This is a genomic window from Bacillus sp. FSL K6-1033, assembly GCF_038630765.1.
In the GTDB taxonomy this organism is placed as follows: domain Bacteria; phylum Bacillota; class Bacilli; order Bacillales; family Bacillaceae; genus Bacillus; species Bacillus altitudinis.
In genome coordinates, this window is record NZ_CP152041.1 from 830,686 (window position 1) to 880,000 (window position 49,315).

The window sequence follows — 49,315 nt, forward strand, 5'->3', positions numbered from 1 at the left end:
GAAGTCATTCGTCAATATCTTTTCACCCCAGATAAACAAGGAAAAGAAGAATGAAAAAAGACGGACCTCAAGTGACCGTCTTTTTTCCTTTTTTAGCCACGTTCGGGACGAAGTGCTTTTTCTAAAATAGCTAGACCTTCATTGACTTTTTCTTTTTCCTCGTCATTGAGCCGTTGCAGGGAATTTTTAATTTTTTCATGCCCTTTTTGATAAATACTTCTGAAAATATTTTTCGCTTCCTCTGTCAATTCTACGACAATTATTCGACGGTCACGCTCAGAATGCTTTCGTTCCACAAAGTTCGATTGTTCTAACCGATCAAGCAGCCCTGTCATATTGGACAAAGAAGCCCCCATTTTTTCAGCAATTTCGGACACCTTAAGAGAGCCATGGTTATTGAGCAGCATGAGTACTTTCATTTGAGGCATACTCATATCAAGCTTCATCCATTCAGAAACATCTCCAAGTCCTGCAGCAGTGAGCACTTTCATATACAGCACCCATGTCTTTTTTTCCTCAGGAGATAGGATTTCCTCTTTTAGTACGGTGGTGTCATGAATATTATATTCCACGCTTGTTCACTTCCTTTAAGCGGCTCTTTTCTTTATATTACTGATTTTTACTTCTAATTGAAAGTATCATGAAGCTTTTGAATGTTAAACTGCATGAATTAAGTGGTATTTGTTGTATAATAATGGTCAGTTGAAATTAATGAAGCAACTTAGAAAGTTGGGAAAAACATGTGGAACAAAAAAACGGGTATGACGATCTTAAAAATGCTCTTTCCGATCGTGATCATCCTTGTCTTAATTTTTGTCGCCAAGCAGGAGCTGAGCGGCCTTTCCATTAAAAAGACGTTTTATATTATTGACAGCTTGAATCGAATGGACTTGTTTATTCTTGTCTTTCTTGGACTTGTCGCTGTTTTATCCATGTCCTTATATGATTTTATTTTAAGAAAAAGCCTTGATATGCCCATCAGCGGCTGGAAAACGATCCGAATTTCTTGGATCGCCAACTCCTTTAACAGTGTACTTGGATTCGGTGGTTTATCAGGAGCAGGGCTTAGAACGCTTCTATATAAGGAATACATAACCGATACGAAAAAATTGCTGAAAGGCATAGCCCTTTTAACATCCTCTGTTCTGCTAGGCTTATCTATTTTCAGTGATTTGATTTTAGTTAGGGTCCTGCCAGTTGAAAGTATTATTAGTCAGGAGCCGTGGTTATGGGCATTTGTCATTATTTTTGCTTGTATTGTGCCCATTTACATCATCATGGCGTCCATTCGAAAAAGCTCGATTGAGAGCGGTGAAAACGGACTAAAGCACCCGATCTATGCTTATATTGGTGCATCGTTTTTAGAGTGGCTGGCAGCTGGTCTTGTCATGTACATGGCTGTTGTCTCTATGGGGATGAACGTTGATGTCCGTATTGTATTAGGCGTCTTTGCGATTGCGTCAATCGGCGGTTTAATCAGTATGGTTCCGGGCGGATTTGGTTCTTTTGATCTGATCTTTTTACTCAGTATGCAATACATTGGGTTTGATAAAGAGATGGTGCTGACAGCGCTTGTCTTGTACCGCTTCGTTTACTCCATTTTCCCGTTTATTCTTGGACTTTGTCTAGCGGCATACGATTTAACTGGAACAACACTCAGGCGTCTTGAAGGCAATCCGAGAATGGCGCCTGCAATTGAAACAACAAACGTCTTAATTGTTTTGCACCGAGCTCTGCTCATCCGTTTATTGTACGGATCTTTGTCCATTTTAACGTTTGGAAGCGGTTTGCTCATTATGGCTTCCGTTGTGCTTCCTGTTGATCGTTTAGGTGTGATTACAACCATTCCACGCTTTTTGTTATCAGGATTTAATGGTCTTTCTTTAATGTTCGGGATCATTTTAATGATTTTGTCCATTGAAGTGTATAAAAGAACGAAACGGTCTTATCTATTGACAATGATTGCCCTAGCAGGCGGCTTTGTGTTTACTTTACTAAAAGGGTTTAACCTGAGTTTGATCTTTATATTGCCGGTCATCATGGTGGTATTTTTCTCGCTTCGAAATCAATTTGTGAAGCAGCAGGCCCCTTATTCTTTGAATCAGTTTGTGGCCGCCGCCGCCGGATATTTACTCGTGTTGTTTAACTATAATGTCATTGGGAACTTCATTTGGATGAAAATTGGTCATTTCTTAAGCAAGGACTATTTGGTTCATAATGAACGGCATATCACGATGACCAGTATGATTGCTTTAATTGGCGTACCTCTTTTCTTTTTCATTAGTAAATTGATTTTTAATAAAAAAGCAGTTCCAATCGGTGAAGAAGCCGATGAAGAAAAGTTAAAAACATTTCTCGAAGAAAAGGGAGGAAATGCTCTAAGTCATTTAGGTTTTTTGGGAGACAAAAAGCTGTTTTTCTCAAGTGATGGAGAGGCGATGCTTCAGTTTGGCCGGATTGGCCGCTGCGTTATTGTGCTTGGAGATCCTTCTGGCCGTAAAGCCTCTTATCCGCTTGTACTGGAAGAATTTTTGGAGCAGACAGAAAAAGCAGGCTATCGTGTCGCTTTTTATCAAGTAGAACGTGAAGGAATGGCGCTTTATCATGACCTAGGTTTTCACTTCTTTAAGCTTGGGGAAGAAGCCATGGTCGATTTAGAAACGTTCTCTTTGTCAGGAAAGAAAAAATCAAACTTACGGGCTGTCGCAAATAAATTTGAACGAGAAGGCTATACGTTTGAAATGCTCGAGCCGCCCTTTTCAGAGGAATTGATCTCAACCTTAAAACAAATCTCTGACAGCTGGCTGGGCAAGAAAAAAGAAAAAGGATTTTCATTAGGCTATTTCAATGAAGACTATATTCAAAAAGCACCGATTGCGATTTTAAAGGATGAACAAGGACAGATCATATCTTTTGTGTCCTTAATGCCGATGTACCAAAAAGGAGAGATATCCATCGACCTCATGCGTCATATGCATGATGCACCGAACGGGATGATGGATGCACTCTTTATCCACCTTTTTCAATGGGCGAAAGAAAAAGGCTACACATCCTTTAACATGGGAATGGCGCCATTATCGAATGTAGGCACGTTCCACCAGTCCTTTCTGACAGAACGTTTGGCGAGTGTCATCTTCAATAACGTCAGATATATGTATAGTTTCAGCGGCTTACGGTCGTTTAAACAGAAATATAAACCAGAATGGCGCGGAAAATATTTAGCGTATAAAAAGAATACATCACTGCCTGTCACAATGGTGCTCGTCACTAAGCTGATAGGAATGGACCCAAATCGAAAACGGCGTCCATAAGTCCAAAGAACCTTTACCTTTCACTAGGTGAAGGTTTTTTTAGACAAAAGAATAGCAAAAGTGGTAAAGTTGAAGGGTAAGGGGGATGTTCACATGACACTAAATGAATGGTTTACAAAGGGATTAGCTGAACGTACATATGTACACAACATGGAGAAAAATCGTGAAAACTTACTCACGGTGTACAACCAGTACGCAATTCATCAAAAGGAAAAAGAGCTGCTTCAAAAACTTCAAAAGAAAAAACTGAGAGCGCTTGTGATCACGGCAGATTGGTGCGGCGATGCGATGGTCAATGTACCTATTTTCATGCGTATTGCAAATGAAGCACTGATTGATGCGCGCTATTTCATTCGGGACGAGCACCTAGACCTGATGGATCAGTATTTAACGAACGGGACCGCAAGATCGATTCCGATTATCGTCATCATTGATCAGGACGGGAAAGAAGTGGGGAAATGGGGACCTCGCTCAGCAGAAGCTCAGCGCTTTGTCGACGAGAAAAAGCCGGATAAAGATGCACCCGATTTTGAGGAAGCATTTAAAGTGTTTGCGAAAGAAGCCGCACATCACTATACGACAGATCGTTACTTATGGAAAGATATTGAGAAAGAAATAGTAGAAGTTTTGGCAAAAATATAAACCAAAAGACTACTTCGCCGCAATGGGAAGTAGTCTTTTTTTATCTTGTTTTTGCGTTTCACCTACAAAACACCGCATAAAGATGTAGAAAAACCGCAGAATTCTATCAAATACCGCAGAAAACCGCAAAGCATCACGATTTTCCCAACCACTTTTAGTTGAAAAACCTCATATATGCCATGAAAACAGCTATTTTGCCCTTATCTAAAGGCTCATATAACGCACGTCGGATGGCTTTTTCCCAATACAAGAGGCCCAGCAACTATAGTAATCTAGTTGTAATCTCCTTTGAACGAACTAAAAAAAAATAAATGAAGGAAAAGGGCTGGCGATCAATTTATGAAAAAAATCATCTATCTCGATCAAGAAAAAAAGAAGCTCGCTGAATCAAAGAAAAGAGAACAGCGTTCCATCAAATCACTCAGACTGCTTGTGTTTTATGACGGACAAAGTCCTTCATGTGCAAAAGCGATTGACCTGTTGAAATCACTCGATTGGAAAAACCGAATTCACTTTGAATCATTTAGACACTCACAGCTGCTGAGACTGAATAAAATTAGTGAAGAGAAGGCAGAGAAACGAATCGTGTCTATTTCCTTAGCGAAAAATCAAAAAAACTCAGGGATTTATACTTGGCTGAGAATGGCTTGTCACATCCCTGCATTATGGGGAACGGTCCCATTCATTGTACTCAGCATTTGGCTTGGCTTTGGGCAGCATGCTTACGATTATTTTGCGAGAAAACGGTACATTCATTCTGTCGAACAAGTCACCCGTCCCGATACAGATCAACAAAAAACCATCTAATCATAGAAAAAGCATGACCTTCGATCGGCAGAAGGTCATGCTTTTTTGTAATATGGGATATATGATGCTAAGTGATCAAGTAGCTTCGTTGTGTAAGACATATACGCACGCTTATCAAGCTCAGAAGCCGCATAGGAAAGTAAGGTTCTAAGAGCAAACAAGTACTCATTGTGGAGCTGATTGTGTTCAAAGTAAGGAATCGCTGCTTCTACTAAATAAGTTTTCAAATCATGAGGATTCTCTTCAATCATCAATTTATAGATTTTAATCATATATAAACAGTTTGGTTGAATACGAGGCTGTTTGAGCAGCTCGTGTATGTATGGAAGCGCCTTTTTGCGATCATATTCCGCATACAATGTCGCGATTTCATAGAGCGTTTCACAGTAACGATCTTCTATCTGTTCTTGATTAAAATAATTGAGTGAATCTAGTAAATAAGGCACAGCGGATGAGAAATCGCCTTGGCGTTTTAAGAGAACCCCGTAATAAAAATAAGCTGTCATCTTAATATAAGCATCAGGGTGAAGCGACGTGTGTAAAATCACTTCTTTTAAATATCTTTTAGCTGTTTGAAAGGCCTTTAATTCCAGTGAGATGACCCCATGAATGAGTGTACAATGAATGACCCGCTTGAAATTATTTTTTTGTCTATACAAATCCATTGCTTGATGTGTGGCCTCAAGCGCATCACCGAGATGCCCCATGGCTCCAAGTGCTTTTGCATAGTGATAATACAGGTCGCTCTGTTCAACAGAAGCGTAAGAAAAGCAGCTTTCAAGTCTTTTCAATCCTTCTTCGAGCTGACCGATTTTAATAAGATGGATGCCATCTAGATATTCAAACGTTTCTTTTTCTGTGTCAATAAAGGTTTTTTCAAACTTCTTAAGCACGCGGTGCGTTTTTAAGGCAAGCTGCTGTTTTTCTGTTAATAAATAAAATTGAAATAAGGACAAATGATACTGAATCCCTAAATCTAGCGAAAAGAACTGTTCCTCGTGATGAATGATCATTTCTGCATTTTGCTCTGCTTGATCGAGCGCATAGAAATACATGTTCATTTGAAACTCATCGAGCAATGACAGCAGGTGACGCGCCTTTTGCGACAGCGTTTCTTGACTAATTCCAAGCCGTTCAAGCAAAAGATTGATCGTATCTTGATTGGCCTCTTTTGAGCCATTTTCAATTTTACTTAAATGAGAGACAGAACAAATTCCTTCTGCCAACTCCGATTGGGTCATATTTTGTTTATAACGATAGAGTTTGATGATTTGCCCAATATTGATTTTCATTCCATCCAGAAGCCTCCCTTCCAATCATGGGTTGAAAGCTTTTTGAAAAAATAGCCGCATGAGACAAAGTGGAAATACCTGATATCATTTCATCATCTTGGCTTTTTTCTCAAAATTTGTTTAAAACGTAATATGATTGTAACATTACTTGAAAAAGTCAAACAACTTTTTAGCAGAGAGGCGAGGTCCTATTTGCAAACAACACATGATCATGTTTATAATGTGAATGAGAATCAATTTCAATTAAGGTTGATTGAAAGGATGACATATATGCCAGAAACAAAACAACAAACAGAAGCGTTAACGGTTCGAGACGCTGTCAGATATAGACGATCGATTCGAAAATTCAAAGAAACACCGGTGAGCATTGAGCAGCTTCAGCCATTATTAGAGGATGCAGTCTATGCACCTAATCATAAAATCACGGAACCGTGGCGTTTTTTATATGCAGTGACGGATGAAGCAAAAGAGGTATTTGTTGAGCGGTTCATTGCTTTCTTTAAACGCAACAACCCAGACGCAAAAGAAGAAAAGATCAATCAGTACAGAGATTATTTTTCTAAAGTACCAGCACTTTTACTTGTTGTTCTAAAAGAAGACGAAAACCCAGTTGTGAGAAACGATGATTTTGCCGCTGTGAGTGCGCTCATTCAAAACTTCCAGTTGTTGGCTTGGGATCAAGGAATCGGTATGGTATGGAAGAGCGGCCGTATTTTATACGACAAAGGGTTTCAACAGGATATGGGATTAAAGGAAAACGAGCGCTTTGCCGCAATTCTTCACATTGGTTATCCAGAAGAGGTGCCTGAGGAAAAGTCACGTCAGAAGGCATCAAGCCTGCTAACTGAAATCAAATAAAAACAGACCTTTTGATAAGGTCTGTTTCTTTTTACTTATTGTTTTTTGGCACGCTGATCGGCTGCTTTCATACGTGCCATCGCTTTTACGTCATTCGGATCTGCAAGTTCTTTGGAAAATTCAACATATTCGCCATCCGTCTCTTGTGCCGCAAGCTGGTGGTTGGATTTTTTGAGTTGGTCTTTTTTCAAAGCTTTTCCCTCCTTTACAAGATCACTTTAGTTATGTGCTTGTAAAAGAGGAATATCCGTTTTATTTGTTTCTTTTTTCTGCTGCTCTTTCCGCTTTTTTGAATTCCTGCTGATACAGAACTTCCTGGGTTTTCTTCAGTTTTGAAGTCGGCTGGTGTTCTTTTTTCTTCATCAAAATCGCCCCCTCATCTCATTTTTAATAGGATGGGTGTTTTTGACAAAAATTATTCCTCTGAATGCAAAATCGCTTCTTTTAGCTCAGGGTGTAAAAACTCATAAGAAGACAGCAGTGCCTTTTTCGGCAGGGCGCGCTGGCCTTCTAGAACAAGCAATGACATGTCGCCAAGTGCGGTTTTGATGACAAAGGACGGCACCTTCAGCCAGTGAGGGCGATGAAGGACAGATGCAATGGTTTGCCCCAGCTGCTTCATTTGAACAGGATTTGGAGACGTGACATTGAGTGGACCTGATATGTGTTCATGTTGAATGGCATACGCAATGAGATGTGCTACATCCTCCACGTGAACCCAAGATACCCATTGCGAGCCAGAGCCAATCGTTCCACCGGCAAACAGCTTGTATGGCAAGGTCATAAGAGGAAGTGTGCCTTTTTCTCCTAGCACTACCCCAAAGCGTGTATAAACCGTGCGAATACCGAGCGCCTCAATTTTTTGACCTTCAGCTTCCCAAAGTTTTGACGTATAACTTAAGAAATCTGTATCGGCTGGAGGGGCCTCCTCCGTAAAATCCTCTGTCTTGGAAGTGCCGTAGATACCGACAGCACTTGCTTGAATGAGCACAGACGGTTTCGTTTTTTGCGCTTCTATAATGCGTCTCACTTCTTGTGTGGATTGAATACGGCTGGAGAGAATGCCTTTTTTTGCTTTGTCCGTCCAGCGTGTGAAAATGGATTTTCCAGCAAGGTTAATCCATACATCAATCGCAGGCAATTCGTGTTCAGGCTTAGCACCTTCTGTCAGCCACTGCACATAGTGTAAATGATTTTGTTCGGATTCCTTTGGATTTCTTGTTAAAATATATAGATGATGTCCTTCAGCTGCGAGCACCTTTGTGACGTGCTGACCGATAAACCCGGTTCCTCCGGTAATGGCGATATTCAATTGACATCTTCTCCTCTCATATACATACCTATATCTTTCACGATTTTGAATCAGAAGAAACATCCTGACTGTTGGAAAAAAGGAGTGATCACAGGATGCCCTATATTACGAAAATCTCTGCTCAGAAAAACAATACAGAACGCGTGAACATCTTTCTTGATGAAAAGTACGCTTTTAGCGTTGATCTAGATGTGCTCGTCCAGCATGATTTGAAAAAGGGAAAAGAGCTGGACGAAGCCGATATCATAGAGATTCAATTCGGTGATGCAGTAAAAAAAGGATTTCAGCAGGCCGTCGATTATTTATCGTATCGGATGAGATCAGTGAAAGAAGTCACCGATTATTTGACGAAAAAAGACATACCAGCACCTGCTATTAGTGAAATTTTACACAAATTAAAACATTATAAGTATGTAAATGATCTTGAATTTGCAGAAGCGTATGTAAGCACCCACCGAAAAACGAATAGCAAAGGCCCGTCAGTGCTAAAAAAAGAGTTAAAGCTGAAAGGCATAGACGATGACACCATCGAACAAGCACTATCGCAATATCCGAATGATTTGCAGCTAGAGGAAGCAGTGAAACAAGTGCTAAAGCTGGTTAAGAAAGAGAAAAACCGGTCCGCAAAAGAAATTGAACAGCGTATCAAATTGCAGCTTCAGCGAAAAGGATTTTCATTTGATATCATTGATAAAGCCCTTCAAGAAGCCTATGATGGACAAGAAGAGGAAAAGGAAGAAGAAGCCCTTCACTATATGCTTGAGAAGGCAAAACGCAAGGTAGGTTATGACGGATCATTTGAGAAAAAAATGAAAGTGAAGCAATTCCTTTACCGAAAAGGATTTGATCTTGATACAATTGATCACGTTTTAGACAAAGGGGAATGACAGATGGAAAAACGCTATAGTGAAATGACAGAATACGAATTAAAGCAGGAGATTGCCGCTCTTTCTGAAAAAGCAAGAAAGGCTGAGCAGCTAGGCATTGTGAATGAATATGCCGTGTTGGAGCGGAAAATTGACATGGCGAAAGCCTATTTATTAGATCCAGCTGCTATTCAGACCAAAACGACTTATCACATCAAAGATACAGACGAGCAGTTTTATGTGGAGTATTTAAATGGGGTTTTTGCTTGGGGCTACAGAGTATCAGCGCCAAATAAAGAAGATGCCCTGCCGATTTCAATGCTTACGCAAAAGGACTGATCCCTAGAGATCAGTCCTTTTCTTTACTTCGAACGTTGTTTACGGACGTTGTTCTGAAGTACGATGTCGTGCTGCGTTTGCTGCGTTTCTCCGTTGACCTGAGAGGCAGAATGTTTAGCATTCGCCCATGGTTGAGGGTAAGCGGTTGTTCTTAATTGAACAAAGTCTTCCATATACGATTTCCCATTTGAACTCATATCTCAAGCACTCCCTTTGGAAAAATTAGCGTTTCCCTGATGCCCTCATACGTTCCTGTGGACGTGTATTCGTCTCACCGTTCGGCCTTTTAGACGCATAAGCATCTGTGGCCACTGGTTCGCCTTCAAACTTGTGATTCACTTGATTTGGAAAGCCCTTTGCTTTATTACGCATACTGATTCCCTCCAAACAATACAAATCATTTGCGTCTTTTGAAGACGTAAGGGTAGTATATGAAAAAAGAGATTTTTTTAAAAAGGCACTTTCTGCTAGATGAAGGAGGAACCAGTATGGAACAATATTTTGAGCGATTAACCGAACAACTAATGGAAAAAAACAATATGCTCACATATGAAGAAGCACGTACATGGGTAGAGCTCCTTTGGAGTGATTTTGAAACAACCTATGCAAAGGCTGGCCGCAAGTATAAAGGACAAGAAACGACTGAACGGATTGTCCGAGAATGGATCGAAAGCTACGGCGCTCAGCTGCATTTATTTCAAAATAAACAATCGAAGGCAAATGAGCATCTGCAACAAAACGACAAAGGGCTGCTGCATTAAAAGGGTTGCCCTTTTCACTTCCACTCATCTTTTTCAATAAACAGGAAAATATATAATTGACCAAACAATTTTATGAAACAATACCCAGTCTGTGATCAAAATTACAGGCTTTTTACAATGGATAAACTTAAAATTACATTAAATTCATGTTGGTGAAAATCACTGGAAATAAAACTCTGATATAATGTAACGATTAAGGATACATGAAATTTATGGATAATAAAAAAGGGTTTCGTTTTCTGACAAAAAAGGAATAATGAACATAACAGACTATGTGAAAAAAGTGAAGAGAAGGTGCGATATGGAACGGGAACTGCTCTCTGTTATAATTCCTTCTTACAATGAAGGTGAAAACATCAGACGAATCTTTGAGGCACTCGAGGAAGAGTTTCGCGATTTTCATTATGACTTTGAAATCATCTTTGTGAATGATGGAAGCAAAGACAATACGCTTCAATACATGAGAGAGCTCTCTCACAAAAGTGCAAAAGTCAAATACATTTCCTTTTCTCGTAACTTTGGGAAAGAAGCTGCAATTTTAGCAGGTCTTGAGCATGCAAAAGGGGAAGCTGCGATCATTATGGACGCCGACCTGCAGCACCCAACGTATTTGATTCAGGATTTTGTTAGAGGCTACGAAGAAGGTTATCATCAAGTCATTGCCAAACGAAACCGTAAAGGGGACAGCAAGCTTCGTTCTTACCTATCATCGATGTATTATAAAGTGATGAACAAGGTGGTCGAAGTGGACTTGCGTGATGGTGTAGGAGATTTCCGCTTAATTTCCCGTCAAGCGATCGACGCATTGCTTCAGCTGAAAGAGGGAAATCGTTTTTCAAAAGGCCTTTTTTGCTGGATTGGCTTTGAAGAAAAGGTCATCTATTATGAAAATGTGGAAAGACAGCACGGTGATACAAAATGGTCACTGAAGAAATTATTTAACTACGGGATTGATGGGGTCATTTCCTTTAACAACCGCCCGTTGCGTATTTGTTTTTATACGGGTATTTTGATCTTATTTCTCTCTTTGATTTACATCGTGGCGACCTTTATTCAAATCGTCAGAACGGGCATCATGGTACCGGGTTATTTCACTTTAATCTCAGCTGTGCTTTTCCTCGGTGGTGTCCAGCTCTTGAGTCTAGGTGTGATCGGAGAATACATTGGCCGGATTTACTATGAAACGAAAAAGAGGCCGCATTACTTAATTCAAGAATCAAATGTCATGGAACAAGAGACAAGCTCAAAAGAACAAGACCGAGTGTTAACGCAGTTATTTAAATAACGTGGAGTCAAATAACCGGCAAGCACGAATCGCTTGCTGGGTTGTTTTGTTTCAATGAACAGTGGATCTTTTGGAGAAAGGATTTAGATGATGAAACGTAGATGGATACTCATTGGAATGTGCCTCATTCTTGCTTTATTAGGCCACTCCTTTTTCTTATATGAATATACGCAAGGCCGATATATGACGGGAGATGGGGATGGCATTTCGCAAATGCTCCCGTTTAAAAAACTGCTGTATGACGAATACGTCAAAGGAAACTTCTTTTATTCCTATCAATTTGGTCTAGGCGGCGGTACATATACGCAATTAGGTTATTATTTTACAACGTCGATGGTCTTTATGGTCACAGTCGCTGTTGTCTGGCTGTTAAATGCGCTTCACCTTATACAGTCAACAGACATTCACTTTTGGGCAAATGCAGTTATTTGGCTGAGTGTGATCAAGCTGACAGTCATTCTGTTCATCGCATATCGTGTGCTCCTTTCGATTGTGCAACATAGGCTGGGGGCGCTGACAGGTGCCGGTATTTACGGACTGTCTATTGTGTACTTTCGGCATCAAACGTTTTGGGAGTTTTTCACCGACAGCATGATGTGGCTTCCGCTGCTTGTGCTCGGGGTTGAACGGATTTTTAAAACAGGTAAGCCGGCTTGGTTTATTGCGGCTTGCAGTCTCATGCTGATCAATAATTTTTACTTTGCTTACATTCACTTTATCTTTTTAGCCATTTATCTCGTCTTCAGATATATGATTAAGCTTCAAAGCGAGGAGCGAGGCTGGAAGGTGTTCTGGACCCTTGCGATCTCTACGTTGTTATCGTTTGGGATCAGTGCTGCCTTTTTTATCCCGTCTGTTTACGGCTTTCTCAATAATGTAAGACCGCCGTATGAACAGGCAATTCCTTGGTTTGCGCTGCATGATCATCTGCTGTTTACAAGCAGGGTGTATTTATTGCCGGTCATCTTTCTGATTTGTCTGTTTCTCGTTCCGCTATACCGGAACAGATGGTTTTTCATGTTCACATCGATCAGTGTTCTGCTGATCATTTTTCACTACAGTCCAAAGATGGCGAGTGTGTTTAATGGTTTTTCTGCACCGCAGTACAGATTTGAATACATTCTTGCTTTTACAGTCGGAGCAGTCGTAGCCATCACCATCAAGCATTTCTCGCAAATGGAGTGGAAGTGGAAAAAACGTGCGGTTTTAGGCGCTTGGATTGTATTCCTTCTCGCAGTCGCCCTTTCAGAACGAGCAAAGGGAAATATGGATGTTGTTGTATTTACCGGAATAGGACTGCTTGTGATCAGCTTGTTCTTCCTCTCGATACATGCGGGGAAACGTCTGCACCTTCGTCTCTTTTCAGCTGTGCTCATCGTTGTGAGCTTACTGACAGCAGGCGTGTATCAGCAGGGCTACTTATTTGAAAGAAGCAATATTAAGAGCGTATCAGATACGTATCTGAATAGTGAGGCGTATGCTGGACATGAGCAAATGAAGCTCATTCAGCAGATTGAAAGCCGCTCAAAAGAAGATCCGCTTGCCCGGATTGATTGGATGAACGGCGTGCGCAACAACACCCCGTTATTTGAAGGCTTTCAAGGCATGAGTGCGTATTCAAGTATATTGAATCAGCATCTGCTCCATTTCTACTGGAATGACCTGCAAATTGATATGGGACGGGAAAGTGTCAGCCGGTATGCAACAATGGGGGACAGGGCGAATTTATACAGTCTGACCTACGGGAAGTATTATATGAGAGACAAATCGATGTCTTTCTCACCGCCGGTTTATTTTAAGCCAATATTGGAAAGCGAACATTATGAAGTGTATGAAAATACACGCCCGCTCCCATTTGCAAGAACAACGAGTACCGTCTATTCAGAAAAGTCACTAGAGCATGCGTCAGCACTTGATAAAGAACATGCGATGTTGCAAGGTGTGATCTTAAACAAAAAAGGAAATGCTGAAATCGACCAATCGCCTGATCGAATAAAGGATACAAACATTCATACTGAACAAGCGGTATACGAAAATGGCGTGCTTGATGTATACGGGAAAACGGGTGGGCTGAATATCACCCTTCCAGATGATATCGCTCGCGTGGGGGATGTATATGTGAGCTTTTATGTGAAGCGGACCGACCGTAACGAGGGATTTCAGTTATCTGTGGATGACTATGTCACATCACGCAAAAGCAATACGTCTGTCTACAAAACAGGCGTTAATGACGTGACGATCCGAGTCCCTGCGGAAAAAATCCTTTCCATACGAGTTCCAAAAGGGACATATGAGCTGAGTCAATTAAAGCTGTATCATGAGCCTTACCGCACCCTTGCGCGGGCATATGAAAAAGAAAAACAGGATGATGGCAGCCAGCAGGTGAAGCTTAAAAATAACCGCTTTACGATTTCTTATGAGAACAAGCGCGGCGATGATTATATGATTCTGCCTGTTCCATATGAAAAAGGCTGGGAGCTCACGGTGAACGGCCATCAAACCGATATTGAACAAGCCAATTATGCGTTTATCGGTTTTCCAATAGAAAAAGGCAAAAACGAGATCGTGCTAACCTACTATCCACCTTATATCAGAATTCTCGCATTGATTTCACTCGTCAGTTTGATCGTTGCGATTTTATATGCACGGAGAAAAAACAAGAAACACCACTTTTCAGCATAAGTGGTGTTTTTTTATCTTTCATCTCATACGTAAGTTTCTTCATCCCATTCAATCGTGTATTCGTTCATTTTTTTATCAATATCGTTTTGAATACTCATGTGCTGAAATAGCGCATTCAATTCTTCTGTCCTCTTTCTTCGATCCTTTTCATAATAATAGAACGCATCTCGATAATCATGATCTCTTAGCATCTTTGCTATGAGCATGGCATCTTCTAGACTATATGATGCTCCTTGACCAACAAAAGGGTTCGCCGTATGTACCGCATCACCTACAAGAACAACACGTCCTTTTGACCACACAGGAAAATCCTTTATTTCATAGATACTTCTTGGAAAGAACATGTTAGTATGATCGATGATGTCAGAAAGGTGTTTAGGAATGTTCCAATGTTCCATTTGTTTATATAATAACTGTCGGATGGTTTCTTGATTGGCTTTCTCAAAATGTTTTGTAGGTAACTTCTCAGGACACTGAGAGAAAGCTTGCCATAAAATATTCATTTTATTTGTTGGATGCGCTTTCCCAAAAATGAATTGAAAGTTTCCGTCATTGTAAAAATAACTTGTTGCCTCATCCAATACAAAATCCTTCACAAACGATACTCCTTGTAGTCCCCAAAAACCGCTATAGTCTAATTTAGCATTAAACGCAATAGCCTCTCTTGTTTTAGAAAAAGTTCCATCTGCTCCTATTACGATATCACCTGTTATCACAGTTTCATCTTCAAAAAGAACCTGAACGGAATGAGGATGCTGTGTGATTGAGATTAACTTTTTGTTGTATTTCACTTCTATTCCTTGGCGGTGAACTTCTTTTAAAAGTGATTTGATGATTTGGTCTCTCATGACGTTCAGTAAAGGAGCATCATAATATTTTTCACTATAATTGTGAAAGATCGCTTCTACTTCATTTTCACTGTTTATTTGCTGGATCTTCTTTATCACAGTTGCATTTGCGATCACTTCATTTTTACACCCGATTCCATCCAAAATCTTTACCCCATTCGGAGACAGTAAAAAACCTGCTCCTGTTTCTAATTCTTCATCTGACCTGCTTTCATAAATCGTACTTTCCATTCCAGCCTTTTTTAAAAATAAAGCAGTAGCCAATCCTGCTACACCACTGCCGATAATGATCACATTTTGAGATTTCATCATTTTTCCTCCCTTTTTATAAACAGACCGGTCGGTTTATTTTAGTGCAAAAAAATAAGCTTTTTCATATAAGACAGCGTATCACAATTCCCCCTTTTCATTTGGTAATTAAAGTATATGATAATATGTTAGAAATGATTTAGCAAGAATGAAACTAACCAATTTCTGATCAACTTCTTTTAAAAACATGAAGGGGATAACAAAACATGAACAAAGACACCGTGATAAAACACTATGAACACACCCTTGAATGGGTACAGTCACTAACGGAAGTAACAGAAGAAGAATGGCGTAGCGCCATCGCTGATGGAAAGTGGAGCATTGCTGAGATCATCGCACATTTCGTTCCATGGGATGAATTTATTTTACACGATCGCCTAAAGGAATTTTGGAACAATAAAGCGTTACCTCAGGCACCTGATGTGCATGAAATGAATCAGCAGTCAGCCGAAAGAGCAAGAAAGGAAGAGAGAAGCGAGACGATCGGGCGATTTATTGTTGTTAGAACAAAATTGCTTCAAGAAATGAAGAAAATCGAAGCATCTCGCTGGACTACACCCTTTCTGATCGGTCAAACTGAGCTGACGTTATCAAGTTATTTTCAAGGTTTGATTAAACATGATCTCCATCATATGGAGCAGGTCAAACAAGCGCTCTCCACAAAAAGACGATAGCGCCTCACGAAGCTTCCTTATCAAACGAAAACGACGCATAATCAAACAAAAAATGAAATAACCAAAGACTTAGCGCAAAGAGAATTTCTTCAGAAGTAGTCAGCAAAATGCCGTCAACCAATTCGTCTGATACATAGACAGCACCCCAAATAAACAAAAGGTGAAATAAAACGGCATAGAAAACGATAGATCGTTTTTTGGACCGACACTTACGAACAAACCGCATGAGCACGTGTTCCAGATGTTCAAAAGAGATCCCAAGTACAACATAGATGCCCATAAACAGAATCAACGATAAAATCGATTGATAAAAAGCACCCGTCAAATGAAAGAACAGCACACAAAACAACAAAAATATGTAACAGACAGCTGATAGCGCCATGAGCCATTTCAGCCCTTGCCATAAAGCGTGAACAGATTGTTGCATGGGTAAACAACACTCCTTTACATGAAGATACCTGCAAAAAGGACAGCCTTTTTGCAGGAAGGTTGGAATTAATCCTCTTTTTTAGGTGCAGCGATGACAGGATGTTTGTCAGTATCAAGCAATTTCAAGAATTCTTCGCCTTGATCTAAATGATCCAAAACAAGCTGTTTCGGTGTGACCGCAAGCCACTGATTGAGCGAGATATCTGCATAATGATCGCTCTTAAAGATTTCTAAGAAATAGAGCGGTTCGTCGCCTGTATTTTCTACATAATGCCCCATCGCAAATGGCACATAGCCAACGTCTCCCGCCTGATAGTTGAAGGTTCTCGCATGTCCATCAGAAGCAAAGACCGTCATTCGTGCCTTTCCAGAAATGAAATATTGCCATTCATCCGTATTTGGATGCCAGTGCAGCTCACGGATGGCACCTGGATCAACTTTCACAAGAGCAGAGGCAATCGTTTTAGAAGCTTTGAAATTGGTAGAATCCGCAATCCACACTTGTCCGCCGCTTGACGTAATCGGCTCTTGCTTTAACAGCTCATATTTAAAGGAGTTCGGGACTTCTCCTTGCTCTGTTTGCACCTTGTCACATTCAAGGGAACCAGGAATTCCTTTTTGGAAAATATACTTCTCTTTCTCTGGCAGCTTCTCAAATTGCTCCTTTGTCATTCCAAAGTTTTGGAGAACGACTTCCTCTGGGGTATGCGCAAGCCAATCAGTCACTTGGAACGTACTATTTTCAGAGAAGGAACCATCATCAAACACAAGCAAGAATTCAGCTCCTGGTTCAAGTGCTTGAATAGAGTGCGGCAAGCCAGAAGGGAAGTACCATAAATCTCCCTCAGTCACATCCTCTGTAAAATTCCGCCCCTCTGCATCAACCGATGTAATTCGGGCTTCCCCATAAATCATGTACGCCCATTCCGCTTCCTTATGCCAGTGCAGCTCACGAATCGCACCAGGTTTTAGCCGCATGTTCACAGAGGCAAGACTTTTAGAGATTGGCAGTTCACGCACCGTTACCTCGCGGGCATAGCCGCCTTTTTCTAAACGGTTGTGCGTATCAGAAAAAGAATATTTCATGTTGGAAACCGTTCCATGATCGGTTTCTGGTGGCGTGAGCATATCTGGGTTTTGTCTGTCTCGCTCGAGATTACGTGGAATTTTGACCGTTGCTCCTTTTTCTCCTCGAATCGGCTGCGGTACACCATTTTGCTTTTCACTCATGATAAAATCCCCTTTCAACATCGTATTGTGTGAGGTGACAAAAGGTCTTTCATTTCGCCCTCGTTTTCATAAGGTGAAACGAATCAAGAAGATGTCAATCTGATTCATCATTTTTTTGAACAGCGACCAATCGTTGGATGAGCTTGCTTAATTCATCAAACTTTCGTTCAAAACGTGTCAGCAAATAAACCGTCAAAATGGCAGGAAAGCCAGCCTGACCGAGCTGCTTCAGCCATTCCTCCGAAAAAAAGGTCTCCATTTGTCTCACCTCCCAGCGGATGCTCGTCTTCTCTATAAGTGGTATGAAAGAAGAAATAGGAAATCAAAGGGGGAGAAAATGAACCATTAGACCCGTTTCACAAAGTTTACTTTTTTTAACTTTTGTCCACTTAATGCAAGTAGAGAGAACAAAGGGGAGGATGCACATGGATTATCGGCTGTTATTGAAAGCAAAATGGAAGGAAATCGTTGACCACCCGCTCATTCAGCAATTTTTAAGCAATCCTAAAAACCAGCAGCTGCTCCGGCAAGTCATGGAAGAGCCAAACGAGGAAAATGCGAAAAAACTAGATTCCGAGTTCAAGCAGTTTTATCAAAAAATCCGCATCATCAAGTATATTTCCACAATGATCCGCATCTTTTCAGTCGACTTTGACAAACGAGTGAAAAAAAAGCAGCATCGTTTTCCGCTCATACTCGATCATCCTGATACGCAAGAAGTGAAAGACCCTGTTCAAACAGATACGTATGAAGCTGTGCTCTTTAACCAACAAGACTTAGGGGAGCACCTGCAAGACCCAAGATTGTACAAGGCCTATCAGCAACTCACAGAAAAACAAAAAATGGTTCTAACCCATATTTATGTCGAAGGCCAAACGATGAAGGAAATAGCCGACCGGCTGGGCGAATCAAGACAAAACATCTCAAACATCCACAAAAAAGCGCTCAACAAACTAAAAGAAGAAACAGGGGGAGATGTCCGTGCAAGAAGACAAAATGACCAATGGAGAAATGGAAGAACTCATTGAAACCTTCACACCCATGATCAAAAAGAAACTACAAAACACGGCATATCAAGAAAGAGAAGACCTCGAACAAGAACTTTACATCAAACTCATCGAAAAAATAGACCGGCTGATTTACCAAGAAGGACCTGGCTTTTGGGAGTTTATTGTGGAATATATGACGAAGATGTAAGAGGAACTGATGGTGCGAATGTCAGGTGAACATAAAATCCCCGGGACATTCGCACCTTTTCATTCGACAAAATTGAGAAAAAATGTATATTTTATAAAGGGCAAAACAAAATTCTTTATTGAAAGTTGTGGATTTTGCCTATCATTTCCTAAAAAATGTTACAATTAGGGCAGAAATCGCAGTCGCACTCTATGTGAGTGCGTGGATTGAAATGAACCGCCATTACTCACGTATTTCTTTTTTGGCAGTCGCACTCTACATGAGTGCGTGGATTGAAATCGAATAGCTCCGCAAATTCATCTGAAGTGAATAGGTCGCACTCTACATGAGTGCGTGGATTGAAATAATGTGTAGATAGTTGGGTATGTGCAAAGTGTGTTGTCGCACTCTACATGAATGCGTGGATTGAAATATTGACGCTTTACTTTCATATAGGCTGTCATAGTCGTCGAACTCTACAAGAGTGGATGGATTGAAAATTTGAATTGGCAGCATCATAAACCAAGCACCCCCGGACTGGCCCAGTAGTCCATGTTTTAAATGAATTCAAAGCTGTTGATGAAACAGCGAAATAAGTATGATTATCATCAATAATAGTTTTTAATTAAATAGGATTAAGAGAGATTCGGTGCGAATATCAGGTGAACATAAAATCCCTGGAACATTCGCACCTTTTTATTCGACAAAAATGGGTAAAAATGTATATTTCATGAAGGAGAAAACAAAATTCTTTATTGAAAGTTGAGGATTTTACCTATCATTTCCTAAAAAATGTTACAATTAGGGCAGAAATCGCAGTCGCACTCTATATGAGTGCGTGGATTGAAATAAAAATATTTATTGTCTCGTCTTTCACTATATTTGTCGCACTCTATATGAGTGCGTGGATTGAAATCATTCAATGGTCTATATTCTGTTTCAAGGTTTGCTGTCGCACTCTACAAGAGTGCGTGGATTGAAATTTCCATCTGCAACCGTTGTTTATATCCATCAAGTCGCACTCTACAAGAGTGCGCGATTTTAAATGATTGTCTCTTAAACGGGTATAGCCACCTCAAATCCATCTTCTTACAATATCCTCTTTCAAATAGCCATCAAATATACTGTTCATTTGTACAGTGAAAACATGACTCCTTGCAGTCATGTTTTTTTCTTCTTCTTTTTCCTAAATAAACCTTAAAAAATCTCAAAATAAGTCGAAATGAAAAGTAGTCATTTAGATTCAAATTTTATCCATTCGTAGTGAATGATGAAGGAGGAATTGTTTTGGGTGAAACGGAGCGAACCGGTAAAGTTGAGCAGCTGATCTTAGAGAATTATCAAAGATTAAACAGCATGATATCCGAAGAAGTAGACTTTGCTTCTAATCATGGCGGGCTGACAGGAGATTCTAGAGAAGTGATGTGGTTGGAGTTTTTTCGGAAAATCATTCCTAAAAAATATTCATTAGCACAAGGTGTCATCATTATTGACTCAGAAGGAAATCATTCTAACGAAGTCGATATTGCCGTATTTGATGAACAGTATACACCGTATGTGTTCCAACACAATTCGTTGAAGTTTATACCGATTGAGGCGGTTGCGGTTGCTATTGAATGTAAAAGTTCAAATTTCGATGTTGATAAATTAGAAGTTTGGTCTGACAATATAAAAAAATTAGTACCGAAAACAAAAGGAATAGCTAGGATGGCCGCCCAAGGGGTTGTCATGGTTGAAAATGATACACAGAAACGAACACGTCCTATTTTAATTTTAGCAAGTAATTTAAAAAGGCAAACAGCAAATTCATCTTCAAAGATGTTTGAAATATTAGACAAAGCATTTGATTTTATACTTATGAAACAAAAGAGTGTATTTCATTTAAGAGCTCCTAATGAAGGTGAACACCTAGGATGGTGGGCTAATGAATTAAATTGTTATGATCCAGAAAGATCTAAGGAACAAGAGGATGAAGAAAAGAAAGAAAATATTGAAAATAATGAAGATGATAGTAAAGACAAAGTGATTTCGAACAAACTCAGTGAATTACGTATTGATCACAATGAGCTGTTAACGCTAAACTTCCAATTAAATCAATTGCTAATGCTCATCAACAATCCCATGTTTTTCCCTCACTATGCATATGCCGAGCTATTTCAGAAACAGATAACAAAGTGAAGAAAGGAGAGCGACATGACAAGGGAATCTAGTAAACCCAAAACGAATTGGCATGATGTGAAACATGCGATCGACACGAAAATTCATGAAGACCAAAAACTTTTTAAAGAGCCGCTTACTATTCATTTGGTTACGCCAATGTTTGGCGGAGGGCCCCAATCAAACTCAATTGATCAAGACAGACCGATTCGAGAAAGTTCAATTCGTGGTCATCTTCGTTTCTGGTGGCGTGCAACTCGAGGAGCTGTATGCAGAAATGCGAATGAATTATCTAAAAGAGAAGCAGAGATATTTGGTCATACAGAAAAAAGTAGCTTAATTAAAGTAATCGTTGAAGAAATATTTAAAGAACAAAAACAAATCAAATTCCCTCCAACATATATTTTCCAAAAAACACCAAATAAAATGTTTATGGGATATTTCAAAATGAATGTTTATTTGACCGAGAGTGCTTCAATGACTTCACAAGACAAAAAGAAGTTAGGCAATGAAATCGAAGCCGCACTATGGGCGTGGATCAATTTTGGGGGACTTGGTGCAAGAACGAGACGTGGTTGTGGGAGTTTATACTGTGAAACATTTTCTCCTAAAGAGCAAGAAGTCAGTAAGGAGCGATTTGATCAATGGTTTAAAGAGAAGATATGTCAATATGCTATCTCTATTCCCGAAGTGCCTCGTGAATGGGCAACGCTAAGCTGGGAGTTTAGATTACAAAATAAAGCTTCTCAAACGCATGTATCCTGGACGAGAACAATGGATACATACATTGAATTTCGTAAAAAACATAATATCCAAAATGGGGAGGTTGGGAGAAGTTATTGGCCTGAGGCAGATTCCATACGTCATCTAGCGAATATGTCACATCCTGATCATCAATTACCGTATCCTTCAAATAAACCAAAGAGATATATCGCTTTTCCTAGGGCGCAATTTGGTATGCCGATTGTTTTTAATTTTAAAAAGGAATCGAAAAAAGATAAGAAGCGAAGCAAAGAAGAAATAGCAAAAAGAAAATGGTTTCAAAAGGAGCCTAATACAAAGACGTTAGTCCCGCGAAATAAAAATCGTTTGGCTTCACCACTCATCTTAAAACCATTGGCTATTAATCAAAAGGAATCAGTGGGCATGGTGATGGTGTTGCAACAACCAAAGATCGAAGCTTTATCGCTTTTAGGGGACAGAAAGCCTTTGCCCGATGTGACAGATGAACAAAGTATCTATCCAACAGCCACCTACTCAAAAAACCCATTACAAGACGAGAGTGGCCGGACGCACTCATCGGCGATTCAAGCCTTTTTACATAGCAAGGAGGTGCAAACATTTTGTCAGAAGAATTACAAAAACAAACATTAATGCTATTTTCGATAGGGCCTGTTCAAGAATTTATTGCGCAAGCAAGGCGGACGCGTGATTTATGGTTTGGCTCTTTTCTTCTATCTGAATTAAGTAAAGCAGGTGCGAAGAAATTTCAAGAACTGGGTGGAACGCTTATTTTCCCTGTGTTCAACGAATCCTCTGCAAAAACAAACAACGCACCAAATAAAATATTGGGGGAAATCTCACACGAACAACCTTCATCCGTTGCAAGACAAGTAAAAAAAGCAATATATAACAAATGGAAGGAATACGCAGACTTCGTAAGAGGGATTGTGGATCCTTATATTCAAATAGGCACATGGAATCGACAAGTAGATGATTTAATAGAATTTTATGCTGTGTGGACTGAGATGCAAACTCAAGAGGAAGCGGCAAATGCGTCCGCAAGTCCATATCATATGGCTCTTCAAGAAGTCGAAGGTTTAATGGCTGCAAGGAAGACTTTAAGAGATTTTAAACAAAATGAGCCAGGGGCGTTATTCGGTGAACCAAAATCATCACTTGATGGTGGCCGGGAATCAGTTTTCCAAAAGCAAAAAACACCACAGCAAGTGGCGCAATTAGCAAAATGGGGAATTGGTGAACATGAATCATTAGATGCGATTTCAGTGATCAAACGATTGTCCTTACATAAGCACCCGAGTATGACATTTCCATCAGTCTGCGATAAAGCATTTGCTCCCTATCAAAACATGTTGGAAGAAAATGAACAGATGAAGAAAGCTGCCACTCAATATGTGAAAGATGTAGAAATGTATCTTGAGAATATGAATCTAACAGTAGCCCCTATTGATTTGAGTGAGGCATCGCTTTTTTATGATAGAAGAATAGAAGATTATCTTGAACAACGTGGACTTGTCGGGACCACACGAACAGAAGCGAAAAATGACATCACACAGCTGCTCGAAAAATATTTCAAAGGTGAATACAGCAAGCATCACGGCCAGCCGGTTAAACCACCAGCACCTTCACCTTACTATGCCTTTCTCATGGCGGATGGAGATAAGATGGGCAGCCAACTACGAAATATACAGCATGTAGAAAGCCATATTGCATTTTCTAAAACGCTCTCAACTTTTGCTTCAAAGGCTCGTGGGATTATTTCCAAATGTGAAGGTACATTGATCTATGGCGGTGGAGATGATGTCATGGCTTATGTACCGGTTCACAAATGCTTAGAAGCAGCTGGGAAATTACAAAGAGAATTTGTTTCAACGATGAAGGCTCATCAACATAGTGAGACACCTCCTTCGATTTCAATTGGCATCGCCATCGTTCATATGCTTGAGCCTCTTGAAGAAGTAAGAAGTATGGCACGCCAGGCTGAACAATATGCAAAACAAGAGCGAAATTCATTAGCGATTCATTTCCAAAAGCGAGGCGGAGGAGACACAATGAATATCTCAGTCTCATTTCAAATAGATCCAGTGGCCTCTATCCAAGAGATGACGACGTGGTTAAAACAGTCTTATTTCACATCTGGCTTTGCATATGGCTTACGAGAGTTGTATCAAACATACGAACAGTCTTCATTTAAAAAACAGCCAGCAATTTTAGATGAACTCATTCCACTAGAGATAAGACGTCTTGCATTCAAAAAGAAAACGGAAGCAAAAACAGAGCAAGAAACGAAAGAGTGGATCGATCAATTGATTGCGAAGTATATACCGAAGAAGAATACATTAGAAGAATTACATACAATCGCTGAATGTATGATCATTGCTCTTCAACTAGAGGAGGTAAGTGGACATGCCTGAAAGATGGTTTCACATTCAACCGCTTGACCCGCTGCTTATTCGTGATGCACGCCCATTTCAAAGTGTACCGGGTATACGGGCGCGTTCACTAAACGATGTTCCGCCAAGTGTGGTCGCAGGAACACTTCGTACAGCTCTAGCGAAGAAACGACAATCAATCAAACACACCACGCCACTTTCTTATTATGCAAAATCTCTTGTGCGAGGTCCTTTATATCGTTGGCATGATCATTTATATGTGCCAATGCCTCATGACCTTGAGTTATTCGATGATGAGTATGGCATGTATCAAGTGAGACCAAAGCCAATGATGTCGGAAGGACAGGGCTTTTTTGGTACAGGAAAAACAGGCCGTTTTAGTGAGGCATTATGGCCACCAATTGGAGCTGGTGCTCGTAAAAAAATGAAATCGCCGCCTGCTTTTGTATCACTAAAGTGGATGGTGAACTGGCTGACAGACGCAGTGGATGAGAGTCAGGTGAAGGAAGCCTTGACTGAATACCAACACATGCAGAAGGAAAATCATTCTTTCAAAAAGGAAACACCACCGGCATTTATTCCAGCATTACAGCGTCAGGAACGAACACAAATTGAGGTGGAAACTGGCAGGAAAAAGGCAAAAGATCAGCATCTATTTTCAACTGAATCGCTCTTATTCCCAGATGACTTTAAACTGGAGGCAGGAATAGATTTATCTACTGAAGAGTCAGAAGAATTAAAGCCTTTCTCAGGCATTCACCCAATCGGTGGTGAACGGCGGCTGGCTCATATAAAAGACCGGCCACATGTATACCAACAAGATTGGACATGTCCGGATGCTATTAAAGAATCGCTCAAAAACAAGCCGTATGTTCGCATGATATTGGCGACACCTGCTTATTTCAGTAAAGGATGGCAGCCCGGATGGCTGGATGAACAGCTCATGTCAAAACCACTATTTGATACAAATGTACGACTGAAATTGGTTTGGGCCTCTGTTCCACATTGGCAGCCAATTTCTGGATGGAGTTTAGCGAATAAAGACAAAGGGCGTGAAAAAGCAATACGACGCTTAGTCCCCGCGGGTAGCGTTTACTTCTTTACAGTAGAAGAAGGAGATCCAGCAGAACTGGCCGAAAAAATGTGGCTTCAATCAGTATCCGATCGTAACCGGCGTAAAGAAGCGTTTGATCGTGAAGATGGCTGCGGGTTAGCACTTTGGGGAACATGGAAGCCGAATGAATAAGAGGAGTGAGATGATGGAAGCAAGCCGTTGGTTTTGGATACATTGTTTATCCCCCCTCCATATTGGAGCGGGTGAAGGAGTTGGCGTGATTGATATGCCCATTCAACGAGAAAAAGTAACAGAATGGCCGATTATACCTGGAAGCAGTATCAAAGGCGTGCAGCGTGAACATTATCGCGCGAAAGGACAAGACACATTCGTACAACAAGTATTTGGTACACAAGGAGATCAAGATGGAAGCGCAGGAGCAGTCGTCATGACAGATGGCCGGTTATTTTCATTCCCGGTGGCGAGTAGATACGGTACATTTGGATATGTGGCAAGTCCACTCATATTAAAAAGATTAGCCCGCGATGCAAAAGCATTAGGTGTATCACTGGATATCCCTGATCTCATAGAAGAATCAAGCACGCTAGTCACCATGAATTCTAAATTAGTAGAGAATGACGAATTATATCTAGGTGAATTCCAAGGGGCAGCCAAAAAATCTCAACAACTAACCGATTTTGCTAAAAAGATGGCCAAACTTTTATTCGACGATAAACAATCACAAACTCTTTGGATAGAACGATTTGTGATTGTAAGCGATGACGTTTTTCAATACATTGTCACCATGAATTCTGAAGTGACACCTCGAATTAGAATTGATCATGAAACCCAAACAGTTAGTAAAGGTGCTCTCTGGTATGAAGAGTATGTACCGGCAGAAGCCATATTTTATGGGCTCATGTGGTGTGATCGTGTCGATGGAAGCAATGATTTATCTGTTAGACATCAACTTTTAAATCAACTAGAAAAACAGATGTATCTTCAATTAGGTGGAAACACAAACGTAGGTAAAGGAAGAGTATCCTGGCGTATGACAGGAGGGGAGGGATCATGAAACTCATTCAACATCATTATGCTGAGAAAGCGTATCAACATGTGATGAATGCCAAAACGAATGAGGAGAATTTCTCAAATCAATATGGACAACTCTGTCACAGATTCGCCTCAATGATCTTAACAAATGGGTTAAGGCTCACCATTACATTTTTTAAAGCAAAATCAAAAAAAGGAAATGTTTATCAACAATTCGTTCAAGATATAAAAGAAACGCTAGATTTACAAGAAAGTTGGTCAGCTTCTAATCGAGATTACTTAATCAAATCAAGACAAGCATTAAGTGCATCTATTTGGTTCAAAAGATATGCGGAATCTATTTTAAAGGTGGAACAAGGGGCGGAAAATGTGGAGGACATCCAATGAATCTGTCATTAACCTTAAACAAAAGCAAATGGGAGATTGATGGTTCTACATTGTCGAAAGTCATAAAGGACAGTTCGAAGAAGCAGTCATTTTATGAAAATGTGATTAGTTTACATCGAAAGCAATGGGGAAAAAATCGCTTATTGTATGAAAAATTTGTGGAGCGATATTATACCGATACGAACCCCACATGCCTAGTCAAGTCCATATCGCCGTTAGTCATTGGACATGGAGGAGAGGGTGTACTTGAAACGGGATTGTTATTACACCCGATATACGGCATTCCTTATTTACCAGGAACCGCTTTAAAAGGCGTAGCCTCTCATTATGCCCACTCTGTATTAGGTGAAAACTTTCCAGAACTAAAACAAGGTGGTAGTGATTACAACACATTGTTTGGAACAAACGAACGTGCTGGTATCATCGAATTTCATGATGCGCTCATGATGCCTGAGACGGTAGGAGAAGCATTCAAAGTAGATGTGATGACACCACATCATTCAGACTACAACAGCGTCAAGCTAGATAAGATAAACAAAGGGGGAAGTGTTCCAGCCCCTCGAGACGATGACTCACCAACACCTATTCATTTCTTAACGGTGGTCAACGGCCGCTTTCAACTTCTATTGAAAACAAAAAAGAATCTACCAGAAGAAGTGGAATGGCTCGAACTCGCCAAAACCATCTTACTAGGCGCTTTAGAACACGAAGGAATCGGTGCTAAAACAAATGCGGGTTATGGAAGACTTAAAATGGACGACGTCATTTCATAAGACTAAGTGCGAATGTGAGGTGAACATAAAATCCTTGGAACATTCGCACCGTTTCATTCGACAAAAATGAGAAAAAATGTATATTTTTTAAGGGTGAAAACAAAATTCTATATAGAAACTTGTGTGTGTTGACGATCATTCCCTAAAAAATGTTATAATTAGGGCGAAAATCGCAGTCGCACTCTATATGAGTGCGTGGATTGAAATAAAGTAAACGGAACTTCGACTTGGAATTTTACTGTCGCACTCTATATGAGTGTGTGGATTGAAATGCTTTGCGGAGGTGTTTGTCTCGCAGTATTCGGGTCGCACTCTATATGAGTGCGTGGATTGAAATAATTCTGTTTGAATAATCAATTCTTGTTTAGTTGTCGCACTCTACATGAGTGTGTAGATTAATAATTGTGAAAAACGTAACTCTGCCTCTCAGTAGTCATGTATTTAATTAAATTCAAAGTTGTTGCTGAAATAATAAATATGATTATCAAGATTCAAATAGATTTCAGACTAGAAAAAGTCGGTGCGAATGTGAGGTGAACATAAAATTCCTGGAACATTCGCACCGTTTCATTCGACAAAAATGAGAAAAAATGTATATTTTTAGGAGTGAAAACAAAGTTCTATATAGAAACTTAAGGGTTTTGACGATCATTCCCTAAAAAATGTTATAATTAGGGCGAAAATCGCAGTCGCACTCTACATGAGTGCGTGGATTGAAATCCTCCTAAGCCGCTAGGCTGTTAATTTGCTTTGCGTCGCACTCTACGTGAGTGCGTGGATTGAAATATTTGGCTAAACTCCTCTCAACATCATCATCTTTGTCGCACTCTACGTGAATGCGTGGATTGAAATCCCTTCAGGGGATGATTTTTCCCTTTTGACATGTGTCGCACTCTACATGAGTGTGTAGATTAATAATTGTGAAAAACATAACTCTGCCTCTCAGTAGCCATGTATTTAATTAAATTCAAAGTTGTTGCTGAAATAATAAATATGATTATCAAGATTCAAATAGATTTCAGACTAGAAAAAGTCGGTGCGAATGTCAGGTGAACATAAAATCCCCGGGACATTCGCACCTTTTCATTCGACAAAATTGAGAAAAAATGTATATTTTTTAGGAGTGAAAACAAAGTTCTATATAGAAACTTAAGGGTTTTGACGATCATTACCTAAAAAATGTTATAATTAGGGAAATCGCAGTCGCACTCTACATGAGTGCGTGGATTGAAATGTTAATGGCTTGGTTACTTTAATAATGCCAGAAGGTCGCACTCTACATGAGTGCGTGGATTGAAATTGGCAAGCGTTAAACTCAATTGCGTGGTATCCGGGTCGCACTCTACATGAGTGCATAGATCACAGTTTCTTTGTTTTATACAAATTCAACTACCTATCCAGTTCAAAATCTACACAAAATGAATAATCAATAATGTACTTCCCCCTTAAATCCAAGCCCTACACAACAAAAAAAGACTCGCTCACACAGAGCCGAGTCTTAATTTTTTTTGCAGTTTTTCTTCACTGAAAATCCAGCCGGTATAGGAATTTTTGATTTGGTGGTCCATGTCGATATGGCAGATCGCAACAAAAGGATAGTGACCTTTGCTGCGGTAGCGCAAATCAATGAACCGAACTTCATAATGATCCTTGTATTTATCCACTTCCCACCGGTAGACAGGGGAGAAGGAGAGAAAGGCTGAAATGTTTTCATCCTGTTTGGCAATTTTCATAATCTCAGTATCAGGGACCGGCACACGGTTAAAGGTGTCTAAAATGATAATCTCACCATTCATACTGCGTCCAACATGGAAAGAGGATTTACATTTCACAGCAATACGCCATTGTCTAAACTTCATTGTAGGCGAAATGATTATTTCCTCAATCTCATCGAATCGTGCACGAAGCTGACGTTTAATCTGAAGCTGCATGATGACCCTGACGATATAGTAACAGAAAATCACGGCATACAGCGTAATGAACGTATAGCCGGGATGCCCGCCAATCGCCCATACGACAATGGCGACAAGATGTGTAAAAAAGATAAACGGATCAAACGTGTTAATGATCCCAAGCGCTACCCATTTCTTTGAAAATGGACGAATGGCCTGCGTGCCGTAAGCATTGAAAATATCGACAAACACATGAAGCACGACGGCTAATAGTGTCCATAACCAAAGGTGAAGTAAATTTGCCCCCGGCACAAATGGGAAAATCACAGCCGGAATTAGCAATGACCAAAACAGTACAGCCGGAATGGAATGAGTAAATCCCCGGTGATTTCTTATATAAACTGCATTATTTTTTAGTTTTAGCACAGTATCAATGTCTGGTGCTTGGGAGCCGGCGATGGTCGCGATCATCACGGCGTGTGCCATGTGTGGATCTGCGCTGACGGCTGGATCTAAAAGCGCAAGTCCCCCAAGAGAAATGCCCATTACTACATGAGTACCAGTGTCCAATTGATTACCTCCTAGTTGTCATGCTTAGGAACAATCATAAAAAGTATACGTCTCTCATCAAGACTATGTGCAAAATCACTTTTGCTTTATCCCGATTTAATGTAACATGTTAACGTATCTACAAACAGTATACAACAAATAAGGTTCTTTTCAGAACGTTAGCTCTCGGTTCGATAAGAAGGAGTATAGAGATGAAAGACATTCAAGAAAAGCTGGACCGCAAAGATATTGCGGGTTTTCAGCATGATTTAATCGATTGGTATGAAAAAGAACAACGGACACTTCCATGGCGTGAAAATCAAGATCCATATCGCGTCTGGGTATCAGAAGTGATGCTCCAGCAAACGAGAGTGGATACGGTCATTCCGTACTTCAATCGGTTTATGGAGCAATTCCCGACGGTGAAAGATCTTGCTTTAGCTGATGAAGAAAAGGTCATGAAAGCATGGGAAGGTCTTGGCTACTACTCACGGGTACGTAATTTACAGGCAGCTGTGAAAGAAGTCTATGAATCCTACGGGGGCGTTGTCCCTGATACGAAAGAACAATTTTCAAAACTGAAAGGTGTAGGCCCATATACGAGCGGCGCAGTGCTGAGTATCGCCTATAACAAGCCATACCCTGCGGTAGACGGCAACGTGATGAGGGTCATTTCCCGTATCTTGTCCATATGGGATGATATTGCAAAACCAAAAACGAGAAACATTTTCGAATTTGCGGTTGATCAGCTCATTTCCCGGGAAAAGCCGTCAGAATTCAATCAAGGGCTAATGGAGCTAGGTGCACTTATTTGCACCCCAACCTCTCCTGCATGCCTCATTTGTCCTGTAAACATGCATTGCTCAGCACTTGAGGAAGGCGTTCAGCATGAGCTGCCGGTGAAAAGTAAAAAGAAAAAGCCGACTGCGAAATCAATGGCAGCAGTGGTGTTATTTGATGATGCAGGCCACCTCTATATTCATAAGCGTCCAAGTACAGGTCTGCTTGCGAATTTATGGGAGTTCCCAAACATGGAAACAATGAAGGGAAGAAAAACGGAAAAAGAGCAGCTGATTGATTTCTTAAAAGAGGAAGCGGGTGTACAAGCAGAACTTGGTGATTTAGAAGGCACCATTCAACATGTATTTACCCACCTCATCTGGAATATTTCTGTTTTCTTTGGACGTGTGACCTCTGTATCTGATGACACGATGCTGAAAAAAGTCACAACAGAAGAATTTGAGGCATATGCTTTGCCAGTCTCACATCAAAAAATATGGAAGATGGCACTTGAACAGCCTAGTCATATTTAACCGTTGTACCATGGGTATAATCGGCTTCATTTCGGTGCAGACCCCCGCGGTTTTCAATTTCAGAAATGATTTCTCGATACTTAGATTGCCCTTCTTCGTTTAAATAAGGTAAAATTTGTTGGAAAGCATGATGAAAAAAAGCAAGCTCAGTATCTTTCCATTGATCCTTTGACATCATGCCAAGCTGGCTTAAATCGCGTCCGACATACATGAATGTAACCTCCTAATAGGAACTTTCCTATTAGTGTGAAGCGAATGGACGAAAACTATTCAAATCAGGAGATGAACCATAATGAACAAGCGTAAATGTGCACTAATTACAGGCAGCAGTAGAGGTGTCGGGAAAGAAGTAGCCCTTCGCCTAGCTGAAAAAGGATATGACATTGTCATTAACTATGCAAGAAGCAAAAAAGCAGCACTTGAAACAGCTGAAGAAATTGAAGCGATGGGTGTTAAAACTTTAGTTGTCAAAGCCAACGTTGGTCAGCCAGAGAAAATCAAAGACATGTTCCAGCAAATTGACGAAACGTTTGGCCGCTTAGACGTATTTGTGAACAATGCGGCATCTGGCGTTCAGCGCCCAATCATGGATCTTGAAGAAAATCATTGGGACTGGACCATGAATATCAATGCGAAAGCCTTGTTATTCTGCGGACAAGAAGCAGCCAAATTAATGGAGAAAAACGGCGGCGGACATATCGTCAGCATTAGCTCACTAGGCTCTATCCGCTACCTTGAAAACTACACGGTGGTCGGTGTATCTAAAGCAGCACTAGAAGCTTTGACACGCTACCTATCCGTTGAGCTGTCACAAAAAAATATCGTCGTGAATGCCGTATCAGGCGGCGCCATCGATACAGATGCACTCAAGCACTTCCCAAATCGTGAAGAGCTATTAGAAGATGCTAAGAAAAATACACCAGCAGGCCGTATGGTGGAAATTAAAGACATGGTCGACAGTGTAGAATTCCTTGTATCAGGCAAAGCAGATATGATTAGAGGACAGACGATTATCGTCGATGGCGGACGTTCTTTGCTTGTTTAAAAAAAACATGAATAAGATGTACACCTTCTGCACAAATTAATGTGCGTGGAGGTGATAATGATGGATAAACAACAAAACAAAACAAACGCACAACAAGTGAAAAAACAAAACCAAGCTGCTGCACAAGGCGGTCAATATGGCACTGAATTCGCTAGCGAGACTGACGCACAGCACGTAAAAAAATACAACCAAAAAGCTGAGCAAAACAAACAACAAAACAGCTAATCACTGAAACAAAGGGAAGCACTTCATCTACGAATGAAGTGCTTTTCTTTTTGCCTCTCCCCACCATCCGACAAAACCTGTAAAACCTCTACATAAACAGTCAAAGGACTTCTTCCTTCTTTCAAGAAATGGTATAGATACAAAAAGTGGAATCGAAGGAAAGGGAGGAGTTAGATGTCTGATTTCGATCAGCTTGTCAAAGAACAAATGCAGCTTATGGATCAGCTACTCGATGTACAAGGAGAACTTGATCTGTACTTAGAGACAGAAAAACGATTGCTGCAAGGTGAAAAAAAGGAAGAGCGGCATAAGCTTCATGATCAAATCAAACAGAAACGAGAGGAACTGCAAAAAGTCCAAACACTATTTACAAAACAGACTAAACAAGTCATCAATTCGTATAAGCAAATGGAGAAGAGCTCAACCGTGATGTAAAAGAGTGTGCCGTTCAATTGGGTTGAATGGCTTTTTCATTTCATTTTTTAATGATGTAACGGTATAATATAATAGAGACATGTTTAGTTGGGAAATTAGGTCTTTGGACTGTTAGGTTTGTTTGTTATAGAAAGTAGGGGAGAAAATATGGGCTATCCCAAGGAAGGAGAAACCATCCAAATTCAAAGCTATAAACATAATGGCTTGATCCACAGGATTTGGAATGAAACCACCATTCTGAAAGCAACGGAATTGTGTATCATTGGTGCAAACGATCGAACAATGGTGACTGAATCCGATGGCCGAACATGGATGACAAGAGAACCGGCTATTTGCTATTTTCATGCAAAACAATGGTTTAATGTCATTGGGATGCTTCGAGATGATGGGGTGTATTATTACTGCAACATCAGCTCTCCTTTTGCGACAGATGAAGAGGCGATTAAGTATATTGATTACGACTTAGATGTCAAAGTCTTTCCGGACATGACGTATAATATTTTGGATGAGGATGAATATGCAGATCATAAGAGGCAGATGAATTATCCAAAAGAAATCGATAGTATCTTACGAGAGCATCTAAATACATTACTGCATTGGATTCACCAGCGGAAGGGACCGTTTGCTCCAGAATTTGTGGATATGTGGTATGAACGTTTTTTGCGTTATACAAAATAAGTAACAGCAGCTAAAACCTGTTTGGCTTTTCAAAGCCAACAGGTTTTTGATTGCGTACGGATAAGAGGCACTGATAGATTGGGAAGGAGATTTACATGGGGGTCATAAAACGTTACATGGCTTTTGTAACACCGTATAAAAAACAGATTGCATTGACAATGGTGATCGGAATGATTAAGTTCTCGATTCCCTTAACATTGCCTCTGCTTTTAAAGTATGTCATTGATGATGTGATTCAAGGCTCTGGATCGGCTGAAGAAAAAACATCCACTCTCTTTATTATTATGGGAATCATGCTTGTATTATTTTTAGTGATGAGACCGCCTGTTGAGTACTACAGACAATACTATGCGCAGTGGACAGGCAGTAAGGTATTATTTGATATTCGGGAAAAATTGTTCTCGCACATTCAAAAGTTGAGCCTTCGTTATTACGCCAACACGAGAACAGGGGAAATTATTTCAAGGGTCATCAACGATGTGGAGCAAACAAAGGAATTTGTCATCACAGGGCTTATGAACATTTGGCTTGATTTGATGACCGTCCTGATTGTGATAGCCATTATGTGTACACTGGATCTTAAACTCACCATTGTGTCTGTCATTATTTTTCCGCTGTATGCGTTAGCAGTGAAGTATTTTTACGGACGGCTTCGCAAGCTGACAAAAGAGCGGTCGCAGGCACTGGCTGAGGTACAAGGGCACCTGCATGAGCGAGTACAAGGAATGCCTGTCATTCGCAGCTTTGCGATTGAAGAATACGAACAAGAGAATTTTCACGATGAAAATAAAAATTTCTTAAACAAAGCGATCAATCATACGAATTGGAATGCCAAAACATTCGCTGTCGTCAATACGATCACAGACATTGCGCCGCTGCTCATCATTGCTTTTGCTGGTTATACCGTCATTAACGGGTCGCTTTCAATTGGGACAATGATTGCCTTTGTCGGCTACATTGATCGGATGTACAACCCGATTCGCCGTCTCATTAACTCATCGACGACTTTAACTCAGTCAGTAGCATCAATGGATCGTATTTTTGAGTTTATTGATGAACCGTATGAAGTAACAGACAAGCCGAATGCAAAAGAAGCCAATCACTTAAAAGGAGAGGTAGAATTTAAAGATGTGTCGTTCCGTTACGAACATACACAGGAAGAGATTTTACACAATATCTCCTTGAAAGTAGAAAAAGGCCAAACCGTTGCGCTTGTAGGAATGAGCGGCGGAGGGAAGTCGACGCTCGTCAGCTTAATTCCAAGATTTTATGATGTCACAAGCGGATCACTCGAAATTGATGGCATTGATATTAAAGAGTACAAGGCAAGAAGCCTGCGGAATCAAGTCGGGATGGTGCTCCAAGATACATTCTTATTCAGTGACACCATTAAAGAAAATATCGCTGTGGGAGACCCAGAAGCATCCTTTGAGAAAATTGTGTCGGCGGCCAAAGCGGCTAATGCCCATGAGTTCATCATGTCTCTTCCCGAAGGATATGACACAAAGGTAGGAGAACGTGGCGTAAAGCTATCAGGCGGTCAAAAACAACGAATTTCAATTGCGAGGGTATTTCTTAAAAATCCACCGCTGCTTATTTTAGACGAAGCGACGTCTGCACTTGATTTAGAAAGTGAACATTACATTCAAGAAGCGATGCAAAAGCTGGCAAAAGATCGCACAACTTTTATTGTTGCGCACCGTTTATCAACGATTACACATGCGGACCTCATTGTGGTCATGGAACAAGGCGAGATTGTGGAAAAAGGAACACATGAGGAATTAATGAACCGAGACAGCCACTATCGCCATCTATTTACCATTCAAACATTAAATTAGTAGAAGCCTATCCGATTCTAGCGGATAGGCTTTTTTATACTTGTCAAAAACATGACATATTTCCCAGCTTGTCTCAATACAATTTTAAAAAGTATGACGGGGTGGTGAAGATGTGAAAGAACAAGAAGTATTGCTAGATGTCAAACAGCTGTCCATTGCCTTTCAGCAAAAAAAGCAGAGAGTGCCGATCGTCCATGACATCTCATTCTCTATTCAAAAAGGAGAAACCTTAGGTATTGTGGGCGAATCTGGCTGCGGGAAAAGCATCACATCGATGTCTTTAATGGGGCTGAATCACCAAACAGAAACAACAGGTCACATACAATTTGAAGGTCAAAACCTGCTGTCACTGTCGGAGAAACAATGGCGAGAGGTCAGAGGGAATGACATCTCAATGATTTTCCAGGAACCCATGACTTCTCTCAATCCACTCATGACCATCGGCAAGCAAATGACAGAAGCCCTTTTCACACATCAGACTATCAACCAAAAAGAAGCAAAAGTGAAGGCGGTAGATTTGCTTCAAACGGTTGGCCTGAAACAAGCAGCGTCATTACTCAAAAAATATCCACATGAACTATCGGGCGGCATGCGTCAGCGTGTGATGATTGCGATGGCGATGCTGTGTCACCCAAAGCTCATGATTGCAGATGAACCAACGACTGCACTTGATGTCACCATCCAAGCACAAATTCTTCGTTTGCTCAAAAAGTTAAATGAAGAGATGGACACCGCTATATTATTTATTACTCATGATTTAGGCGTCGTGCGGCAAATATGCCAGCGTGTCATGATTATGTATGCCGGTCGAATCGTAGAAGAAGGAACCGTTGACCGTATTTTCCAAAAACCTCTCCATCCCTACACGAAAGGTCTTTTCGCCTCTGTTCCATCATTTAAAGAGAAAAAAGAAAAACTCATGTCTATTGCGGGTCATGTACCTAAGCCAGGAGCTATTCGGTCCGGCTGTCAATTTGCACCACGCTGTCCATATCAAATGACGCAATGTCTTGAAAAAGACCCATCTTTACAATCCATTTCACACAATCACCGCGTCGCATGTTTTCTAATGGAAGGAGGAGAAGACACTGAATCACCCACTGTTGCAAGTGAATCAACTGACGAAGCGTTATGACACATCGGCATTTTTTTCTAAACACAAACAGACGACTTTGGCTTTAAATCAAGTGTCCTTTCACGTGAAAGAAGGGGAGACGCTCGGCATTGTGGGCGAATCTGGCTGCGGGAAATCAACCCTTGGCAAAAGTTTAATGAGATTAATCGAACCGACTTCTGGCTCAATCCAAATGAAAGGAAAAGAAGTGACGCTTCTGAAAGAACGAGACATGCGTTCCTTCAGAAAAGACATTCAAATGATTTTCCAAGATCCATACGCTTCCTTAAATCCACGAATGAAAATCAAAGACATTTTAGAAGAACCGCTCATTGTTCATAAACATGGAACAAAAGCAGAAAGACAAAAGCGGGTAAAGGAGATGCTGCACATTGTTGGGTTTGACCCATCCTATGGAGACCGTTATGCGCACCAATTCAGCGGCGGTCAGAGGCAGCGTATTGGAATTGCTAGGGCGCTGATTACTCATCCAAGTCTTGTGATTGCCGATGAGCCAGTTTCCGCTTTAGATGTATCGGTTCAAGCGCAAATATTGAATTTAATGCTCGAATTGCAAAAGACGCTTTCTCTGACGTACTTGTTTATTTCTCACGATCTAGGCGTTGTCAAGTATATGAGCGACCGAATTGCAGTGATGTACGCTGGCCGTATTGTAGAAATGGGTCCTGCGGAGGACGTATTTCACAAGCCGCTTCATCCTTATACATCGCTTCTTCTGAAATCCATTCCACATATGGATCACGTGCTGGAAACGCAGGATGTGTCAGCGGAAGAATCCACCCTGGTGTCAGAAGATGGCTGTCCTTTCTATAAAAGATGTCCAAAAAGGTGGGCGCAATGCTTGCAAGCTGTTCCGCCTTTGTATGAGGAGGAAACAGGTCATGCAGCTGCGTGCTATTTATATCAAAAGGAGGAACACAATGAAGAAGACATGGTTATTCAGTAGTTTCATTTTTGTGCTGGCACTTGCGTTATTTTTAGGTGGCTGTGCATCTTCATCAACATCAGAAGAAAAAGCCACAAAAGACACTCTCGTATTCGGCAGAGGAGGGGACTCTACGTCACTTGATCCGATTACAACAACAGAAGGCGAAACCTTCAAGGTCACAGAGAATATGTTTGAAAAGCTTTTGAATTACGGTGAAAAAGACACGACCATCCATCCGGGCCTCGCAACAGAATGGGATGTTGCGAAGGACGGAAAATCGTACACGTTCTACTTAAGAGAAGGTGTGAAATTTCACGATGGCACAGACTTTAATGCAGAAGCAGTGAAATTCAACTTTGACCGCTGGATGAATGGAGATGCCGAAAAATTTCCTTACTACGGCATGTTTGGCGGCTATAAAAAAGATAAAGGGCATGTCATTAAAGACATCATCGTTAAAGGAGAGCATGAAATTGAATTTCAACTCAAACGCCCGCAAGCAACATTTCTGAAAAACATCGCCATGTCACCATTTGGTATCGCTAGTCCTGCAGCAGTTGAAAAAAGCGGTGATTCATTTAGAGAAAACCCAGTGGGCACAGGACCATTTAAGTTTAAAGAATGGAAGCAAAACGACCGTATTGTCTTAGAAAAGAACGAAGATTACTGGCAAAAAGATAAACCAAAACTGAAACAAATCATCTTCCGCTCTATTCCTGAAAACTCTGCTCGTTTAAATGCGCTTAAAACAGGCGAAATCGACTTAATGGATGGCGTCAATCCGTCCGATTTAGATGGCATTAAAACAGACAAAGCGCTCCAGCTGATTGAAAGACCATCCATGAACGTAGGTTATATCGGGCTGACAGTGACGAGAAAGCCGCTTGATAACAAGTTGGTTCGTCAGGCACTCAATTATGCAGTTGATAAAGAATCAATCATCGAGTCGTTTTATGGAGGGCTTGCTGAACCAGCAAAAAATCCACTTCCTCCGTCATTAGAAGGCTACAATGACGAGATTGAGCCATATCCATATGATCCGGAAAAAGCAAAAGAACTATTGAAAGAGGCAGGCTTCCCTGACGGTTTTCGCATCAAGCTTTGGGCAATGCCTGTGCCGCGTCCATATATGCCAGACGGGATGAAGGTAGCTGAAGTCATTCAGTCAAACTTTGAAAAAGTTGGTGTCAAAGCCGAAATCGTCACATATGATTGGGCCACTTATTTAGATAAAGCAAGTAAAGGCGAAGCAGATGTGTTCTTATTAGGATGGACAGGGGACAATGGCGATCCTGATAATTTCATCTATACATTATTAGATAAAGACAGTATTGGCGGTAACAACTATACATTCTTCCAAAACGATAAAATGCATGACATCCTCATTGAAGCGCAGACCGATACGGATCAAAAGAAGCGAAATGAATTATATCAAGAAGCTCAAGAAATCATTCATGATGAAGCACCTTGGATTCCATTAGTCCATTCAATTCCAATGCTTGCCGCATCTAAAGATTTAAAAGGCTACCAGCCGCATCCGACTGGTTCCGAAGCATTGACTGACGTATATTTCGAATAAGCAAATAAGGGAGATCGTTCGATCTCCCTTATCCAAACAATGAAAAGGCGGTGAAAGCTGTTTGTTTGCTTATTGTATGAAGCGAGCAGGAATGCTCATTCCAGTACTGATCGGAATGACCTTAGTTGTATTTTCTATTATTCGGTTTATCCCTGGAAATCCGGCGCAGGTCATCTTAGGACAGCGGGCAACGAAAGAAGCAGTAGAGCAATTGACGATTCAGCTTGGTTTAGACCAGCCGTGGTACGTACAATATGGTCACTACATGCTGGGGCTTTTAAAAGGCGATCTAGGGACTTCCATACGAACAGGAGCGGCTATTGCCCAGGAAATGAAGCCTTACTTATTCGCTACATTAGAATTGACTTTCTTCGCTATGTTGCTGGCGATTATTGTCGGTGTGAATGCCGGAATCATTAGTGCATGGTTTAAACATTCTTTCTTTGATTATGTGGCCATGTTTATTGCGCTCATTGGGGTGTCCATGCCGATTTTCTGGTTAGGCTTAATGGGACAGTGGCTATTCTCGATTGAATTAGGTATTTTGCCGACTACAGGACGAGAAAACGTCAGAAATCCGGTAGAGTCGATCACCTATATTCATACGCTGGACACGCTTTTGCAAGGGCGATTTGATCAATTCTTTGACAGCATCAAGCATTTAATTTTACCAAGTACCGCTCTCGCAACGATTCCTGCTGCGATTATTGCAAGGATTACGAGGGCAAGTATGTTGGAAGTCCTTCATTCAGATTTTATTCGAACAGCAAAAGCAAAAGGGGTACGTTCATTTTTCATCATTTATCAGCATGGGCTGAAAAATGCGCTCATTCCGATTTTAACGATTATTGGTCTTCAAACAGGTCTCTTGCTAGGCGGAGCCATTTTAACAGAAACGATCTTTGCTTGGCCGGGAATTGGGCGGTATATTTACGATGCAATTAGCTATCGTGATTATCCTGTTATTCAAACTGGCATTCTTGTTGTTGCGCTCATATTTGTGCTGATCAATTTCATTGTTGATATCTTGTATGCAGTCATTGATCCGAGGATTAAATACTAGAGAAGGGAGAGTGACGACATGGAAGCGCAAAAAGAGCTTCAAGCACCTAAACAAAAGGAAGAACGCTCTCAATCACTGATTCTTGAATCGATGAAACTGTTCTTTCAGCACAAGCTGGCGGTCATTGGCACTGTGATTGTCTTTTTATTTCTGATCCTAGCAATCTTTGCACCGCTCATTGCTCCTTATGGAATCAACGAGCAGTCACTAGGCGAACGATTTAGTGCCCCTTCAGCTGCGCATTGGTTTGGTACGGATGATTTCGGGAGAGACATATTTTCTAGAGTCGTGCATGGAGCTCGGATTTCATTATGGGTGGGTTTCTTCTCCGTTCTCGGGTCGGTTATTTTAGGGACATTGCTTGGGTTGATGGCAGGTTACGGCGGTAGATTACTGGATGCTGTCATCTCAAGACTATTTGATATTTTACTCGCTTTTCCTAGCATTCTATTAGCGATTGCGATCGTTTCCATCTTAGGACCTTCCTTACAAAATGCCCTTATTGCCATAGCGATTATTAACGTCCCCACATTTGGCCGGCTCGTTCGTTCAAAGGTGCTGAGCATTAAGCAAGAAGAATACGTCTTAGCAGCAAAGGCAGTCGGGATGTCACACCGCCGCATCGTTCTTCGTCACATACTGCCAAATAGTATGGTGCCGGTCATCGTTCAAGCGACGCTTGCGATTGGTACTGCCATTATTGAAGCGGCGGCTTTAGGATTTTTAGGATTAGGTGCACAAGCGCCAAGTCCAGAGTGGGGGAAAATGCTTGCAGATGCGAGACCTTATCTCGTACAAGCGCCATGGACTTTATTTTTCCCGGGGATTGCGATCATGCTGACGGTTCTTGGCTTTAACTTGATGGGAGATGGATTAAGAGACACCCTTGATCCTAAAATGAAGAAAATAAAATAAGACCGATTCTAACAATCGGTCACAGCGTGTAGACAAACCCCGCATTCTTTGTCAGTCCTGAGTGCTGGTGCTCACGAATATGGCATTCGCTCCGCTCCATTACTCGTCCTTCCTTGATTTCAAGGGTTTTCAACTACGCTGAAAAGAAGACAAAGGGCTAAAATAAAGATCATTTTAGCCCTTTGTCAAAAATGTAAGCCCGATTCTTAGAATCGGGCTTTTGTATTTAAGCTTCTTTTTCTTCTGTCTCAATCTCACTATCTTTTGGGTGATACGTTTGGAAGCTTGTAATCAAAGTATCTAGATGCTCCAATTCATCACGGTATTCAATAATACTCGACATCACATTCAGCATATTGTAATCCAGCAAGTCGTTTTCTTGATTTTGTTGATGCTGAATAAATGATTTCGTTAATGCTTCAAGACGAAGAGAGCATTCATTCTGAAAATCATCGTCCTGCGGTTTCATTTTTCCAACAAACTTCATCAAGGTACGTTCATGCCAATAAAGCAAATAATCAATCTCATCTGTTAAGCTCTCTCTGAAATGCTCTGGCATCAAATGAATTTCATTTTCTAACTTATGAAGCTTTTTCAGCAAGTACAGCGCTCGATTAGACGTCATGATTGCCTGTCTGAATAAAACAAGCTTTCTAGATTTGACATAAGTTGTTTTCTTTAAATAGCTTCGTTCTTCTTTGTATAACAAGTAAATGTGATCTAGTTTGATCATACGTTCTTTTATTTGATCGATGTCATCCTTTAAAGTGGAATGATCAGTAGACTGTCTGGAGCTCAGACGGATCCATTTTAAAATCTCCTCCGTATTTTCCATAATGTGATGAACAAGCTTTGTTTCATACTTTGGCGGCAGGAAAATCAAATTCACTAAAAATGAAGAAAGTACGCCTAACACCACAGTTGCTGTTCGAATTAAGGCAAAGGAAAGGAAATGATCCCCTGCACTTTCTAAAATCGCGATGACGGTTACGAGTGCAATCGGAATCGTGTGTTCAATCTTAAGCTTTAAATTAATCGCAATGACCATGACGGCAGTTAAGCCGATGATGACTGGTCCTGTGCCAAAAAGCAGACCGAACGTAATGGCAAGTGCTGCTCCAATAATATTGGCTTGCACTTGATCAACAATCGTTAAAAATGATCGATAAATAGATGGCTGGATAGCAAATACAGCTGCAATTCCCGCGAAGACGGGTGTCGGCAACCCAAGCCATGTTGCCAGGTAAAGCGCGAGTACAATGGCAATACCGGTTTTTAAAATACGGGCTCCAAGTTTCATTGGTTTTGTCCCTGCATTCCTTTCTTTTCGATAATAGATGACCACTTGTCATATATCATAAATATTTTGATGAAACAACTAAGTAATATACAGCGGTCTTCCGAAATATTCAAGTGATTTTTGAAAGTTCATGAAAACATCAAAAGAAGGTATTGAGAAAAAATGTAACAGATTCACTCGCTTTTGACAATCAAGAGCTGGTAAATAAAAAAACAGACGCATGAATTTACGTCTGTTTTTCTCCTCATTATGATTGTTTCAGTTGTTCAAACGCATGATCTACTGCTTTGAGCGTTTCAGAAATATCATTTTCAGTATGTGCAATGGTTAAGAACCATGCTTCATATTTAGAAGGCGCGAGGTTAATACCTTGTGCGAGCATGAATTTAAAGAAACGGGCGAACATTTCACCATCCGTATTTTCAGCCTGCTCGTAGTTCACAATCGTTTCCTTTGTAAAATAAATGGTGAGAGCACCTTTTAAACGATTCACTGTAATATCTACTTGATGTTTTTTTGCGTGGGCTAAAATTCCCTCTTCTAACATGGCCCCGAGCTGATCAAGACGTTCGTAGACCCCGTCTTCTTTTAACACTTCCAAGCATGCAATACCAGAAAGGATAGAGGCGGGATTACCTGCCATCGTACCAGCTTGGTAGGCTGGTCCAAGCGGGGCGACTTGCTCCATAATTTCTTTTTTGCCGCCGTAAGCGCCGATTGGAAGACCGCCGCCGATAATTTTACCTAATGCAGTGAGGTCAGGTTTTACTTGAAGCAAGTCCTGTGCACCACCATACATAAAGCGGAAAGCTGTAATGACTTCATCATAGATGACTAGAGCCCCTTTTTCATGAGTCAGGTCATTAACCTGCTGCAGGAAACCGTCTTTAGGCTCTACGATACCAAAGTTCCCGACAATTGGCTCAACAAGAACAGCTGCTACTTCATCACCCCAGCGGTCTAATGCTTCTTTGTAGCTGTCTATATCGTTGAATGGAACGGTAATGACTTCATTGGCAATACTTTTAGGCACGCCCGCTGAATCTGGTGTTCCTAAAGTGGAAGGTCCAGAGCCGGCCGCAACTAGCACAAGATCAGAATGGCCGTGGTAACATCCGGCAAACTTAATGATCTTTGTTCTGCCTGTATAAGCGCGAGCGACACGGATTGTCGTCATCACAGCTTCTGTACCTGAATTGACAAAACGAACTTTGTCCAAAGCAGGCATCGCTTCCTTCAGCATCTTAGCAAAAGTGACTTCATGCTTCGTTGGTGTTCCGTAAAGGACACCCGTCTCGGCTGCTTTCGTGATGGCTTTTGTAATATGAGGATGAGCATGTCCCGTAATAATTGGGCCGTATGCTGCTAAATAGTCGATATAACGGTTTCCGTCAACATCCCAAAAATAAGCGCCTTCGCCTTTTTCCATTGCAACAGGTGACCCGCCGCCCACTGCTTTATATGAACGAGATGGGCTGTTAACCCCTCCAACAATATGCTCCAGCGCCTCTTGATGTAATTTTTCTGATTCGGTGAATTTCATAAATAGCCTCCTATCTCAACGTATCACGTCGTCTATCATTATTTTAACATGCCGATGCAAGCGTCCTTAGTTGAATATCTTCTCGAAATTGGATAGGCTAATGAAAAAATAGGTTGGAGGGATTGTATCATGACAATCGAAGTGGGGCAGCAAGTACCTGATATTGAATTACTTGGTGATAATGGAGAGAAAGTAAAGCTCTCTGATTTTAAAGGGAAACACATTGTCCTTTATTTTTATCCAAAAGATATGACGCCGGGCTGCACAACGGAAGCCTGTGATTTTCGTGACCGCCATCAAAGCTTTGCGGAATTAGATGCTGTGATTATCGGCGTAAGCCCAGACGGTCAAGACAAGCACCAAAAGTTTAAAGAAAAACATGACTTACCTTTCCTGCTTCTTGTAGATGACGAACAAAAATTGTCTGAAGCTTTCGATGTGTGGAAGCTGAAAAAGAACTTTGGTAAGGAATACATGGGAATTGAACGCTCAACGTTTCTTATTAATAAAGAAGGAAAGCTTGTGAAAGAGTGGCGTAAAGTAAAGGTGAAAGATCATGTGGAAGAAGCGCTTGAGGAACTGAAAGCTCACGCTTAATATGTTGACGAGATGAGATCGGCAGTCGTGCCGGTCTTTTTTGTATAGAAGAATAGGTAAAAAAGAGGATTGTAATTGACAAAGTTTCGGCTCTGGGGGTACACTATTTATAAAGATTATAATATAAGAATATTTTTGAAAAGAGAGGTGCATGATGAAATGGCTGCTCACGAACTAAAAGATGCTTTAGACGCTCTAAAAGAAACCGGTGTTCGAATTACTCCGCAGCGCCATGCCATCTTGGAGTTTCTCGTAAATTCTATGACACACCCAACCGCGGACGATATATATAAGGCACTTGAAGGGAAATTTCCTAATATGAGTGTAGCAACGGTTTACAACAATTTACGAGTCTTCCGGGAATCTGGATTAGTAAAAGAATTAACGTATGGGGATTCCTCAAGCCGATTTGATTTTGCGACATCTGACCATTACCATGCGATTTGTGAAAACTGCGGAAAGATTGTTGACTTTCACTATCCTGGCCTTGATGAAGTAGAACAGCTTGCATCCCATGTGACAGGTTTTACAGTAAGTCATCATCGCTTGGAGATCTATGGCACTTGTCAAGAATGTGCAAAAAAAGAAAATCATTAATGAAAAAGCTGACCAGTTGAATGGTCAGCTTATTTTTATGACTTTTTTCGATTGTAGGATTCATCAAACTCTTTTCCTTCTAATGCTGGATCGAGTGTAAGTGGCTCTCTGCAATGCATGCACATGTCCACCCGCCCAAGCACTTTTGTTTCCTTCTCACAGCCTGGACATACGACACGGACTGCCTTCGTAGAAAGCATACCGATCCAAAAGTAAACGGCTGTACTCAATCCAATCGATAACACGCCGAGTAGCATAAAGAAGGTCGACAGCCAGACCGATTCCTTGAAGAACACACCGATATACATGATCAAAAAACCAACAAAAACCAAACTAAGTGCAAATGTTCTGATTTTATTAATCTTACTGGAGTATTTCGCCATCCCTAGTCCCCCTTATCTCCAATATAGCACATTTTACCTTTCTGTTTGAATTAGTTATAGAGTTTTGTGAATAAATTGCTTATAATGATTCAACGATCTTTTTTCATGTATTGAAGGAATTTTGATTCTATGAGGAGAAATACATAGCATTAGAGAAGAACCTTACACCCGAGTATTGGAGGAATCACTATGGAAAATCTTCTCCGTCCTATTTATCAAGAGAGAGCAAGTCATCCAGATACATTAGCTGTGATTATAGTAGAAAGAAGGCATAAAGTATCTTCTGAGACGGATAACTTTGATGCAGCGCTTCTAGTCATCGTAAAGGATGCGGAAGAACCGTTATTTATTAAGCACTATGAATCCGATCACCAGACAGCTTCTTTAAATGTTGTCACAGATGATCAGTTGAAGGAATGGATTACCTTAGGTACCAACAGGCGGATTATTGATTGGATTTTAAACGGAAAAGTCCTGTTTGATCGAAATGAATATATTTTCAACTTGATTGATGAACTGAGTACATTCCCGTTTTCTAACCGTAAGCTCAAAATTGGTTTAGAATATGGCAAGCTCATTCGCAGATATATAGAAGGAAAAGCATTTTTTGAATCAAATCAATTCCTCGATGCATATAATTCCATTGTGCATGCCCTGCATCATCTTGCGCGTATTGAAGTGATTGATAAAGGCTTCCACCCAGAAGTGACCGTTTGGAACCAAGTACGTCATATGGAACCGGAAGTATATAAACTTTATTCAGAGTTGATTGAAAGCCACGAAAGTCTTCATAAACGGTTAGAACTTTTATTCCTAGCGAATGATTTCTTGATTCATTCAAAAGCAGAAATTGGTGCGGCTCATTTGCGTCATGTCATGGAACAGCAGGATATTTGGCTGTTTGGCGAGCTTCTTGCACATCCTGATCTCAAACATTTCACACCTGATCTTAGTGTGATGATTGATTTCTTTGTGGAAAAAGGAATTGTGCTAGTAGAGCCAATTGAGACGAAGGGGCAAAAAATCTATCATCGAGGATATTTTGTTAAAAAAGATATTGACGTATGAATATTATGATGGTATATTATTAAACGTCGCTAATGAGTAACTGAGTTGCTTTGAAAGAAAAGCGGACAAAAAGAAATTCAGAAAAACACTTGACGCACACGGTGCTCAAATGTTATATTAAGAAAGTCGCCTCTGAGCGATAACGAAGATGATCTTTGAAAACTAAACAAGACAAAACGTACCTGTTAATTCGAGTTTTTATAAAAAATCCTATGATACATCATAGGTAGTCAGTCAAACGCTGACGAAAAACAAAACTTCGGTTTTGTACTTTTTCGGAGAGTTTGATCCTGGCTCAGGACGAACGCTGGCGGCGTGCCTAATACATGCAAGTCGAGCGGACAGAAGGGAGCTTGCTCCCGGATGTTAGCGGCGGACGGGTGAGTAACACGTGGGTAACCTGCCTGTAAGACTGGGATAACTCCGGGAAACCGGAGCTAATACCGGATAGTTCCTTGAACCGCATGGTTCAAGGATGAAAGACGGTTTCGGCTGTCACTTACAGATGGACCCGCGGCGCATTAGCTAGTTGGTGAGGTAACGGCTCACCAAGGCGACGATGCGTAGCCGACCTGAGAGGGTGATCGGCCACACTGGGACTGAGACACGGCCCAGACTCCTACGGGAGGCAGCAGTAGGGAATCTTCCGCAATGGACGAAAGTCTGACGGAGCAACGCCGCGTGAGTGATGAAGGTTTTCGGATCGTAAAGCTCTGTTGTTAGGGAAGAACAAGTGCAAGAGTAACTGCTTGCACCTTGACGGTACCTAACCAGAAAGCCACGGCTAACTACGTGCCAGCAGCCGCGGTAATACGTAGGTGGCAAGCGTTGTCCGGAATTATTGGGCGTAAAGGGCTCGCAGGCGGTTTCTTAAGTCTGATGTGAAAGCCCCCGGCTCAACCGGGGAGGGTCATTGGAAACTGGGAAACTTGAGTGCAGAAGAGGAGAGTGGAATTCCACGTGTAGCGGTGAAATGCGTAGAGATGTGGAGGAACACCAGTGGCGAAGGCGACTCTCTGGTCTGTAACTGACGCTGAGGAGCGAAAGCGTGGGGAGCGAACAGGATTAGATACCCTGGTAGTCCACGCCGTAAACGATGAGTGCTAAGTGTTAGGGGGTTTCCGCCCCTTAGTGCTGCAGCTAACGCATTAAGCACTCCGCCTGGGGAGTACGGTCGCAAGACTGAAACTCAAAGGAATTGACGGGGGCCCGCACAAGCGGTGGAGCATGTGGTTTAATTCGAAGCAACGCGAAGAACCTTACCAGGTCTTGACATCCTCTGACAACCCTAGAGATAGGGCTTTCCCTTCGGGGACAGAGTGACAGGTGGTGCATGGTTGTCGTCAGCTCGTGTCGTGAGATGTTGGGTTAAGTCCCGCAACGAGCGCAACCCTTGATCTTAGTTGCCAGCATTCAGTTGGGCACTCTAAGGTGACTGCCGGTGACAAACCGGAGGAAGGTGGGGATGACGTCAAATCATCATGCCCCTTATGACCTGGGCTACACACGTGCTACAATGGACAGAACAAAGGGCTGCGAGACCGCAAGGTTTAGCCAATCCCACAAATCTGTTCTCAGTTCGGATCGCAGTCTGCAACTCGACTGCGTGAAGCTGGAATCGCTAGTAATCGCGGATCAGCATGCCGCGGTGAATACGTTCCCGGGCCTTGTACACACCGCCCGTCACACCACGAGAGTTTGCAACACCCGAAGTCGGTGAGGTAACCTTTATGGAGCCAGCCGCCGAAGGTGGGGCAGATGATTGGGGTGAAGTCGTAACAAGGTAGCCGTATCGGAAGGTGCGGCTGGATCACCTCCTTTCTAAGGATATATGGAGCAGCGTACGTTTTTCGTCTTGTTTAGTTTTGAAGGATCATTCCTTCAAACATGTCTCTAGCGAGACAGGATTGTTCTTTGAAAACTAGATAACAATAAGTAATACATTCACATTGAATGCAATGCAAAGTTCATCACACATAGTGATTCTTTCTAAAGTAAGAAATGGTTAAGTTAGAAAGGGCGCACGGTGGATGCCTTGGCACTAGGAGCCGATGAAGGACGGGACGAACACCGATATGCTTCGGGGAGCTGTAAGCAAGCTTTGATCCGGAGATTTCCGAATGGGGAAACCCACTGCTCGTAATGGAGTAGTATCCATACTTGAATACATAGAGTATGAGAAGGCATACCCGGGGAACTGAAACATCTAAGTACCCGGAGGAAGAGAAAGCAAATGCGATTCCCTGAGTAGCGGCGAGCGAAACGGGAACAGCCCAAACCAAGAGGCTTGCCTCTTGGGGTTGTAGGACACTCTATACGGAGTTACAAAGGAACGATATAAGCGAAGAGGTCTGGAAAGGCCCGCCAAAGAAGGTAACAGCCCTGTAACTGAAATGTTGTTCTCTCCAGAGTGGATCCTGAGTACGGCGGAACACGTGAAATTCCGTCGGAATCCGGGAGGACCATCTCCCAAGGCTAAATACTCCCTAGTGACCGATAGTGAACCAGTACCGTGAGGGAAAGGTGAAAAGCACCCCGGAAGGGGAGTGAAATAGATCCTGAAACCGTGTGCCTACAAGTAGTCAGAGCCCGTTAACGGGTGATGGCGTGCCTTTTGTAGAATGAACCGGCGAGTTACGATCCCGTGCAAGGTTAAGCAGAAGATGCGGAGCCGCAGCGAAAGCGAGTCTGAATAGGGCGCATGAGTACGTGGTCGTAGACCCGAAACCAGGTGATCTACCCATGTCCAGGGTGAAGTTCAGGTAACACTGAATGGAGGCCCGAACCCACGCACGTTGAAAAGTGCGGGGATGAGGTGTGGGTAGGGGTGAAATGCCAATCGAACCTGGAGAT

49 protein-coding genes, 2 rRNA genes, 1 pseudogene and 1 CRISPR repeat array (2 of these 53 running past the window's edge) are annotated in these 49,315 nt (G+C 41.3%); of the genes and pseudogenes, 36 read left to right on the plus strand and 16 right to left on the minus strand.

The window, feature by feature from the left end; genetic code table 11:
• Window positions 1–54, plus strand: partial view of a hypothetical protein gene (locus MHH31_RS04085; RefSeq protein ID WP_060832187.1) — the end only. It extends 210 nt beyond the left edge of the window; only the last 54 of its 264 coding nucleotides appear in the window; its start codon lies off the left edge, out of view; its stop codon occupies window positions 52–54.
• A 38-nt stretch (window positions 55–92) separates the two neighbouring features.
• Here the strand turns inward: MHH31_RS04085 and MHH31_RS04090 are convergent, their stop codons facing one another.
• Window positions 93–572, minus strand: coding sequence for a MarR family transcriptional regulator (locus MHH31_RS04090; protein ID WP_008341672.1), 480 nt, complete (start codon window positions 570–572; stop codon window positions 93–95).
• 168 nt (window positions 573–740) lie between these two features.
• Here MHH31_RS04090 and mprF point away from each other — a divergent pair, with 168 nt between their 5' ends.
• The 3 genes from mprF to MHH31_RS04105 all read left to right on the plus strand — a co-directional run bounded on the left by mprF (window position 741) and on the right by MHH31_RS04105 (window position 4,760).
• On the plus strand, window positions 741–3,311 hold the full coding sequence (gene mprF, locus MHH31_RS04095; protein ID WP_268356826.1) for a bifunctional lysylphosphatidylglycerol flippase/synthetase MprF: 2,571 nt from the start codon (window positions 741–743) through the stop codon (window positions 3,309–3,311).
• A gap of 93 nt (window positions 3,312–3,404) precedes the next feature.
• A complete protein-coding gene (locus tag MHH31_RS04100; protein WP_008341670.1) occupies window positions 3,405–3,953 on the plus strand; it encodes a thioredoxin family protein in 549 nt (182 codons plus the stop codon).
• A 339-nt stretch (window positions 3,954–4,292) separates the two neighbouring features.
• Entirely contained in the window at window positions 4,293–4,760 is a 468-nt protein-coding gene (locus MHH31_RS04105) for a DUF393 domain-containing protein (RefSeq protein ID WP_007496690.1), read from the plus strand.
• A 35-nt stretch (window positions 4,761–4,795) separates the two neighbouring features.
• Here MHH31_RS04105 and MHH31_RS04110 read toward each other — a convergent pair whose 3' ends face one another.
• Window positions 4,796–6,052 (minus strand): transcriptional regulator, encoded by a 1,257-nt coding sequence (locus MHH31_RS04110; protein WP_052320913.1) that lies wholly within the window; start codon window positions 6,050–6,052, stop codon window positions 4,796–4,798.
• A gap of 270 nt (window positions 6,053–6,322) precedes the next feature.
• Here MHH31_RS04110 and MHH31_RS04115 point away from each other — a divergent pair, with 270 nt between their 5' ends.
• Window positions 6,323–6,910, plus strand: coding sequence for a nitroreductase (locus tag MHH31_RS04115; RefSeq protein ID WP_024720283.1), 588 nt, complete (start codon window positions 6,323–6,325; stop codon window positions 6,908–6,910).
• A 35-nt stretch (window positions 6,911–6,945) separates the two neighbouring features.
• On the opposite strand, the gene MHH31_RS04120 is transcribed toward MHH31_RS04115, so the two are convergent.
• The 3 genes from MHH31_RS04120 to MHH31_RS04130 all read right to left on the minus strand — a co-directional run bounded on the left by MHH31_RS04120 (window position 6,946) and on the right by MHH31_RS04130 (window position 8,222).
• Window positions 6,946–7,101, minus strand: coding sequence for a YfhD family protein (locus MHH31_RS04120; RefSeq protein WP_035703748.1), 156 nt, complete (start codon window positions 7,099–7,101; stop codon window positions 6,946–6,948).
• Window positions 7,102–7,162: 61 nt separating this feature from the next.
• The gene (locus tag MHH31_RS04125) at window positions 7,163–7,273 is read right to left on the minus strand and encodes a YfhE family protein (RefSeq protein ID WP_017358836.1); all 111 of its coding nucleotides are present in this window, start codon (window positions 7,271–7,273) and stop codon (window positions 7,163–7,165) included.
• 52 nt (window positions 7,274–7,325) lie between these two features.
• A complete protein-coding gene (locus MHH31_RS04130) occupies window positions 7,326–8,222 on the minus strand; it encodes a TIGR01777 family oxidoreductase (RefSeq protein ID WP_342495317.1) in 897 nt (298 codons plus the stop codon).
• A 95-nt stretch (window positions 8,223–8,317) separates the two neighbouring features.
• Here MHH31_RS04130 and recX point away from each other — a divergent pair, with 95 nt between their 5' ends.
• Window positions 8,318–9,109: a recombination regulator RecX gene (recX, locus tag MHH31_RS04135; protein ID WP_342495318.1), complete on the plus strand. Its 792-nt coding sequence runs from the start codon at window positions 8,318–8,320 to the stop codon at window positions 9,107–9,109.
• A gap of 3 nt (window positions 9,110–9,112) precedes the next feature.
• Window positions 9,113–9,427 (plus strand): YfhH family protein, encoded by a 315-nt coding sequence (locus tag MHH31_RS04140; protein WP_008341991.1) that lies wholly within the window; start codon window positions 9,113–9,115, stop codon window positions 9,425–9,427.
• Window positions 9,428–9,450: 23 nt separating this feature from the next.
• Here the strand turns inward: MHH31_RS04140 and MHH31_RS04145 are convergent, their stop codons facing one another.
• Window positions 9,451–9,624 carry a YpzG family protein gene (locus tag MHH31_RS04145; RefSeq protein ID WP_003217811.1) on the minus strand — a complete coding sequence of 58 codons (174 nt, stop codon included), beginning with the start codon at window positions 9,622–9,624 and terminating at the stop codon, window positions 9,451–9,453.
• Between the two features lie 25 nt (window positions 9,625–9,649).
• Entirely contained in the window at window positions 9,650–9,799 is a 150-nt protein-coding gene (locus tag MHH31_RS04150; RefSeq protein WP_342495319.1) for a small, acid-soluble spore protein K, read from the minus strand.
• Window positions 9,800–9,915: 116 nt separating this feature from the next.
• Here MHH31_RS04150 and MHH31_RS04155 point away from each other — a divergent pair, with 116 nt between their 5' ends.
• The 3 genes from MHH31_RS04155 (at window position 9,916) to MHH31_RS04165 (ending at window position 14,155) form a co-directional block, all read left to right on the plus strand.
• Window positions 9,916–10,188, plus strand: coding sequence for a YfhJ family protein (locus tag MHH31_RS04155; protein WP_017366871.1), 273 nt, complete (start codon window positions 9,916–9,918; stop codon window positions 10,186–10,188).
• 301 nt (window positions 10,189–10,489) lie between these two features.
• Complete coding sequence (locus MHH31_RS04160; RefSeq protein WP_008341983.1) at window positions 10,490–11,473, plus strand: glycosyltransferase family 2 protein; 984 nt, start codon at window positions 10,490–10,492, stop codon at window positions 11,471–11,473.
• 87 nt (window positions 11,474–11,560) lie between these two features.
• Window positions 11,561–14,155 (plus strand): YfhO family protein, encoded by a 2,595-nt coding sequence (locus MHH31_RS04165; RefSeq protein WP_342495320.1) that lies wholly within the window; start codon window positions 11,561–11,563, stop codon window positions 14,153–14,155.
• 23 nt (window positions 14,156–14,178) lie between these two features.
• On the opposite strand, the gene MHH31_RS04170 is transcribed toward MHH31_RS04165, so the two are convergent.
• A complete protein-coding gene (locus tag MHH31_RS04170) occupies window positions 14,179–15,312 on the minus strand; it encodes an NAD(P)/FAD-dependent oxidoreductase (protein ID WP_342495321.1) in 1,134 nt (377 codons plus the stop codon).
• Between the two features lie 206 nt (window positions 15,313–15,518).
• Between MHH31_RS04170 and MHH31_RS04175 the strand changes: the two genes are divergently transcribed.
• Window positions 15,519–15,986: a DinB family protein gene (locus MHH31_RS04175; protein WP_017366875.1), complete on the plus strand. Its 468-nt coding sequence runs from the start codon at window positions 15,519–15,521 to the stop codon at window positions 15,984–15,986.
• A 4-nt stretch (window positions 15,987–15,990) separates the two neighbouring features.
• Here the strand turns inward: MHH31_RS04175 and MHH31_RS04180 are convergent, their stop codons facing one another.
• The 3 genes from MHH31_RS04180 to MHH31_RS04190 form a co-directional block, all read right to left on the minus strand.
• Complete coding sequence (locus tag MHH31_RS04180) at window positions 15,991–16,413, minus strand: regulatory YrvL family protein (protein WP_017366876.1); 423 nt, start codon at window positions 16,411–16,413, stop codon at window positions 15,991–15,993.
• 68 nt (window positions 16,414–16,481) lie between these two features.
• Entirely contained in the window at window positions 16,482–17,645 is a 1,164-nt protein-coding gene (locus tag MHH31_RS04185; protein WP_342495322.1) for an oxalate decarboxylase family bicupin, read from the minus strand.
• A gap of 94 nt (window positions 17,646–17,739) precedes the next feature.
• Window positions 17,740–17,904 carry a YvrJ family protein gene (locus MHH31_RS04190; protein ID WP_003217819.1) on the minus strand — a complete coding sequence of 55 codons (165 nt, stop codon included), beginning with the start codon at window positions 17,902–17,904 and terminating at the stop codon, window positions 17,740–17,742.
• A 166-nt stretch (window positions 17,905–18,070) separates the two neighbouring features.
• Here MHH31_RS04190 and MHH31_RS04195 point away from each other — a divergent pair, with 166 nt between their 5' ends.
• The 9 genes from MHH31_RS04195 (at window position 18,071) to cmr6 (ending at window position 27,379) form a co-directional block, all read left to right on the plus strand.
• Window positions 18,071–18,673 carry a sigma-70 family RNA polymerase sigma factor gene (locus MHH31_RS04195; RefSeq protein ID WP_100325780.1) on the plus strand — a complete coding sequence of 201 codons (603 nt, stop codon included), beginning with the start codon at window positions 18,071–18,073 and terminating at the stop codon, window positions 18,671–18,673.
• Window positions 18,621–18,842 (plus strand): sigma-O factor regulator RsoA, encoded by a 222-nt coding sequence (gene rsoA, locus MHH31_RS04200; RefSeq protein WP_061418431.1) that lies wholly within the window; start codon window positions 18,621–18,623, stop codon window positions 18,840–18,842. Before MHH31_RS04195 ends, rsoA begins: the two co-directional genes overlap by 53 nt.
• A gap of 1,266 nt (window positions 18,843–20,108) precedes the next feature.
• Window positions 20,109–20,999, plus strand: coding sequence for a DUF6602 domain-containing protein (locus MHH31_RS04205; RefSeq protein ID WP_342495323.1), 891 nt, complete (start codon window positions 20,109–20,111; stop codon window positions 20,997–20,999).
• 15 nt (window positions 21,000–21,014) lie between these two features.
• A complete protein-coding gene (gene cmr1, locus MHH31_RS04210; protein WP_342495324.1) occupies window positions 21,015–22,352 on the plus strand; it encodes a type III-B CRISPR module RAMP protein Cmr1 in 1,338 nt (445 codons plus the stop codon).
• Complete coding sequence (gene cas10, locus MHH31_RS04215; RefSeq protein ID WP_342495325.1) at window positions 22,322–24,133, plus strand: type III-B CRISPR-associated protein Cas10/Cmr2; 1,812 nt, start codon at window positions 22,322–22,324, stop codon at window positions 24,131–24,133. The genes cmr1 and cas10 overlap by 31 nt, the downstream gene beginning before the upstream one ends.
• Window positions 24,126–25,358: a type III-B CRISPR module-associated protein Cmr3 gene (gene cmr3 / locus MHH31_RS04220; protein WP_163116220.1), complete on the plus strand. Its 1,233-nt coding sequence runs from the start codon at window positions 24,126–24,128 to the stop codon at window positions 25,356–25,358. The genes cas10 and cmr3 overlap by 8 nt, the downstream gene beginning before the upstream one ends.
• Before the next feature lie 13 nt (window positions 25,359–25,371).
• A complete protein-coding gene (cmr4, locus tag MHH31_RS04225) occupies window positions 25,372–26,241 on the plus strand; it encodes a type III-B CRISPR module RAMP protein Cmr4 (protein WP_342495326.1) in 870 nt (289 codons plus the stop codon).
• Window positions 26,238–26,606, plus strand: coding sequence for a type III-B CRISPR module-associated protein Cmr5 (gene cmr5, locus MHH31_RS04230; RefSeq protein WP_268356838.1), 369 nt, complete (start codon window positions 26,238–26,240; stop codon window positions 26,604–26,606). The genes cmr4 and cmr5 overlap by 4 nt, the downstream gene beginning before the upstream one ends.
• The gene (cmr6, locus tag MHH31_RS04235) at window positions 26,603–27,379 is read left to right on the plus strand and encodes a type III-B CRISPR module RAMP protein Cmr6 (protein ID WP_342495327.1); all 777 of its coding nucleotides are present in this window, start codon (window positions 26,603–26,605) and stop codon (window positions 27,377–27,379) included. Before cmr5 ends, cmr6 begins: the two co-directional genes overlap by 4 nt.
• 175 nt (window positions 27,380–27,554) lie before the next feature.
• Window positions 27,555–27,768: a CRISPR direct-repeat array (repeat unit 19 nt; unit sequence GTCGCACTCTATATGAGTG).
• Between the two features lie 1,092 nt (window positions 27,769–28,860).
• Here the strand turns inward: cmr6 and MHH31_RS04240 are convergent.
• Window positions 28,861–29,841 carry a metal-dependent hydrolase gene (locus MHH31_RS04240; RefSeq protein ID WP_035391259.1) on the minus strand — a complete coding sequence of 327 codons (981 nt, stop codon included), beginning with the start codon at window positions 29,839–29,841 and terminating at the stop codon, window positions 28,861–28,863.
• A 191-nt stretch (window positions 29,842–30,032) separates the two neighbouring features.
• Between MHH31_RS04240 and mutY the strand changes: the two genes are divergently transcribed.
• Window positions 30,033–31,133: an A/G-specific adenine glycosylase gene (mutY, locus tag MHH31_RS04245; protein WP_039167932.1), complete on the plus strand. Its 1,101-nt coding sequence runs from the start codon at window positions 30,033–30,035 to the stop codon at window positions 31,131–31,133.
• Here the strand turns inward: mutY and MHH31_RS04250 are convergent.
• A complete protein-coding gene (locus tag MHH31_RS04250; protein WP_008341962.1) occupies window positions 31,120–31,344 on the minus strand; it encodes a hypothetical protein in 225 nt (74 codons plus the stop codon). The two genes, mutY and MHH31_RS04250, sit on opposite strands and share 14 nt — an antisense overlap.
• 81 nt (window positions 31,345–31,425) lie before the next feature.
• On the opposite strand from MHH31_RS04250, the gene fabL reads away from it, so the two are divergent.
• From fabL to MHH31_RS04300, 10 genes and pseudogenes are all read left to right on the plus strand, one after another.
• Window positions 31,426–32,178 carry an enoyl-[acyl-carrier-protein] reductase FabL gene (gene fabL, locus MHH31_RS04255; protein WP_007496726.1) on the plus strand — a complete coding sequence of 251 codons (753 nt, stop codon included), beginning with the start codon at window positions 31,426–31,428 and terminating at the stop codon, window positions 32,176–32,178.
• A 75-nt stretch (window positions 32,179–32,253) separates the two neighbouring features.
• A pseudogene (locus MHH31_RS04260) lies at window positions 32,254–32,403 on the plus strand (gamma-type small acid-soluble spore protein); the annotation flags it as partial.
• Between the two features lie 174 nt (window positions 32,404–32,577).
• The gene (locus MHH31_RS04265; RefSeq protein ID WP_045034510.1) at window positions 32,578–32,838 is read left to right on the plus strand and encodes a YgaB family protein; all 261 of its coding nucleotides are present in this window, start codon (window positions 32,578–32,580) and stop codon (window positions 32,836–32,838) included.
• Window positions 32,839–32,985: 147 nt separating this feature from the next.
• Complete coding sequence (locus tag MHH31_RS04270) at window positions 32,986–33,516, plus strand: DUF402 domain-containing protein (protein WP_008341956.1); 531 nt, start codon at window positions 32,986–32,988, stop codon at window positions 33,514–33,516.
• A gap of 95 nt (window positions 33,517–33,611) precedes the next feature.
• Entirely contained in the window at window positions 33,612–35,354 is a 1,743-nt protein-coding gene (locus tag MHH31_RS04275; protein WP_008341950.1) for an ABC transporter ATP-binding protein, read from the plus strand.
• Window positions 35,355–35,466: 112 nt separating this feature from the next.
• Window positions 35,467–36,489, plus strand: coding sequence for an ABC transporter ATP-binding protein (locus MHH31_RS04280; RefSeq protein ID WP_024718262.1), 1,023 nt, complete (start codon window positions 35,467–35,469; stop codon window positions 36,487–36,489).
• On the plus strand, window positions 36,458–37,435 hold the full coding sequence (locus tag MHH31_RS04285; RefSeq protein ID WP_080688153.1) for an ABC transporter ATP-binding protein: 978 nt from the start codon (window positions 36,458–36,460) through the stop codon (window positions 37,433–37,435). Before MHH31_RS04280 ends, MHH31_RS04285 begins: the two co-directional genes overlap by 32 nt.
• Window positions 37,410–38,996, plus strand: coding sequence for an ABC transporter substrate-binding protein (locus MHH31_RS04290; RefSeq protein WP_268390969.1), 1,587 nt, complete (start codon window positions 37,410–37,412; stop codon window positions 38,994–38,996). The genes MHH31_RS04285 and MHH31_RS04290 overlap by 26 nt, the downstream gene beginning before the upstream one ends.
• Before the next feature lie 61 nt (window positions 38,997–39,057).
• On the plus strand, window positions 39,058–40,059 hold the full coding sequence (locus MHH31_RS04295) for an ABC transporter permease (RefSeq protein WP_007496737.1): 1,002 nt from the start codon (window positions 39,058–39,060) through the stop codon (window positions 40,057–40,059).
• An 18-nt stretch (window positions 40,060–40,077) separates the two neighbouring features.
• Entirely contained in the window at window positions 40,078–40,974 is an 897-nt protein-coding gene (locus tag MHH31_RS04300) for an ABC transporter permease (RefSeq protein WP_007496739.1), read from the plus strand.
• A gap of 226 nt (window positions 40,975–41,200) precedes the next feature.
• On the opposite strand, the gene MHH31_RS04305 is transcribed toward MHH31_RS04300, so the two are convergent.
• Together MHH31_RS04305 and MHH31_RS04310 are read right to left on the minus strand one after the other, a co-directional pair.
• Window positions 41,201–42,274, minus strand: a complete 1,074-nt coding sequence (locus MHH31_RS04305) for an aromatic acid exporter family protein (RefSeq protein WP_025206980.1) — start codon at window positions 42,272–42,274, stop codon at window positions 41,201–41,203.
• Window positions 42,275–42,521: 247 nt separating this feature from the next.
• Window positions 42,522–43,817, minus strand: coding sequence for a glutamate-1-semialdehyde 2,1-aminomutase (locus MHH31_RS04310; protein ID WP_008341922.1), 1,296 nt, complete (start codon window positions 43,815–43,817; stop codon window positions 42,522–42,524).
• 129 nt (window positions 43,818–43,946) lie between these two features.
• Here MHH31_RS04310 and bcp point away from each other — a divergent pair, with 129 nt between their 5' ends.
• Window positions 43,947–44,414, plus strand: coding sequence for a thioredoxin-dependent thiol peroxidase (bcp, locus tag MHH31_RS04315; RefSeq protein WP_160758146.1), 468 nt, complete (start codon window positions 43,947–43,949; stop codon window positions 44,412–44,414).
• 159 nt (window positions 44,415–44,573) lie between these two features.
• Window positions 44,574–45,011, plus strand: a complete 438-nt coding sequence (gene perR, locus MHH31_RS04320) for a peroxide-responsive transcriptional repressor PerR (protein WP_003217782.1) — start codon at window positions 44,574–44,576, stop codon at window positions 45,009–45,011.
• A gap of 35 nt (window positions 45,012–45,046) precedes the next feature.
• Here the strand turns inward: perR and MHH31_RS04325 are convergent, their stop codons facing one another.
• The gene (locus MHH31_RS04325; protein WP_007496750.1) at window positions 45,047–45,394 is read right to left on the minus strand and encodes a YgzB family protein; all 348 of its coding nucleotides are present in this window, start codon (window positions 45,392–45,394) and stop codon (window positions 45,047–45,049) included.
• 189 nt (window positions 45,395–45,583) lie between these two features.
• Here MHH31_RS04325 and MHH31_RS04330 point away from each other — a divergent pair, with 189 nt between their 5' ends.
• From MHH31_RS04330 to MHH31_RS04340, 3 genes are all read left to right on the plus strand, one after another.
• Window positions 45,584–46,462, plus strand: a complete 879-nt coding sequence (locus MHH31_RS04330; RefSeq protein ID WP_025206981.1) for a nucleotidyltransferase-like protein — start codon at window positions 45,584–45,586, stop codon at window positions 46,460–46,462.
• Between the two features lie 272 nt (window positions 46,463–46,734).
• Window positions 46,735–48,283, plus strand: a 16S ribosomal RNA gene (locus MHH31_RS04335).
• A 182-nt stretch (window positions 48,284–48,465) separates the two neighbouring features.
• A 23S ribosomal RNA gene (locus MHH31_RS04340) occupies window positions 48,466–49,315 on the plus strand (it continues 2,081 nt past the right edge of the window).
• The 16S and 23S rRNA genes sit together here, the layout of an rRNA operon.

Bases quoted from the DNA above. Each gene is read 5' to 3' on its own strand.
- mprF (WP_268356826.1), top strand. From the start codon at position 741: ATGTGGAACAAAAAAACGGGTATGACGATCTTAAAAATGCTCTTTCCG.
- MHH31_RS04100 (WP_008341670.1), top strand. From the start codon at position 3,405: ATGACACTAAATGAATGGTTTACAAAGGGATTAGCTGAACGTACATAT.
- MHH31_RS04105 (WP_007496690.1), top strand. From the start codon at position 4,293: ATGAAAAAAATCATCTATCTCGATCAAGAAAAAAAGAAGCTCGCTGAA.
- MHH31_RS04110 (WP_052320913.1), bottom strand. From the start codon at position 6,052: ATGAAAATCAATATTGGGCAAATCATCAAACTCTATCGTTATAAACAA.
- MHH31_RS04115 (WP_024720283.1), top strand. From the start codon at position 6,323: ATGCCAGAAACAAAACAACAAACAGAAGCGTTAACGGTTCGAGACGCT.
- MHH31_RS04125 (WP_017358836.1), bottom strand. From the start codon at position 7,273: ATGAAGAAAAAAGAACACCAGCCGACTTCAAAACTGAAGAAAACCCAG.
- recX (WP_342495318.1), top strand. From the start codon at position 8,318: ATGCCCTATATTACGAAAATCTCTGCTCAGAAAAACAATACAGAACGC.
- MHH31_RS04140 (WP_008341991.1), top strand. From the start codon at position 9,113: ATGGAAAAACGCTATAGTGAAATGACAGAATACGAATTAAAGCAGGAG.
- MHH31_RS04145 (WP_003217811.1), bottom strand. From the start codon at position 9,624: ATGAGTTCAAATGGGAAATCGTATATGGAAGACTTTGTTCAATTAAGA.
- MHH31_RS04150 (WP_342495319.1), bottom strand. From the start codon at position 9,799: ATGCGTAATAAAGCAAAGGGCTTTCCAAATCAAGTGAATCACAAGTTT.
- MHH31_RS04155 (WP_017366871.1), top strand. From the start codon at position 9,916: ATGGAACAATATTTTGAGCGATTAACCGAACAACTAATGGAAAAAAAC.
- MHH31_RS04160 (WP_008341983.1), top strand. From the start codon at position 10,490: ATGGAACGGGAACTGCTCTCTGTTATAATTCCTTCTTACAATGAAGGT.
- MHH31_RS04165 (WP_342495320.1), top strand. From the start codon at position 11,561: ATGATGAAACGTAGATGGATACTCATTGGAATGTGCCTCATTCTTGCT.
- MHH31_RS04170 (WP_342495321.1), bottom strand. From the start codon at position 15,312: ATGAAATCTCAAAATGTGATCATTATCGGCAGTGGTGTAGCAGGATTG.
- MHH31_RS04175 (WP_017366875.1), top strand. From the start codon at position 15,519: ATGAACAAAGACACCGTGATAAAACACTATGAACACACCCTTGAATGG.
- MHH31_RS04180 (WP_017366876.1), bottom strand. From the start codon at position 16,413: ATGCAACAATCTGTTCACGCTTTATGGCAAGGGCTGAAATGGCTCATG.
- MHH31_RS04185 (WP_342495322.1), bottom strand. From the start codon at position 17,645: ATGAGTGAAAAGCAAAATGGTGTACCGCAGCCGATTCGAGGAGAAAAA.
- MHH31_RS04190 (WP_003217819.1), bottom strand. From the start codon at position 17,904: ATGGAGACCTTTTTTTCGGAGGAATGGCTGAAGCAGCTCGGTCAGGCT.
- MHH31_RS04195 (WP_100325780.1), top strand. From the start codon at position 18,071: ATGGATTATCGGCTGTTATTGAAAGCAAAATGGAAGGAAATCGTTGAC.
- rsoA (WP_061418431.1), top strand. From the start codon at position 18,621: ATGTCCGTGCAAGAAGACAAAATGACCAATGGAGAAATGGAAGAACTC.
- cmr1 (WP_342495324.1), top strand. From the start codon at position 21,015: ATGACAAGGGAATCTAGTAAACCCAAAACGAATTGGCATGATGTGAAA.
- cmr3 (WP_163116220.1), top strand. From the start codon at position 24,126: ATGCCTGAAAGATGGTTTCACATTCAACCGCTTGACCCGCTGCTTATT.
- cmr4 (WP_342495326.1), top strand. From the start codon at position 25,372: ATGGAAGCAAGCCGTTGGTTTTGGATACATTGTTTATCCCCCCTCCAT.
- cmr5 (WP_268356838.1), top strand. From the start codon at position 26,238: ATGAAACTCATTCAACATCATTATGCTGAGAAAGCGTATCAACATGTG.
- cmr6 (WP_342495327.1), top strand. From the start codon at position 26,603: ATGAATCTGTCATTAACCTTAAACAAAAGCAAATGGGAGATTGATGGT.
- mutY (WP_039167932.1), top strand. From the start codon at position 30,033: ATGAAAGACATTCAAGAAAAGCTGGACCGCAAAGATATTGCGGGTTTT.
- MHH31_RS04250 (WP_008341962.1), bottom strand. From the start codon at position 31,344: ATGTATGTCGGACGCGATTTAAGCCAGCTTGGCATGATGTCAAAGGAT.
- fabL (WP_007496726.1), top strand. From the start codon at position 31,426: ATGAACAAGCGTAAATGTGCACTAATTACAGGCAGCAGTAGAGGTGTC.
- MHH31_RS04265 (WP_045034510.1), top strand. From the start codon at position 32,578: ATGTCTGATTTCGATCAGCTTGTCAAAGAACAAATGCAGCTTATGGAT.
- MHH31_RS04270 (WP_008341956.1), top strand. From the start codon at position 32,986: ATGGGCTATCCCAAGGAAGGAGAAACCATCCAAATTCAAAGCTATAAA.
- MHH31_RS04275 (WP_008341950.1), top strand. From the start codon at position 33,612: ATGGGGGTCATAAAACGTTACATGGCTTTTGTAACACCGTATAAAAAA.
- MHH31_RS04290 (WP_268390969.1), top strand. From the start codon at position 37,410: ATGAAGAAGACATGGTTATTCAGTAGTTTCATTTTTGTGCTGGCACTT.
- MHH31_RS04300 (WP_007496739.1), top strand. From the start codon at position 40,078: ATGGAAGCGCAAAAAGAGCTTCAAGCACCTAAACAAAAGGAAGAACGC.
- MHH31_RS04305 (WP_025206980.1), bottom strand. From the start codon at position 42,274: ATGAAACTTGGAGCCCGTATTTTAAAAACCGGTATTGCCATTGTACTC.
- MHH31_RS04310 (WP_008341922.1), bottom strand. From the start codon at position 43,817: ATGAAATTCACCGAATCAGAAAAATTACATCAAGAGGCGCTGGAGCAT.
- bcp (WP_160758146.1), top strand. From the start codon at position 43,947: ATGACAATCGAAGTGGGGCAGCAAGTACCTGATATTGAATTACTTGGT.
- perR (WP_003217782.1), top strand. From the start codon at position 44,574: ATGGCTGCTCACGAACTAAAAGATGCTTTAGACGCTCTAAAAGAAACC.
- MHH31_RS04325 (WP_007496750.1), bottom strand. From the start codon at position 45,394: ATGGCGAAATACTCCAGTAAGATTAATAAAATCAGAACATTTGCACTT.
- MHH31_RS04330 (WP_025206981.1), top strand. From the start codon at position 45,584: ATGGAAAATCTTCTCCGTCCTATTTATCAAGAGAGAGCAAGTCATCCA.